Origin of the sequence: Bacillus sp. PDNC022, from assembly GCF_016919285.1 — a bacterium.
In the GTDB taxonomy this organism is placed as follows: Bacteria; Bacillota; Bacilli; order Bacillales; family Bacillaceae; genus Bacillus; species Bacillus safensis.
The window spans coordinates 1,382,904-1,440,574 of the sequence record NZ_CP070345.1 but is presented as its reverse complement, the minus strand read 5'-3'; the positions used below and the strand labels follow the sequence as shown (position 1 = coordinate 1,440,574).

Below are 57,671 nucleotides of genomic sequence, written 5' to 3'. Positions count from 1 at the left end.
GCAAAGAGAAAAAAAGCAGCCCTAGTGATTAAACATGCGAAGGTTATGGATGTGTTTAACCAGGAATGGATAGACGCTGATGTCGCTGTTGAAAATGGACAAATAGTAGGGATTGGAGAGTACGAGGGAGAACAGGAACTGGATGCAGCAGGTCAAATGCTTGTACCCGGTTTTATTGATGGCCACGTTCATATCGAGTCCTCTATGGTGACCCCTGCTGAATTCTCCAAAGCTGTCGTCCCGCGCGGTGTGACAACTGTCGTAACAGACCCGCATGAAATTGCCAATGTGTCAGGAATCACAGGCATTCGTTTTATGCTGGAAGAAGCGAGAAAAGCTGCCTTAAATATTTATTTCATGCTGCCTTCCTGTGTACCGGCAGTCAGTTTTGAACGATCAGGTGCTGTTTTAAAAGCGGAAGATTTAAAGCCCCTTTATCAAGAGAAGGAAGTTCTTGGCCTTGCCGAGGTGATGGATTATGTCGGTGTGGAGCAGGCAGAAGAAGATATGCTTCAAAAGCTGCTTGATGCTCAAAACGAGAATAAATTGATTGATGGCCATTTAGCAGGCTTAACGGACCGATTAATAAACGTTTACCGCACAGCGAGTGTCCAAACAGATCACGAAGTGACAACAGCTGAGGAAGCCCTTGAACGTGTAAAACGAGGCATGTATGTCATGCTGAGAGAAGGCTCTGTTGCCAAAAACGTGAAAAACGTTTTACCAGCTGTGAATGAAAAGAATGCGAGACGCTTTTTCTTTTGTACCGATGATAAACATTTAGATGATTTAATGGCGCAGGGAAGTATTGATGAACAAGTACGAATGTCTATAAAAGAAGGGTTAGACCCATTTTTAGCGTATCAAATGGGAAGTTTAAACGCAGCAGAGTGTTTTGGCCTCAAAACAAAGGGAGCCATTGCGCCAGGCTTTGATGCTGATTTTATGCTTGTCTCTGATCTTCATCAAGTAGACATCACCAGCGTATTTATTGCAGGAGAATTGGTGGCGCAGCATGGAAAGTACAAGCCAAGTGTCGAAAAGATTGTACCGAGTCCAGCATTATTACAATCTGTTCATGCTATAGACGTTCAAGAGCAAGATCTGGTACTGCCTATCACAGACCATCAAAAAATGAATGTCATCCGCATTATTCCGAATCAGCTGGAAACAAAATTAGAACAAGTCCCTCCTTCAGAAACGAACGGACAATTCACTAGTGATACAGAAAGAGATGTATTAAAAATGGTGCTTGTCGAACGTCATCAAGGCTTATCTGAAATGGGGATAGGGGTTGTCAGCGGCTTTGGATTAGAAAAGGGTGCGATTGCAACAACGGTTGCGCATGATTCTCATAATTTAATTGCGGTTGGCACAAATGATGCTGATATCGTGAAAGCCATTGACGCGTTAAAAGAAGCAGGAGGTGGTTTGACTGTTGTCAAAGATGGTCAGTCTCTTCATACGCTTCCATTACCGATCTCTGGTCTACTTTCAGATCAGCCGGCACATCTTGTAAATGAAAGCCTTCATGCGCTCCATGAAGCGTTAAAAGAAACAGGTTTTACTTTAGACTTTAATCCGTTTTTGACGCTGTCCTTCTTGGCACTCCCAGTCATTCCTGATGTGAAAATGACGACAAAGGGCTTGTTTGATGTCAGAAGCTTTCAGCATCTCCCAATTCAATCATAAAAAAGAGACACAGCCAATCGGCTTGTGTCTCTTTTTGTGATTACACTTCCATAATAATCGGTAAGATCATTGGGCGGCGTCTTGTTTTTTCATAAAGGAAAGGTGCAAGAGTGTCAGTAATTTCGTTCTTAATTTCAGACCACTGAGTTGTCTTACGTTCCATTACTTTTTCAAGATGCTTTGAAATTAAATCCTGTGCATCGTTGATCAGGTCTCCAGATTCTCTCATGTAGACAAAACCTCTTGAGATCAAATCAGGTCCAGCAGAGATTTTAAATTCTTTCATGTCCATGCTGACGACTACAATGACAAGACCCTCTTCAGAAAGAATGCGGCGGTCTCTTAAGACGATGTTTCCGATATCGCCAATACCACTTCCGTCGATATACACGTTGCCTGATGGAATTTTGCCAGCGACACTTGCTTCGTCGCCTTTCAGTGCAAGAACTTCACCGTTATCCATGATAAAGCAGTTTTCCTCAGGGATGCCGCAATCATTCGCAAGCTTGATATGCGTTTTTTGCATGCGGTATTCACCGTGAATCGGCATAAAGAATTTTGGTTTAATTAAACGGAGCATGAGTTTTTGTTCTTCTTGTCCGCCGTGACCAGATGTATGAATATTATTAAGCGAGCCATGAATGACCTCAGCGCCGGCACGATAAAGCTGGTTAATGGTGCGGCTTACGCTAATATTGTTACCTGGAATCGGTGAAGATGAGAAGACAACAGTGTCTCCAGGGTTAATGGAAATCTGGCGGTGAGTACCGTTCGCAATACGAGAAAGAGCTGCCATCGGTTCACCCTGGCTCCCAGTACAAAGAATGGTTACTTTGTTTGCTGGAAGGCGGTTGATTTCATTATGTTCAATAAACGTGTTTTTTGGACATTTAATATAGCCAAGATCTTGTCCAATATCAATAGCAGACTCCATACTGCGTCCAAATACAGCGACTTTTCTGCCGTTGGCAACAGCAGACTCAATCACTTGCTGAAGTCTGTGAATGTTTGAAGCAAACGTGGCAAAAATGATACGTCCATCGACTTTTCTAAAGATGTCATCAATGCTTTCACCTACGCGTCTTTCAGACATCGTAAATTCTGGGATCTCACTGTTTGTACTATCAGATAAAAGACAAAGAACGCCTTCTTTTCCGATTTCAGCCATTTTGGTTAAATTGGCAGGTTCGCCAACAGGAGTAAAGTCAAACTTGAAATCACCTGTATGTACGATGTTACCAGGAGGTGTCTTGACGACAATTCCATAAGAATCTGGAATACTGTGTGTCGTTCTAAAGAAAGACACAGCTGTTTTTCTAAATTTAATGGTATCTTCTTCTTCAAAAATGTGAAGTTTTGTTTGTCTCAAGAGACCATGCTCTTCCAATTTATTACGAAGTAGGCCGATTGCGAGTTTGCCGCCGTAAACTGGAATATTCACTTGCTTGAGAAGGTAAGGGATACCGCCAATGTGGTCTTCATGTCCGTGAGTGATGAAAAGACCTTTGATTTTATCTTCGTTTTTAACTAAGTACGTATAGTCAGGGATGACGTAGTCAATTCCAAGAAGCTCATCCTCAGGAAACTTAATACCTGCATCAATTAAAATGATTTCATCTTGAAATTGAACGCCATACGTGTTTTTACCGATCTCGCCTAAACCGCCGAGCGCAAAAACCGCCGCCTGATCGTTTTTAACAAATTTCATTCCTCTCATAGCTCCAATACTTTAAAATTTTCACTTTCTCGTTCATAGTCTAAAAAAGCACCGTCTACAGGCTGAATGAATTCAATGTTGTAGTTATGTTTTTTCAACTTATCGCGTACGTCTCTTTCAGAAACCGCTTCAACGTATAGTGAATCTGTGTGTTCTCTTACAGGTACCTCAGTAGTACTTGCCTGAAAAAATACCTTATATATCATCCAAATCTCTCCTTAAATACCGTATGTTACACTCGCTTATTCTATTATATTAAAAAAACGCGCATAAGAAAAGTCTCTGAGAAAAAAGGACCTTCGGCAAATGTGCGGAAGATCCCTTTAAGCAATCGATTTTTTACGAAGCATGTCCTTCCATTGTCTTCGGATTTTCTTGCGCAGACGACGAAGCATCATATGCCGCCTCCTTTCGGTTTGAAGTAAGCTAAAACAGCGTTTCCGGTCTCTCTATATACTTGTATTATATGATGTTTCTAATGAATGTTACATGGATATATGTGGGAAATAGGTGTTTTCATAAGGAATTGGTTTCGAAAGCGGAAATCTTTCTGTATGATGAAAAGGAGTGTGTATACATAACAAAGGGCAGGAGGGCGAGATATGAATAAAAAAGTCATCTTCTTTGATATCGACGGTACTTTATATGACCATGATAAAAAAATACCTGAGTCAACGAAGCAAGCAGTTCATTTATTAAAAGAAAAAGGCCATCACCTCTTTATTGCATCTGGGCGTTCTCCTTTTCTGATTCGGCCCATATTAGAAGAATTAGGGCTTGACTCATTCATTGCTTATAACGGTCAGTATGTCATGTATGAGGGAGACGTTATTTACGGCAATCCGCTGAAGCAGGAGCTGATGGAGCGGATTTATGAGACAGCGGATCGTCATGATCATCCGCTTGTTTTTATGGGAGAAGAAACGATGAAGGCGTCTGTGCCGAATCATCCGTTTATCCATGAAGGAATCGGTACTTTAAAAACAGAACATCCTGAGCATGATTTGTCTTTCTTTAAAGAAAACGACATTTTTCAAATGCTTTTATTTTGTAAGGCAGAAGAGGAAGTGCAGTATAAGGCATTCCGCGAAGAGATTGATCTTGTCAGATGGCATGAGCTGTCAACAGACGTTCTGCCAAAAGGCGGATCAAAAGCTGAAGGGATTAAACGTGTCATCGAAAGACTTCCTTACGATCAAAAGGACACCATTGCCTTTGGAGACGGACTGAACGACAGAGAAATGATTTCGTTTGCTGGAACAGGCGTTGCGATGGGAAATGCTGTGAGTGAACTGAAAGATTTGGCCGATTTTGTGACAAAGCCAGTAGATGAGGACGGAATATTCCATGCAGTGACCCATCTTGGCCTCATTGAAGAATAAAAAAAGAAGACCCTTAGATCGCCGGGTCTTCTTTTTATATTATGATCTGCCGATTGCAACAGAGTTTTCTGGTTCAGCGAATGGCTGATCCTTTTGAATATGATCATAAAACATAATGCCATTTAAATGGTCAATTTCGTGCTGAAAGACAATGGCGGGGAACCCTTTTAGGCGGATATCAATGTCCTCTCCTTCAAGAGTTGTCGCCTTGACCCTGATTTTTTGATATCGAGGAACAAATCCAGGGATAGCTTCATCAACAGATAAGCAGCCTTCACCAGTCGCTAAATAAGCTCTTTTGACTGAATGACTGACAATACGCGGGTTGAACAGAGCATAGCTGTATTCTTCTCCGTCTTCATCTTCGCAGTGAACAGCGATCATCCGTTTACTAATATTGATTTGCGGAGCTGCCAATCCAACGCCGGGTCTTAGTCCATATTTTTCAGCAATGTCAGCATCCTGACTGTTTTTAACGAATTCGATCATGTCAGCTAATTGCTGTTTTTCCTCTTCTGTCGGCGGGAGCTCGACCGCTTCAGCTGTTTGTCTTAAGACGGGGTGTCCGTCCCTTACGATATCATCCATGGTAATCACAAAACTTCACTCCTATTTCCTTTGTATGTAAAGTATATAAAATGATACACAACATATGCAATGAAATAAAGAAGACCGGTCCTATGAGACCGGTCAGAGGCTTAAGCCGCCTTAGCAGCAGCCACCGCCGCCTAAGAATGCTGCACCAACGATGATTAATAGGATGAAAAGCACAACGATTAAAGCGAATGTACGTCCGCCACCGTATCCGCATCCGTATCCACCGCCATAACTTGGGTAACAACAGCCGCCGCCGTATCCATACCCGTAACCGCCGTATCCACCGTATCCACCATACATACTTCCATGACTATAATTAGACATACTTTTGACCTCCTTTGGAAATACACTCGGCCTCTCATAAGTGAAGGCGAAGCGTGTAATATAAACTATGTATGAATGCACTATTTGTATAGTCATGCGCCTATGGCTTGAAAAAAATCTTCTCCGTCTCATCTGACTGACCTCTTTCCTTGTCACAAACGCCTATAAAAATTATAGTGGTATGTGGAGATGTAAAGGGGGACCTTGTGATGAAACAGATGAAAAGAAGCATGAAAGCAGGTGCTGCTTTAGCGGGGATATGTACCCTTTTGCTGGCAGGATGCGGAGGTCAAAGTCCGTTCAATGATATGCAGGATGCGATGACGAAAATGAGTGAAAAAGAAGCATCTTTCGAAAAAGAGCAAGGTACACTGCAAAGCTATGAGAAAAAAGAGCAGAAGCTGTATACAAAAATGATTCAAACAACAAAGGACCATACAAAAACAGTGTCAAGTCTTTCTGATCAGGCGTTAGCATCAGCAGCGAAACGAGAAGAACATTTAAAAACAGAAAAAGACAGCATGGATCAATCGAAAAAAGAATTGAAAACGGTAAAAGAATCTGCCGGGCGATTGAAGGATGCGGAGTTAAAAGAGAAAGCCGATCAAACGGTCAAATCGATTGAGAAACGATATGCGTCATATGATCAGCTTTACAAGGAGTATCAAAAGGCGCTGAAACAAGATCAGCATTTGTATCAATCTTTAAAGAAAAAGGATTTAGGATATAAAGAGCTGAAGTCTAAGCTGAAGGCCGTGAATCGTTCATATAGTAAAGTCAGAAAAGAAAGTAAGAAGTTCAATCAATATACAGACCAATTGAATGAGTATAAACAGGCTTTGTATAAAGCGGCAGATCAAGAGTCAAAAAAGAGCTGAAAAACAGCTCTTTTTTTATTTTTCGACAAAAACAAACATTTTCTATTGTAGTACAGCAGTACACTCTATACTAGTACAGTTCGGGTTGTTTGTTAAACAGATTGATACAGTTCGCCATAAAAAGTAAAGCGAATACATTTATTTAAATAAAGCCGTTAAATCAATTGACGGACTATTTTTCTTGTTGTAAACTATTCCTTGTTAACAGAAGTTGTATTAGTTTTTTGTGAACTATCGTTAATACAGTTAGAAGGACTCAAAAACGAGTGGTCAACCAATGTTTCGACAACGATCTTAGTGGCTATTATATACAGGAGTCATATGAGTATTTTGGGTTATCCTATATCTGTATGTATAAATGGATTCACGACAAATGGACTGTTAAAAGAAAGGAAGAGGTGACTTTAGAATGGCTGCAAAAACAAAAAAAGCAATTGTTGATAGCAAAAAGCAATTTGATGCCATCAAAAAGCAGTTTGAAACGTTTCAAATTTTAAACGAAAAAGGCGAAGTCGTAAACGAAGCGGCAATGCCGGATCTTTCAGATGACCAATTAAAAGAATTAATGCGCCGTATGGTGTTTACACGTGTATTAGATCAACGTTCAATTTCATTGAACCGTCAAGGACGTCTTGGCTTCTATGCGCCAACAGCTGGACAAGAGGCTTCTCAGCTTGCAACTCACTTTGCACTTGAGAAAGAAGATTTCATTCTTCCAGGATATCGTGATGTACCACAATTAATTTGGCATGGTCTTCCGCTAACAAAAGCATTCTTGTTCTCTCGCGGACACTTTGTTGGTAACCAAATGCCTGAAGATGTGAATGCACTTTCACCGCAAATCATTATTGGTGCACAAATCATTCAAGCTGCTGGTGTAGCTCTTGGTTTGAAAAAGCGCGGTAAAAAAGCTGTTGCAATCACTTACACTGGTGACGGTGGTGCTTCACAAGGTGATTTCTACGAAGGTATTAACTTTGCAGGGGCTTACAAAGCGCCAGCGATTTTTGTTGTCCAAAACAACAGATATGCGATCTCTACACCTGTTGAAAAGCAGTCTGCTGCACAAACAATTGCACAAAAAGCAGCTGCAGCTGGTATCGTAGGCGTACAAGTTGACGGTATGGATGCATTAGCTGTTTATGCAGCAACTGCTGAAGCTCGTGAGCGCGCTGTAAATGGTGAAGGTCCAACATTAATCGAAACTCTTACATTCCGTTACGGCCCACATACAATGGCTGGTGACGATCCAACAAGATATCGTACAAAAGAAGATGAAAACGAGTGGGAGCAAAAAGATCCATTGGTACGCTACCGCAAATTCTTGGAAAACAAAGGCCTATGGTCTGAAGAAGAAGAGAATAAAGTCATCGAAGATGCAAAAGAACAAATCAAACAAGCAATCAAAGAAGCTGACGAACAGCCTAAGCAAAAAGTCACTGACTTGATTGAAAACATGTACGATGTGAAACCATTCAACTTAGTTGAACAGCTTGAAATTTACAAACAGAAGGAGTCGAAGTAAGCCATGGCGCAAATGACAATGATTCAAGCGATCACTGATGCGTTACGCACAGAACTGAAAAATGACGAAAACGTTCTCGTTTTCGGAGAAGACGTTGGTAAAAACGGCGGCGTATTCCGTGCGACTGAAGGATTGCAAAAAGAGTTTGGTGAGGATCGTGTATTCGATACTCCACTTGCTGAATCTGGTATTGGCGGTCTTGCTATTGGCCTTGGACTACAAGAATTCCGCCCAGTAATGGAAATTCAATTCTTCGGATTCGTTTACGAAGTGTTAGATTCTGTTTCTGGACAAATGGCTCGTATGCGTTACCGTTCTGGCGGACGCTGGCATTCTCCAGTGACAATCCGTTCTCCATTCGGTGGGGGAGTTCATACACCTGAGCTTCACGCTGACAGCTTAGAAGGTCTTATCGCACAACAGCCTGGTATCAAGGTTGTCATTCCTTCAACACCTTACGATGCAAAAGGACTTTTAATTTCTGCAATTCGTGACAACGATCCTGTAGTATTCCTTGAGCATATGAAACTTTATCGTTCTTTCCGTCAGGAAGTTCCTGAAGAAGAGTACACAATTGAAATCGGTAAAGCTGACGTGAAACGTGAAGGTTCTGACCTTTCAATCATCACTTATGGTGCAATGGTTCACGAATCACTAAAAGCTGCTGAAGAGCTAGAAAAAGAAGGCGTTTCTGCTGAAGTTATCGACCTTCGCACAGTAAGCCCGCTTGATATTGAAACAATCATCGCTTCTGTTGAAAAAACAGGCCGTGCGATCGTTGTTCAAGAAGCACAAAAACAAGCTGGTATTGCTGCAAACGTAGTAGCTGAAATCAATGACAGAGCGATCCTTAGCTTGGAAGCACCAGTACTTCGTGTAGCTGCACCTGATACTGTATTTGCTTTCTCTCAAGCTGAGAGCGTATGGCTTCCAAACCATAAAGACGTACTTGAAACAGCGAAGAAAGTTCTTGAATTTTAATTAAATGACAGAGGGGAAAAGAATTTATTTCTCTTCCCCTTTATCAATTACATGACCGTGTAAATATACACAACAAGGGTTCAACAAAATCTAGGAGGCGAAAAACAGTGGCATTTGAATTTAAACTTCCGGACATCGGAGAAGGTATCCACGAAGGTGAGATCGTTAAGTGGTTTGTTAAACCAAACGACGAAATCAATGAAGATGACGTTTTAGCAGAGGTACAAAATGATAAAGCAGTTGTAGAAATTCCTTCACCTGTTAAAGGAAAAGTATTAGAATTAAAAGTTGAAGAGGGAACAGTTGCAACTGTAGGACAAACAATCATTACGTTTGATGCACCTGGTTACGAAAATCTTCAATTTAAAGGCAGCGAAGAAGAAGGCGAAGCAAAAACTGAAGCTCAAGTACAAGGTACTGCTGAAGCTGGTAACGAACCAGAGAAGAAAGAAGTAGCACAAGAAGAAGCGGCAGCAGCAACTGGTGCAGGCGCACAAGAGCAAGTAGATGCTGATCCAAACAAACGCGTTATCGCTATGCCATCTGTACGTAAATATGCTCGTGAAAAAGGCATTGAAATTTACAAAGTTGCAGGTTCTGGTAAAAACGGACGTGTGTTAAAAGAAGATATCGACAGCTTCGTTAATGGTGGTTCTGCAGCTCAAGAAGCAGCACCTCAAGCAGCTGAAAGTGTGAAAGAAGAAGCAGCTCCTAAAGCGGCAGCAGCTCCAGTTCTTGAAGGAGAATTCCCAGAAACTCGCGAGAAAATGAGCGGAATCCGCAAAGCAATCGCGAAAGCAATGGTGAACTCTAAGCATACAGCTCCTCACGTAACATTAATGGATGAAGTTGATGTAACAAACCTTGTTGCACATCGTAAACAATTCAAACAAGTTGCAGCTGATCAAGGAATCAAGTTAACTTACTTGCCTTACGTTGTAAAAGCTCTAACTTCTGCTTTGAAAAAGTACCCAGTACTTAACACTTCTATCGATGATAAAACAGATGAAGTTGTTCAAAAGCATTACTACAACATCGGAATTGCAGCTGACACTGAAAAAGGCTTGCTAGTTCCAGTTGTGAAAAATGCAGATCGCAAAGCGATTTTCGAAGTTTCTAACGAAATCAATGAGCTTGCAACAAAAGCACGTGATGGTAAATTGGCTCCAGCTGAAATGAAAGGTGCATCTTGCACAATCACAAACATCGGTTCTGCTGGTGGACAATGGTTTACTCCAGTCATCAACCACCCAGAAGTAGCGATCCTTGGTATTGGCCGTATCGCTGAAAAAGCGATTGTTCGTGATGGCGAAATCGTTGCAGCTCCAGTCTTAGCTCTTTCCCTAAGCTTTGACCACCGTATGATTGACGGAGCTACTGCGCAAAATGCCCTTAACCACATCAAGCGTTTATTGAATGATCCACAATTAATTTTAATGGAGGCGTAATGTCATGGTAGTAGGAGATTTCCCAATCGAAACAGATACTCTTGTCATCGGTGCAGGTCCTGGTGGATATGTAGCTGCTATTCGTGCTGCACAGCTTGGACAAAAAGTAACAATCGTTGAAAAAGGAACACTTGGCGGTGTATGTCTAAACGTTGGCTGTATTCCTTCAAAAGCATTAATCAATGCTGGCCATCGTTTCGAAAATGCTAAGCATTCTGAAGACATGGGTATCAAAGCTGAAAACGTAACAGTTGATTTCACAAAAGTTCAAGAGTGGAAAGCTTCTGTTGTAAACAAATTAACAGGTGGAGTTCAAGGTCTTCTTAAAGGGAATAAAGTGGACATCGTTAAAGGTGAAGCTTATTTCGTAGACAGCAACTCTGTACGTGTAATGGATGAAAATTCAGCACAGACTTACACTTTCAAAAATGCAATTCTTGCAACTGGATCTCGTCCAATTGAATTGCCTACTTTTAAATACACAGACCGCGTGATCAACTCAACTGGTGCTTTAGCGCTTAAAGAAGTACCTAAAAAATTAGTTGTCATCGGTGGTGGATACATCGGTACTGAGCTTGGTACTGCTTATGCAAACTTTGGAACAGAAGTTGTAATCCTTGAAGGTGGAGACGAAATCCTTCCAGGTTTCGAAAAGCAAATGAGCTCATTGGTTAAACGTAATCTGAAGAAAAAAGGAAACGTTGAAATCCATACAAACGCACTTGCAAAAGGCGTTGAAGAAAAATCTGATGGTGTCACTGTTACGTTCGAAGTAAAAGGCGAAGAAAAAACAGTTGATGCTGATTACGTACTTGTGACTGTTGGTCGTCGTCCAAACACGGATGAGCTTGGTCTTGAGCAAGTTGGTGTTGAATTGACTGACCGCGGAGTTGTCAAAACAGACAAACAATGCCGTACAAGCGTATCTAACATCTATGCAATTGGTGACATCGTTGATGGACCACCACTTGCTCACAAAGCTTCTTACGAAGGTAAAATTGCAGCTGAAGCAATCGCTGGAGAGCCAGCTGAAATTGATTACCTTGGTATTCCTGCTGTTGTATTCTCTGAGCCAGAACTTGCAACTGTTGGATACACTGAAGCAGAAGCAAAAGCAGAAGGAATCGAAATCGTTGCAGCGAAATTCCCATTCGCAGCGAACGGACGTGCACTTTCTCTTGATGCAACTGATGGCTTCATGAAAATGATCACTCGTAAAGAGGATGGTCTAGTTATCGGTGCACAAATCGCAGGTGTTGGCGCTTCTGATATGATTTCAGAGCTTAGCCTTGCAATTGAAGCTGGAGTGACTGCTGAAGATATCGCAATGACAATCCACGCTCACCCAACATTAGGTGAAATTACAATGGAAACGGCTGAAGTAGCAATTGGAAGCCCAATCCACATCGTAAAATAATGAACCTATGAAACCCTCTCCTTGATGGAGAGGGTTTTTTTGGCGCCCTGAACACCATATGAAAAACCCCTCATGAGGTGAGGGGTTTTTTCATATGGTTATATATAAGTGCAAGGTAAATATCATTAGTTTGTATTGACGCGGTCCAAAGCATGGCATAAGGGCGATAAGATCTCCTGTTTACTGCGGACATTTCCTTCAACCTTCACGATGACTTTTTCATCATTGACAAGTAAAATAGCCGGAAGTTCATCAACTTCATTTTTCCAGCCTTTACGATCTTCTTTCACAATCATTTTTGACATTTCCTTAGGGTATTCATTTTTTAAATCGAGGACTGCATCATAATAAGGGCTTTCTTTATCAAGATTTTCTGCATCAGTAAAAAAGAGAATTCTCGGTTTTTGAATATGACGGACTTGGTCGGTCTGATTCGGTATGATATACGCAAATGAGCATGAACTAAGTACAAAGAGCATGGGGAATATAATGAGAAGTGTCCTCATAAAATTCAATCTATTCACCTCAAAATCATTTGGGGTTGTCCCAACATTTTTAGGAGCTTGTTCCCTGTTAGTCACTCTAGTGTATCATGTCCCTTTTGACAATTTTCGATTGTTACTCAATTGTTACAGAATTGATATGAAGAAAAATACAATTGAAACGTTCCCTCAATATGATGAGAAAAAAGCACATATTTATAAAAAATGATTAAATGTGTCATACAATTAACCGTTGACAACTTAAATATGACATCATATTATAGAGATATGAAATAGATCAAACGCTTACAAACTATGAATGAGAAAAGGGGAATGTACGTGGGTACAATTATTTGTCAAGATTGCAATGAAACCATTGATCAATTTGAAAATGAAAAAGTGACAACGTTATACGGAACATGCGGTCACTGTCATTGCTGTGATGAAGCCTCTGAATAAATAAAAAAGCATGCAGCTCCATTTGGGGCTGCATGTTTCTTTTTTATAAAATTGGTTTTTGTTCCTTAATCACACGAATCATTTCGAGCGTTGAATCTTCAGGCCCTTGGACAGGGAGACCAATTTCAATGTTTTTAAAGATATACGAAACATTTTCTTCTGTGATAATTTCACCTGGTATAAAAATCGGAATACCTGGCGGGTACACCATGACAAACTCTGCGATGATGCGGCCGGCTGCTTCCTTAAACGGAACGACTTCTGTTGTGGCATAAAAGGCGTCACGCGGTGTCATAGCAAGCGATGGGATCTCAGGCAGCAGCACTTCCGTTACCGCTTGTTTGCCGCTCTCACATGTAGAGGCTGCGGCAATTTCCTGCATTGCTGTCACGAGCGTATCAATCGTTTCATCTGAATCGCCAGGGGTGACGATACATAAAATGTTGTACAGGTCAGAGAGTTCTACTTCAATTCGGTAACTTTCTCTCAGCCACTTTTCGACATCATGTCCATTTAACCCAAGGTCTTTAATGGAAATAATTAATTTCGTTGGGTCATAATCGTAAGTAGAAGCTGAACCGAGTACTTCCTTGCCAATGCAGCTAATCCCGTCAATTTGATTCAATCGGTCTCTCGCTGATTCAGCCAAACGAATGGCTTCTTCTGCAAGTGCCTTTCCTTCAGTGGCTAATCGCTTTCTAGCGACATCAAGTGACGCTAAAAGTAAATAAGAAGTGGACGTTGTCGTCAGCATACTCAAGATCGACTGCACGCGGTCTTTTGAAACAAGTCCTTCCTTCATATTTAAAATAGAGCTCTGCGTAAGAGAGCCGCCGAGTTTATGGACACTTGTTGCTGCCATGTCGGCACCTGCCTGCATCGCAGAGAGGGGAAGTTTATCGTGAAAATGTATATGCACACCGTGTGCTTCATCGACAAGGACAGGCACATCAAATGAATGGGCAATGTCTACGATTGATTTTAAGTCTGCTGAAATACCAAAATACGTTGGATTAATGACAAGCAAACCTTTCGCATCTGGATGCTCAGTGAGCGCCTTTTTGGCTGATTCAGGTGTAATACCGTGAGAGATGCCAAGCTCTTTGTCTATTTCTGGGTGAATAAAAACAGGAACTGCACCAGAAAATACAATCGCGGACATAATCGATTTATGGACATTACGCGGAACGATGATTTTATCCCCGGGCCCGCATACCGTCATCACCATGGTCATGATGGCGCCGCTTGTTCCTTGAATGGAGAAAAACGTATGATCAGCACCGAAGGCTTCAGCAGCAAGCTCCTGTGCTTCTTTTATCATCCCTTTAGGTGAATGTAAATCATCGAGAGGTTCTATATTAATGAGGTCAATGCTTAAAGCATTGTCGCCAATGAATGCTCTAAATTCAGGATCCATTCCGGCTCCTTTTTTATGGCCTGGAATGTGAAATTGGACTGGATTGGCTGCTGCGTGTTTTTTTAGTCCAGTGTATAAGGGTGTATCATGTTGTGACAATTGCTTTCCCACCTTCATCGAAATACCTGCTATTATTGTGCCAATAACAGCAGATTTCATTGCATAAAACAAAAGAATTATATTATGAACTGATCGGAATGTAAAGCATAAAATCAATCGGTTTCTGATCAAACAGATGCTATAATAAAAGTTCAAATCAGAAATGAGTATTAAAGTGAGGGACAAGTAAATGGAATATCAATATCCAATGGATGTCGACTGGACGACAGAGGAAAAGATTGCGGTCATTTCATTTTTTCAGGCTGTTGAAAAAGCCTATGAAAAAGGAATTGCGAAGCAGGAGTTACTAGATGCTTATAAACGATTTAAAGAGGTTGTGCCATCAAAAGCAGAGGAAAAAACGCATTGTGCGGCATTTGAAAAGGGAAGCGGGTATTCCCCTTATCGTGCAGTGAAAACCGCAAGAGAGGCAGAAGAGACAGCTATTATACGTATGTAAAAAACGAGCCTATAAGGGCTCGTTTCAGCATATAGACAAACCCTCGCATTCGGTGTCAGGTCTGCGTGCCGGTGCTCACGAATGTCAAATTCGCTCCGCGCCGGTACTCGTCCTTCCTAGACTTCAAAGGTTTTCTATCACGCTGAAAAAGAAGACAAAGGGCTAAAATCAAAATCATTTTAGCCCTTTGTCAACAATTGAAACGAGCCTATAAAGGCTCGTTTTTTATACTGATTCTTTCTGTGTGAAGCGGTATAGATACGTCAGCGTACGGAAGGCATTTTCAATTTTTGATAGAAATTCTTCATTATTCATTTGAACGACTTCCTCTCTAGGAAGCTGAATGCCGCAAAGAAGCTCGGCTTTCTTGACTGTTTGAACACGTTCAAACAGCGTTTTCAGCTGTTCGGAATCTAGTTCGCTGTGACGCATGACATCTGGTTTCATATGATCTTTAGACCAAACAAAATCTTGCGGTATTTTCTGCTGGATGGTGTCTAGCTCTTTTTCAAATAGCTGACCGTACTCACCTTTTACTGGAGATTCATAAATGAGCGCAAACCATACAAAGACATGTGTTTTCCAAAGTCCAATTTGAAAGTGAGGAAGTTTTTTATATCCTCGCTTACTGTTTGCAAAAGCAACCCACGTATCATTTGGCGGATTGACTGATCTTCTAGCATGCTTTGCGACGTGTACAAACATTTCGTCTCCTGTAATAGAAGAAAGAAGTGGTGCAAAATGTTCACCAAGTGCCTCAAGCTTTGGACGGACTCTTTCTTTTAATACAGTCATTCGTTCATCTAAACCATCAACTGTGAATGTCTCAAAATCTTCATCTCTAAAACGCATTTCACCCATGTTATGCCTCCTGTATCTTTTCGCTGATCATATTTTATCATAGCTTGGGTCAAGCTCAAAAAAAGATGCACCGTCAGATCAAAGATTGTAAAGGACGTGGTGCAGCGTTTAAAACCATTCATTTTGTGGTACATAATCAATAGGTAAAGACACAATTTTCAGAATGTCGTTGCGGTTATGCGATCGCTTCATACGATATAAGCAAGAACCATTTCTCTTATCGATTGAATTTTTTATCAATGAAAACTGACAAGGAATGAATCATTCTCTGGAAGGGGCGTTGACCAATGAAGCAAATCGTGAAGCAGGGGTATAGACAGGAGAAGAAGAATCGCATCGCTGTGTGGAGATTAGAGGTTGATTATGAGCTTTCTACGCTTCATGAAGCCATCGAACAAAAAGATGACATCCAAATTGAACGAAGCAAACGAAAGCTTGAGCGCCTAAGAAAAGAATGGGAGCAGCTTCAAGGGTAAAACAGGGTGAGGTAAAAACGAACCAATTCATCGGTTCGTTTTTGTATGAAGCTGCTTTTTTCTTGCTTTTACGTACATAATATCAGTATGCTATTACAAATAGGTTCTACATAGAAAAGAGGTTTACAATCTGATGACAAACTGGGTGGAAATTGACCGTCTTGCAAAGCTTTGGGTAAAAGAAGCGGGGAGCCGTATTAAAGCGTCCATGCAGGAAGGTCTATCAATTGAAACAAAATCAAATCCGAATGATCTTGTCACGAATATCGATAAGGAAACAGAACGTTTTTTTATTGAAAAAATACAATCGACATTTTCAGATCATCACATTTTAGGAGAAGAGGGACAAGGGGAAGAGGTAACCTCACTTGATGGGATTGTGTGGATCATTGATCCGATCGATGGCACAATGAACTTTGTCCATCAAAAACGCAATTTTGCCATTTCAATCGGGATATTTGAAAATGGTGTGGGGAAAATCGGTCTTATTTATGACGTCATTCATGACGAGCTCTACCATGCCATCAAAGGAGAAGGAGCTTATATGAACGATATCCTGCTCCCGCCATTAAAAGACGTGGAGATTGAAAAAGCCATTGTGGGTATTAATCCAACATGGGCGATTGAAAGTCCTTATTTTGATGCTAAACCGTTTGCTCGTCTTGTACGTGACGTGAGAGGGACACGAACGATTGGATCAGCTGCACTTGAGCTTGCTTATATTGCAAGCGGAAGAAGTGACGCATATGTCACGTTAAGGCTGGCGCCGTGGGATTATGCAGCGGGCTGCGTACTGCTTGATGAAGTAGGGGCTGTTTACTCAAACATCCACGGAGAACGTCTTACGTTCCTAGACAAAAACAGTATAGTGGCCGGAAATCGATCGATTTGCGAAAAAATCTTGCATGATTACATAAAAGGAAGCGGAAATAAAAAATAAACGAAATCACTTCATGAGAATGAAGTGATTTTTTGTTTTTCCTGAAACTTTTTGGTAAGGCGAATGTCTATACGAATGAGGCCTTAATTTCATGTAAAGGATTGTGTATCAATGTTTGATTTGTTTAGTGATTTATCGCTCCATTTTGAAAGGTATTTTATTTTAAACGAGTACAGTATCCACATCATTCAATGGTGTGTACTTGGACTATTTGTCCTTTTTATGACACTTCCCATATGGAAAGAAAAGAAGAGTGGTTATGTATTCTATGCTGGAATCGTATTAAGAGTTGTTCTGCTTGGAGGTATGACAGTTGAAATGATCCACCAAGTCTTAGCTAGACAGTATACGATCGAAACATTTGAAGTGCTGACAGATTTCATGCAATTTCTCATCTATGGGTATGTCTTGCTTGCATCACTGTACTATGTGATTACTCTTCCTTATTTAAAAAATAGAGGTATGTTTTTTGCTTTTGATTTATCTGTATTACTTCTGCCTTTATGTCAAACAGTGTTTATTGTGTTTGCTGAAAGCAAAAAGTTCTTTCTTAGCGGTGATACGGGGCTAGTATGGAGAGATATGATCACCATTTTGGTTATAGCTTGCTTTGCCGCTTTGCTGCTGCACCTTTTCTTTCGCTTGTTTTGGCACTGGAAGTGGAAGGAATTGCTTTTATTCTATAGTTTGATTTTTGCAGCCTTGCTTTATATATTTTATCCTTCTATTTCGAAGTATGAGCTTCAATCGACATTTAAATCGATTGTCATTTTAGTAGCAGCAGCAGGAAGCTTTATGACGATTTATTTGTTATCTGCTTTACTACGGAACAAGGTGAGATTAAGGCAGTGGGGCGCTGGTTGTATAGCTGTCTTTTTTCTGCTATTACTCAACCCGATTGTCAATATTCCTCATACCATGTTCCAATTCACCAAAACGGAACTGGTAGATACTTTTTCAGATGAATATCGCCCTTTATCAGCAATAAGTGCAAAAGCATTCGCTTCAAAATTTGTACCAGAGGATCAATCGCTTTATTTAAATGCTAGTCATCAGCCTATCCCTTATCATTACGTGTTTGCAGATGATCAGTATGAAGTGAATATTTCTGCGTTTACAGGTGAATTAAGCGAATATTCTTATCGAGGTCGTGTAGAGGGAAAGGAACTGACCGATAAAGAATATAGGAAAAAAACCATCGAATTTTTCGAAAGAAGCGGGCGGTCAATTGATCTACAGCGCATTCAATTAGCTGTAAAAAAAGAGGGCGGAGAGACGGACGTTCTTCTTCTGCCAAAAATGTCTCAGAATGAAGAGGACAGTTTAGCGTTTGCCACCTGGAAAAAAGGGACGCTTCGACAAGCGCGATACGTAAACGCCATCTTTCAATTAAAGGATATAGACGGAATCCATCTAACAGAAACGGAGATAAAAAACAGGATCAACAGTATTTATAAACATTTAAATATAGAGCCGCCAGCTTATCAAATCACAGGCATTGATGAATTTTATTTTGATTGGCAGCATGAAGTGAGGGTCACAACTAAAGATCACTCGGAGTTTCTGTTTAATGGCTCAACAAAAGAAGTTATCAGCTTTAAGCTGTCAAAAGCGATTCTTCAACAGAAAAAAGGGAACGTCAGCGATGAAGATTTGTTAAAGATCATAGGGAAAACGCCAAAAGACGTAAGGAAAGAAACAGGCACTAGTGAAAGTAAACAATATACATTTAAACACTCCTCTCAAGTCGTCAATCTGTTTAAAGGGGATGATGGAATTGAGTTGAGAGTGCAAGTTGCTTCTTCTATCCCGCACGCAGTATCTAATCAAGATCGTGAGGAAGTCTATCAGCAAGTACTTAAAAGGTATAAACCATATACGATCTATAAAAAACAAATAAAACCTGTGAGAATGATCGACAAAGAAGGAAACATCGACAATTCATGGCTTGTCATCATACAAACCTTCGGATCAAATGAGCATAAAATCTATGAAGTGAATGGGCGAACAAAAGAGGTGCATCGTTTTGACAGATAAAGAAAAACAAGCCATCTTTCAAGACTTATATGAACTGTATCAAGAAGGGGATCTAGGAGCCGAGGCAGCCAGCTGGATGAAGGCACACGAACAGCAATTTCAGCATGTGGCCTCGGGAAGAAAGCAGTCTTCAGCGCCGATGGAAAGCCATAATGACTATGACGAGTTAAAACGCATGAAAGGGTTTATTTATTCGTTATACTTCTTTTTTATCGTTTTATCGATTTGGATGACTGTGTGGTTTTATTTTTGATGTCCAGACCAGCTGATCAAATTGAAAAAATCTATGAAGATTATTTTCAGGAAATCACCAAATATTTATATCGCCGGACGGGAAATATGGAAACGGCCAAGGACCTTGCGCAGGACGTATTTATCAAGGCGCTGCATGGGTTGTCCTCCTTTAAGGGACATTCAAGTATAAAAACATGGCTTTATACCATTGCGTATCACACATTTGTAAATGATTATCGCCGAAAAATAAAATGGACTTTTACGAACGTAGAAGAAATGGATTTCTTAGAGCAGCAGTCGTTCACAACACCAGAAGATCACATCGAAACACAAGCTGACATCGAAAGGCTGTGGCATCATATTCATCAGCTGAAGGATTCATATCGGGAGGTCCTCATTTTAAGAGATATTCAAGAATTGTCATATGAAGAAGTAGCTGAAATTTTGAATTGGACTTTATCTAAAGTCAAAACAACCCTTCATCGAGCGAGATTAGAGCTGAAACGAATGCTACATTGTGAGGAGTTCAATAAATGAGCTGTTATTTGATTGAAGAATTGTTACCACTTTATATAGAGGGGGACACAAGTGCAGAAACAAATAAAATTGTTGCAGATCACATACAATCCTGCGAGAGCTGCCGTCACCTTTATCACGAAATGAAAGAGCCAATAATCCTTATCCAGACTCCTGATCTCGTACCGTATATAGATGAAAAGGAAGAAAAAAGAAAATTTGAAAAGCGCTACTATGGCAAGCTGCTATATCGAGCAAGTATCGCGTTTGGTATAGGATACGTCATGATGATCATTCTTTATTGGCTGAAATAAAAAACCCCCATCTGGATGAACCAGGTGGGGGTTTTTCTGAGCTTAGCTTAATTTTTCTTTCGCAATTTGAACTGCGTCATAGAACACTTTTAATTGTTCTTGAGGAATTTTCTTAAGCATTTGGTTGAAAACAAGTAATTCAGTAGAGCTGAATCCAAGACCTTTTGCGATTTTTGAATCAATCACAACGTTTCCTTTTTTGTCTAGAACAAGAGCATCACCAGCAAGATCAGCAATTCTGATCACTGATTTGAAAAGCTTTTCGAATTTAGCCGCTTCTTCTTTTGTAAGACCAAGTTCAACAGCTTTTTCTGCATCAAAAACCAATTTCCCTTTTTCGTTTTTAGTGAGGCTTTCACTGAAAACGATTGTAAGAACAGCTGCGCGATCTAAGAATTTCTCAGCAGTCGCCGCTTCTTCTTCAGTTAGTCCGAGCTCAACAGCTTTTTTCACATCAAATGTGTAGTTGTTGTCTTCCTCAACAAATGAATTGATGAGAATGTTGATGACACGCTCGTTTTTCTCCAATAATTCTTTAATGATTTGCTGCTGTTCAAAAGGAATTCCTTTGAAAGTTGCAGCGCTTGCTTGCCCAGGAGCTACTGTTGTGAAAGTAAGAATGATAGCTAAAGCGAAAAATACAACAGAGCTGAGCGATTTGCTCAAAAACTTCTTCATGCTTCTTTTCTCTCCCTTTTCTGTTAAATTTTGTTGCAAGAAAAGCATACCATGAGAAACTTTGTGGAAGAATAGGAAAATTGTAACTTTCTGTTTGATTTTGGAGAACTATAAAAGTTCTTGTCGAAAAATGGAGGGGTTCAGATTGCTTACTTTTGTCAACTCTTCAAGATATGTTCTGTCTGATGAAGGAGCTTTCATAGGTGATTTGTCTTGTTTTTAATCAAAATAAAAAGCCTTCTACATGTAGAATGTAAAAGGCTTTTAACTAATTTTATGATTGCACGTTTAATTTTCTTTTTAATGTAAATCCTGTACCCATGAAAATCATGGCGAACACGATACTTAAACATGTGCCCAGTATGTTTTTTTCTGCAAGAGATACCCCAATAAACGCCATACTGACAACTGCAAGTAATGCACATAATAATAGAAGCCATTTGATTTGTTTCATTTGTCTCCATCCCTTTTTTTAGAGTTAATATAAGTTTACAGAAAAACGATCGGCATTTAAAGGGGATTGTGATATAATATGAAAGTTATCTAATTATTTTAGGAGATGAAAATGTGAAACTTCGAAAAGACCTTCGCAACATCGCAATTATTGCCCACGTTGACCATGGTAAAACGACGCTTGTTGACCAATTGCTCCATCAAGCTGGTACTTTCCGTGCGAATGAAAATATCGCTGAGAGAGCCATGGATTCAAATGATTTAGAGCGAGAGCGCGGTATTACGATTTTAGCTAAAAATACTGCGATCCATTATAAAGATACACGCATTAATATTTTAGATACACCAGGACACGCCGACTTCGGTGGTGAAGTTGAGCGTATCATGAAAATGGTAGATGGTGTACTTCTCGTTGTGGATGCTTATGAAGGCTGTATGCCTCAAACACGCTTTGTGCTGAAAAAAGCACTTGAGCAAAACTTAACACCAATTGTTGTCGTCAATAAAATTGACCGCGACTTTGCTCGTCCGGCTGAAGTAGTCGATGAAGTGATTGACTTGTTCATTGAATTGGATGCAACAGAAGAACAGCTTGAATTCCCAGTTGTCTATGCATCTGCAATCAATGGTACAGCAAGTAACGATGCGAGCAAGCAAGATGAAAACATGGAATCATTGTTTGAAGCCATTGTGAACCATATTCCTTGCCCAGTTGATAACCATGAAGAGCCGCTTCAATTCCAAGTGGCACTACTTGATTACAATGATTATGTTGGCAGAATTGGAATTGGCCGTGTATTCAGAGGAACAATGGAAGTAGGACAGCAAGTGGCCTTGATGAAAATCGACGGCACAGTGAAACAATTCCGTGTAACAAAGATCTTTGGTTTCCAAGGATTAAAACGAGTGGAAATCAACGAAGCGAAAGCGGGAGATCTTGTCGCTGTATCTGGAATGGAAGACATCAACGTAGGTGAAACGGTTTGTCCGGTAGAACACCAAGAAGCACTTCCAATCCTTCGTATTGATGAGCCGACACTTCAAATGACGTTTGTTGTAAACAACAGCCCATTTGCTGGCCGTGAAGGAAAATACGTGACATCACGTAAAATCGAAGAGCGTTTAGAGCAGCAGCTTCAAACAGACGTCAGTCTTCGTGTGGATCCAACTGATTCACCTGATGCTTGGGTTGTTTCTGGGCGCGGAGAACTTCATTTATCCATTCTCATTGAGAATATGAGACGTGAAGGATTTGAATTACAAGTATCGAAGCCAGAAGTTATTGTTAAAGAAGTTGATGGTGTTCGATGTGAGCCTGTTGAGCGCGTTCAAATTGATGTACCAGAAGAGCATACTGGCTCTGTAATGGAATCAATGGGTGCAAGAAAAGGTGAAATGATTGACATGATCAATAATGGTAACGGTCAAGTTCGCCTGATCTTTACAGTGCCATCACGTGGTTTAATTGGTTATACAACTGAATTTCTTTCATTAACTCGTGGTTTTGGTATTTTAAACCATACGTTTGACAGCTACCAGCCAATGCAGTCTGGTCAAGTTGGCGGACGCCGTCAAGGTGTACTTGTTTCAATGGAAACAGGTAAAGCGACTGCTTACGGAATCCAAGGTGTTGAAGAGCGCGGTGTGATCTTCGTTGAGCCGGGTACTGAAGTATACCAAGGCATGATCGTTGGGGAGCATAACCGTGAGAATGACCTTGTTGTGAACGTAAGCCGTATGAAACAACAAACAAACGTACGTTCAGCGACGAAAGATCAAACGGTTAGCATGAAAAAACCTCGTATTATGTCACTTGAGGAATCTCTTGAGTACTTGAATGAAGACGAATACTGTGAGGTTACACCTGAATCAATTCGTCTTAGAAAGAAAATTTTAGACAAAAACGAACGTGAGAGAGCAGCGAAGAAGAAAAAGCTAGCAGGATTATCTTAATTCCATGAAGAATTAAAAAAGATAGAACCCTGAAAGATAAGGGGAGGGAATCTTTTTGAATGATCAGGAAGTAAGTGAAAATCTATCCTTTTTCGCGATGCTGTTTCGTGTCGATGAAAATCCGCAAACAGGGATGTGGCTCCTATATGGCACCATCCTTGTTTTAGCGATTATTGTTTTTAAGCTCGGTTTTGCAAGACGCTTACCGATTTTAAAAGCGCTCGTGATTTATTTGTTTTTGATTTTTGGCTGCACGTTTCTTACATTTCTAGGAATCTTCCTGCCAGTAGCGGAAGGACTGGTTGTGGCAGCTGCCATTTTGATTATTTATAAAATACGGCTGCATCGTGCGAAAAAAGAAGGAACAGTCAATACGTAAAAAAAGACCTGAACATGTGTCAGGTCTTTTTTATGTCTTTTGTTCTTTCTTTCCTTTTTTCTTCTTTTTCTCTTTCGTCGCAGGATCTTGATAAAGAGAGAATCTGCCGGTTTTGATGCGGGCTTCTGTTTTTATTTTAATACGTTCTTGGCAGTCATCGCACATATATGTATGAATGGGCCGGTTTCTTAACCGTTTAGCAACGAGTGTATCATCATCAATGGTTTCAAGCTTTTCACATAATGAGCACTTCACTCTCATCATTTTCACCTCACTTTATTGCATTTATTATAGCATGTTTTACAGACACTTAAAATCAGCGTAGAAAAAGGCTTATATCATAGGAGATATAAGCCGTTCTCATTATTTCTTCTGATTCATATGATGGTTCGATTGGTCGTTTTGATTTTTTTCTAACTGCTTTTGATCATGTTCTTTGAGCTGATTATTCGGATCATTTGTCGGATCTTTTTCGTTACGTTCAATCTCATTTCTCGGCATCTCTGGCATCACGCGGCCGACAATGGCAGCTAGTTCATCCATAATTCCGCTTACAGGGCGGCCTGCTTGAATTTCTTTGCCCATTTCTTTTAAACGGCTGACTGTATCCGGGTCAGCAACCACAACTGCATTTGCACCTTCAGGGTCATTTCTCAGCGCTTTTGCAACTGAATATTTAATGGTTTCTACTTTGCTTCTATCTAAATCATCTTTTACATCAATACCAACAACAGCATAGCGTCCGATGACGATTGCCGTTGCATCATTGACATCTGCTACGTGCTCTGTCACATTGACAAGATGCTGCGCAACATCTGTGGATGGGCGGGCTTGATTGGTCTCTTTCTTGGATGAGTCAGACACTCTTACTAAGTGCTGGCGTCCATCTTGCTTGTCCAGCGCTTCTGGCTTTTCCTGCTGCTGGCAAGCGCCTAACAGAATGATCGTTTGAATCATGAATAATGTTAAAAATAGTCGCATCTAAATTCCCTCCTTCACAAACTGCATGATTTATTTTATTGTTGAATTAACCTTCTAACTTTATTCATGAAAACATATATTTTAACAATCGTTTTGGGAAAGACAAGGATGAATGAAACCCCGATCAGGAGGCGAAGGACCTGAGTAAAATTTATGTATTAGACACAAATGTGTTATTACAGGATCCGAATTCAATCTTTTCATTTGAAGACAACGAGGTCGTCATTCCGGCCGTTGTGTTAGAAGAAGTAGACTCGAAAAAGAGATACATGGACGAGGTTGGGCAAAACGCCCGGCGCGTTTCACGTTTAATCGACGGTTTGAGATCGAAAGGGAAACTGCATGAAAAAATTACGCTAGAGTCAAAAGGGACGCTGCGAATTGAGCTGAATCACCGCTCTTTCCATGAGCTTCAAGAAATTTTTATTGAAAAAACGAATGATAATCGGATTTTGGCTGTCGCGAAAAATTTGAGCTTAGAGGAAGAAACAAAGCCTCACGGACGGCCTGTCATTTTGGTCAGCAAGGATGTCTTAGTCCGGGTAAAGGCAGATGCCATAGGTCTCCAGGCAGAGGACTTCTTAAGTGACCGTGTGCTGCAAAATGAAGACATTGATAACGGCTATCATGAGCTCTATATTCCGACGGAGCAATTGAATACATTTTATAAGCAAAGTCAATTGCCATTGAAAGAAGTCACAAGTGCACCATTAAACCCTCATCAATTTGTCATTATGAAGGGGAATGAAGGCGGCTCTGCTTTAGGAATGCTTGATCAAAAAGCAGAGCACGTGAAACGGCTTATTTATGATCAAGAGCATGTTTGGGGAATCCGCCCGAAAAATGTTCAGCAGACGATGGCCCTAGAGCTGCTATTGCGCCGTGATATCCCGCTCGTGACATTGATCGGAAAAGCGGGAACTGGTAAAACACTGCTTGCACTGGCTGCCGGATTAATGCAGACAGAGGATCTCGGCATGTTTAAAAAACTGATCGTAGCCCGTTCCATTGTTCCTGTTGGCAAGGACTTAGGCTACTTGCCAGGTGAAAAAGAAGAGAAACTCAGACCATGGATGCAGCCGATCTATGACAACCTAGAATTTTTATTTAATACAAAAAAACCTGGTGAACTTGACGCGATTTTGGCGGGAATTGGTTCTATTCAAGTGGAAGCTTTAACGTATATCCGCGGAAGAAGTATCCCTGATCAATTTATTATCATTGACGAGGCGCAGAATTTAACGAAACACGAGGTAAAAACATTATTAACGCGAGTCGGAGAGGGAAGTAAAATTGTGCTGATGGGGGACCCGGAGCAGATCGATCATCCTTATTTAGACAGCTTAAATAATGGACTTACGTATGTCATTGAGCGGTTCAAAGGACAGCAAATATCTGGACATGTCAAGCTTGTCAAAGGAGAAAGGTCTGGACTTGCACAGCTTGCAGCTGATTTGCTGTAGTCCAGACCCTCTGTCTTATGTAATGATAAGCTCTTTGACACCTTTTATCGGCTGAGTGAGGTTGGACTGATCCGCGAAATAAACGTGGATTGGTCCTTCTTCTGTCATAGGCTTCCCATTTTGGCTGAAGTGTGCAATGCTTTCCATTGCCTGAGAAAGCGGCACAGCAATTGTCCCTGTTTCTGTGACAAATTCGCATGTATCTGCATGTTCAAGCGGTTCTGCATTTTTCAGCATATCACCTAGCTTCATTCCGAAGCTGCCTGTGACGAGTCTTTCCTTTTCGTACTTTTTCTCTGTTTTTAAAGTGGGTGGAAGTGTTTGCCCTTCTCTAATCACCCGCTCTTGGTCAAGCTCCTGATCCAGCTGATTTTCTTCATTTGCCGTGCTTTTTTCAAAAAATGAATCCATTAAAAATTTGCGGTCATCAAAAATCCATACGCTTGGATCAATGGTGATCTTGTACTTTACGTTCCCCTTAATTTGAATGATGCTCATGTTCAAGACAACCCCTTTCCACCATAAATTATAGAAGTTTTCGCCTGCTTTGTCACTTTCATAAACATGCTTCTCCTTGTACACACTAATCGTACATGAAAGATAGGGAGGATGTTGGGCATGGCATGTCGTGACAATGAAGAGCTTAAGCGATTTGTGGAGGAAGCAAAAAAAGTGGCCAAAGATGGCAAAGTAGCATCCTATATTCCCGCTCTTGCCAAAGCGGAACAGACAGATTTATCTGTGGCTGTGTACCATGTGAGTAATACTTGCCACTCGGCAGGAGATGTAGATAAACGCTTTACCCTTCAAAGTATTTCTAAAGTATTAGCCCTTGCGCTCGTGCTTTCAGAAGAAGGGCCCAAAAAAGTCTTCCAATTTGTTGGACAAGAGCCAACAGGTGACCCATTTAATTCAATGATTAAGCTGGAAACAGCAAGTCCGAATAAGCCGCTGAATCCAATGATTAATGCAGGAGCGCTTGCAGTCACAAGCTTAATAAGAGGAGCGACTCCGCAAGATCAGCTTAACCGCCTTCTTAGCTTTATTAGAGAGCTCGCAAATGATAAAAGCATTACATACTGCAAAGAAACAGCTGCATCCGAATTTGAGACTTCGATGATTAACCGGGCTATGTGCTATTATATGAAGCAATATCATATTATTAGAGGGAACGTAGAAGAGGTCATGGATGTGTATACGAAACAATGCGCCATTATGATGAACAGCTTAGATTTGGCGAAAATTGCTTGTGTTTTTTCATTAGATGGCAGACATCCAGAGACGGGGCAGCAAATTCTTTCAAAAGATGTCGCTAGAATTTGTAAAACCTTTATGGTGACGTGCGGAATGTATAATGCAAGCGGGGAATTTGCCATTAATATCGGCATACCCGCTAAAAGCGGTGTTTCAGGCGGGATTATGGGAGCGGCTCCATATGATTTTGGGATCGGAATTTTCGGTCCTGCTCTGGATGAAAAAGGGAATAGTATTGCTGGAATTAAGCTGCTTGAGCTCATGAGTGAAAAATATGAGATGAGTATCTTTTAATGATGTATGTCTTCTTTTTATTTTTACAATGCGAACTGTACAAATCTGCTTGCAATTTTGGCCGTTTCGCTTTATGATAAATAGAAGAATTAGGTACTCGCCTGGGGAACGGAGGGATACTTTTGGCGTCAGAAATTTTAGTCGATCATCGGCAAAAAGCACTGGCTTTATTAAAATTGGATGCAGATAAAATTTTAAAATTGATCCAAGTGCAAATGGACAACTTAACGATGCCGCAATGTCCTCTTTATGAAGAGGTTTTAGATACTCAAATGTTCGGATTATCGCGAGAAATTGATTTTGCTGTCCGGCTTGGATTAGTTGATCAACATGAAGGCAAGAAACTACTCGATAAACTTGAGAGAGAGCTTTCCGCACTTCATGATGCGTTCACAAAAAAATAATGATTGAAAACTCAAACTTCCACAACATAAGTTTGAGTTTTTTTGTCCCCTATTTTCTTTTGATGGATTGACGGCAAACGGACTTGATTCTTTCATGAATGACGAACAATATAAAAGAGGTAAAACGGGATCAAACGGAGAAAATGTAGTAGAATAAGAACAGCTAAGAAGATATCAAGCAGTAGAAACAGACGTTAGGAAGAGGATTATATGTTAAAGAGAATGCTAAAATCGTATGACTACTCATTATTGTTCGCCATTATCTTAATCAGCGCATTCGGTTTGGTTATGGTGTATAGCTCAAGTATGATTACATCTGTTATCAGATACGATGCCGCGCCAGATAATTTTTTTAAAAAACAGCTCTTATTTATGATTGTTGGGGCAGCCATCTTAATCTTTACGGCATTATTTCCATATCAGCTGTTTTCAAATAAGAAATTCCAGATTGGTATGCTGCTGCTTTCAGTTTTTTCCCTCATCTATGTGTACTTTGGTGGTCATATTGCAGGGAACGCAAGAAGCTGGATCAAATTAGGCCCTTTTAGTCTTCAGCCAGCTGAATTCGTGAAGATTGTTGTCATTATCTATCTTGCTGCGGTGTATGCAAAAAAGCAGCATTATATTGATCATATTTTAAGAGGTGTTACGCCTCCGATCGTGATTGTCTCTATCCTGTGCGGATTTATCATTTTGCAGCCGGACTATGGGACAGCCTTTATTATTGGCATGATTGCCCTTGCGATGATTTTATGCTCAGGTTTTAGCGGCAAAACGCTGGCGAAGCTGCTCGCGCTATTTAGTGCAGTAATGGTCGTCGTAACTCCATTTATTATTCTTTTTTGGGATAAAATTTTCACGCAAAATCGTCTCGGACGTTTTGAGAGTTTCCAAGATCCATTTAAAGATGCAGGGGCTACAGGGCATCAATTGATTAATTCATATTATGCGATTGGATCAGGCGGCTTTTTTGGACTCGGTCTAGGGGAAAGCGTTCAAAAGTACGGGTATCTTCCAGAGCCGCACACAGACTTTATCATGGCAATTATCTCGGAAGAACTTGGCTTTTTCGGCGTGTTTTTTGTTCTCGCTCTTCTTGGTTTCATCGTCGTGAAAGGTTTTTATATTGCGAGAAAGTGTGAAGATCCGTTTGGAAGTTTGCTTGCAATAGGAATTTCCTCCATGATTGCTATCCAAACTTGTATCAATTTAGGCGGTGTTTCCGGTCTTATTCCGATCACTGGGGTGACACTTCCGTTTATCAGCTACGGGGGATCGTCCATCATTTTACTTAGCATCTGTATGGGAATGTTGCTGAATATCAGCATGTTCACTGAATATAAAGAGCGTTACAAAAAGAAAAAATCAATGAGCAAAGCATCAGTTGAAAAAAATGGATTGCAGAAAACTTTGAATCTTTAGAAAACAAAAGTGTACAGTTTTCATTTCTTCCTTTATTATAGAGTACATATAAAATTTTAAGGGATATGGAGGAGTGAGAATGTCACAGAGAACAATTCAAAAGGTTCTAGTTGCAAACAGAGGGGAAATCGCTATCAGAGTCTTCAGGGCCTGTACGGAGCTCAATTTACGTACAGTGGCCATTTATTCCAAAGAAGACTCGGGCTCTTATCATCGCTATAAAGCTGATGAAGCATATCTAGTTGGAGAAGGGAAAAAACCGATTGATGCCTACCTCGATATCGAGGGGATCATCGAAATTGCAAAACGAAATGACGTGGATGCGATTCATCCAGGCTACGGATTTTTATCCGAAAACATTCATTTTGCAAGACGATGCGAAGAGGAAGGCATTCAATTTATTGGTCCAACTTCTCAGCATTTAGATATGTTTGGAGATAAAGTAAAGGCGAGAGATGAAGCGAAAAAAGCTGGTATTCCAGTCATTCCAGGAAGTGACGGACCAGTTGATTCGGTCAAAGAAGTCGAAAAATTCGGTGAAGAATACGGTTACCCGTTTATTATTAAAGCTTCACTAGGCGGCGGCGGCCGGGGTATGCGGATTGTCAGAACAAAAGAAGAGCTGAAGGAAGCCTATGACCGTGCAAAGTCAGAGGCAAAAGCTGCTTTTGGAAATGACGAAGTATACGTTGAAAAGCTGATTGAGAATCCGAAACATATTGAAGTGCAGGTGATTGGTGACAATCACGGCAATATCATTCATTTATATGAGCGTGACTGCTCTGTTCAAAGGCGGCATCAAAAGGTCATTGAAGTGGCACCAAGCGTGTCTCTAACAGATCAATTGCGTGAAGATATTTGCGAAGCGGCTGTTCAGCTTGCCCAAAATGTATCGTACATTAATGCTGGGACTGTAGAATTCCTTGTGGCAAATGGAGAGTTTTACTTTATTGAAGTCAATCCAAGGGTGCAGGTAGAACATACGATCACAGAAATGATCACAGGTGTCGATATCGTTCAGACCCAAATTCTTGTTGCAAAGGGGCATAACCTTCACAGCAAGGAAGTGGGTATTCCAAAGCAAGAAGATATCTTTACACATGGCTTTGCTATTCAATCAAGGGTCACAACAGAAGATCCTCTAAATGACTTCATGCCAGATACAGGAAAAATCATGGCCTACCGCTCAGGTGGGGGATTTGGTGTACGTCTTGATACAGGGAACAGCTTCCAAGGAGCAGTTATTACACCTTATTACGATTCACTATTGGTCAAGCTGTCCACATGGGCGCTCACGTTTGATCAAGCGGCTGCTAAAATGGTTCGAAATTTACAAGAATTCAGGATTCGCGGGATTAAAACAAATATCCCATTTCTTGAAAACGTCGCTAAGCATGAAAAGTTCCTAAAAGGGGAATACGATACATCGTTTATCGATTCAACGCCAGAACTATTTAATTTCCCTAAGCAAAAAGACCGCGGAACGAAGATGCTTACTTATATTGGTAACGTTACCATTAATGGGTTCCCTGGTATTGCGGAGAAAAAGAAGCCTCATTTTGACAAGCCAAACGTACCGAAGCTTCCTCTCCATCAAGAGATTCCATCTGGGACAAAACAATTGTTAGATACGCATGGACCTGAGGGACTTGCGAATTGGGTAAAAGAACAAAGTAGCGTCCTTTTAACCGATACAACCTTTAGGGATGCACATCAATCTCTACTTGCGACACGCTTTAGAACACATGATTTAAAGAAAGTTGCCCAGCCAACAGCAGGTTTATGGCCAGAGCTGTTTAGTATGGAAATGTGGGGCGGTGCTACATTTGATGTTGCGTACCGTTTCTTAAAAGAAGATCCTTGGGAACGATTGAAAGAGCTTCGTCAAGAAGTGCCAAACACGCTGTTCCAAATGCTTTTAAGATCATCAAACGCTGTCGGGTATACAAACTATCCGGATAATGTGATCAAAGCATTTGTAAAAGAATCAGCTGAGGCGGGGATTGATGTATTCCGTATTTTCGACAGCTTAAACTGGGTCAAAGGCATGACGCTTGCTATTGATTCTGTTCGGGAATCAGGCAAAGTGGCAGAGGCGGCCATTTGTTATACGGGGGATATTCTTGATCCATCTCGTCCGAAATATGATCTTGAGTACTATGTATCTCTTGCGAAGGAGCTTGAATCTGCCGGCGCGCATATTTTAGGTATTAAAGATATGGCGGGGTTATTAAAACCGCAGGCAGCCTACGAGCTAGTCTCTGCTTTAAAAGATGAGCTTACGATCCCTATCCATCTTCATACGCATGACACGAGTGGAAATGGACTGTTCACCTATGCAAGAGCGATTGATGCAGGTGTTGATATTGTGGATGTTGCGGTCAGCTCTATGGCAGGACTCACATCACAGCCAAGTGCAAGCTCACTTTACTATGCTTTAGATGGGCATGAAAGAAAGCCAGACATGAACGTCCAATCTGTCGAACGCCTTTCTCAATACTGGGATTCCGTCAGAAAATACTATCATGAGTTCGAAAGCGGCATGAATTCGCCTCATACAGAAATTTATGAGCATGAAATGCCTGGCGGTCAATATAGTAACTTGCAGCAGCAGGCGAAAGGTGTCGGTCTTGGTGAGCGCTGGAATGAAGTAAAGGAAATGTACAGACGTGTGAATGACATGTTTGGTGATATTGTAAAGGTAACACCATCCTCTAAAGTAGTTGGAGATATGGCACTTTATATGGTGCAAAATGATCTAACAGAAGAAGATGTTTATGAAAAAGGAGCAACACTAGACTTCCCGGATTCTGTTGTGGAATTATTTAAAGGCTATTTAGGCCAGCCGCATGGCGGGTTCCCAGAAAAACTGCAAAAGCTGATTTTAAAAGGGGAAGAGCCTCTTACTGTCAGACCTGGTGAGAAGCTGAAGCCAGTGGACTTTGAAGACATTAAGAAGCAGTTCAAAGAATCTCATGACCTGACGTTAACAGAGCAAGACGCGATTGCGTATGCCTTATATCCGAAAGTCTTTTCTGAATTTGTCCAAACAGCAGAAAGCTATGGTGACATCTCTGTTCTTGATACACCAACATTCTTCTATGGGATGAGGCTTGGAGAAGAGATTGAGGTAGAAATCGAAAAAGGGAAAACCCTTATTGTCAAACTCGTATCAATTGGCGAACCAAATCCAGATGCCACAAGAGTTCTTTACTTTGAGTTAAATGGCCAGCCGCGTGAAGTGGTGATTAAGGATGAAAGCATCAAATCCTCCGTTCAAGAAAAAATGAAGGCGGACCGTTCAAATCCAAATCACATCGCCGCATCGATGCCAGGTACTGTCATCAAAGTACTCGTAGAAAAAGGGCAGAAAATTTCACAAGGTGAGCATTTGATGATCAATGAAGCCATGAAAATGGAAACGACTGTACAAGCACCATTTTCTGCGGTCGTAGATGAAATACATGTGACAAGTGGAGAACCGATTCAAACCGGTGATCTGCTAATCGTATTAAAGCCTGAATAATAAGTGAGACACATCCACTGTGATGTGTCTTTTTTTGAGCGCATTAAAATGTGCAGCAGCCTGTGAGAGTGATTACACTATAGAGTGAGGTGAAGAAGGTTGGACAAAATTGTTGTGATTTGGTTTCGCCGGGATATGCGATTAGATGATCATATCGCCTTATCAAAAGCGATCACATATGCAAAAAAGCACGAGTACAAATTATTTGCTCTTTATCATCTAGATCCATTTTTTACAGAAATGGACCTCGATTTAAACAACGAACATTTTTTTCAAAACTTGGCACATTTCATCAAGGAAGCAAGAGAATCTCAAATGTATGTTCACCTTCTCCATGACGATGTCTTGCGTGCTTTTCAGCAAGTTATTGATGTGTATGACATCAAGGCTGTCTTTTTTAATGAAGATCAAGTGGGAATCGGTCAAAGGCGTGACCAACATGTAACCGATTTTTTAGAAAAGAAGGGCATTTATGTGTCAAAATGGCAAGATACACACCTTCACGGGGCGCAAGATATTTTAAAAGCGGACGGCAATCATTATCAAGTGTTTACTCCATACTATCAATCATGGCGAAAGCAAGAGAAGCAGCCTGTGATAAAAGTTGACAAATCATTTCTCAGCAGCGCTCATACGATCTGTGATGAACCACTTTCGCTCAAAGGAAATGACAAACTGCGCAGCATAATCATGAGATGCTCAAGAAAATTTGATCATATCGGCTCACACAAAGCGATGAACACGCTTCATGACTTTATCCAAAAAAGACTAACACGTTACCATGAAAAACGAGATATGCCATCTGTTTTTGGAACGAGCAAGCTGTCACGTTTCTTAAAAACAGGGACCATCTCAATCCGAACGATCTTTCATGCGGTTCATGAGGAGGAGCTGTTTGAAGACGAGGGCCGAGAAACCTTTATCAAAGAGCTGGCGTGGCGAGATTTTTACCATATGATTTATGCTCATTATCCAGAAATGAAAGAAAAAGAAATCAATTCGGCGTTTCAAGGGATGAAATGGAATGAAGATGAGACGCTGTTTGAAGCATGGTGTAAAGGTGAAACAGGCTTTCCCCTCGTTGATGCAGGGATGAGACAGTTAAATGAGGAAGGCTGGATGCATAATCGTTTAAGAATGGTCACCGCCTCATTTTTAACAAAGGATTATTTGATTGATTGGAGAAAGGGAGAAGCGTATTTTGCAAAAAAGCTTGTGGATTATGATGAGGCTTCGAATATCGGAGGATTTCAGTGGGCAGCTTCTGTTGGGACAGATGCCGTGCCGTACTTCCGTATTTTTAACCCAACGACCCAGTCGAAACGGTTTGATCCAAGCGGGGAATATATTAGAAGATATGTACCAGAGCTAGAGCGTGTTGATGAAAAATGGATTCATGAACCAAGTAAAATGCCGATAGATGAACAACGGAAATCGAGCTGTGTGCTAGGTGATACATATCCGCTGCCGACAGTTGATCACAAGGAAAGACGCAAAAAAGCCATCTCGCTATTCGAAGAAGCAAAACAACAATAAAAAATCCCCCTCTCCACATGAAAGGGGGATACAAATTTTTATCTAAATGGTTCTTTGCTTTCATATTTAAACCGGGCAATGAGTAGGCAGAAGTAGCATAGTACCCCAAACAAACAAGAAATAAAGAATGAATGAGCCAGCGCGTAACCAAGTGCAAGATGAGAATAAACAGACATCACACCTGAAATGGCTTGAAGTGTGATGAGGATGGCTGAAATGATCCATCCATAATACAGCTGCTTCTGTTCTTTATAATGTTTCATGGCATGGAACATTGCGACAAATATCCAGACGAATAAAAGAAGTGCTGCTGCTCGGTGAGACATTTGAACCCACTGATTAAAATACGTTGGAAGTGCGCCGTCTTTTGAACAAAACGGGAAGACAGAGCAAGCAAGGCTTGACTTTGTATGTCTCACATAAGCGCCCGTATATACCACGATATACGTATACGTGATCACCCCATAAATATGGAACTGCATTTTTTTGCCGATATGAAGCGGCTTCACAAGCTTTGTTTCAGATCTGGTTGCTTCAAAGACAAGAAGTGCAAGCAGTAATACTGAAGCAAATGAAATGAGTGAAATACCGAAGTGCAGTGCCATTATAAGTGCGTTAGAACCAAATACGACGGCAAGAGCTCCTAACAGCGCTTGAAGCATTAAGAATATAATGGACATGATGACCAAGAATTTGGTTTCACGGAATACTGGACTAATTTTTTTCCAGCATAAGACCGCCAGTGCCAGAACAAGAATGGTGGAAACTCCTGTTGACATGCGGTGACTCCATTCGATGATGGAAGCGGGGTTCATTTCAGGAAAGAAACGACCATGGCAAAGGGGCCACTGTCTACCGCAGCCAAGACCCGAACCGGTTTTCGTAACAAGCGCGCCGCCAATCAGTACGATCAGCATCACAAACGTTGTGATCACGCTCAATAGCCTTAAAGCAAATTTCATCAAATTATTTCACCTTCTCTAAAAAACTTCTGATATAAATGAAAACCTCACATGCTCTCAAGTTTAAGCCAAATGCGTGTTCTGTTGCAATTCATAATGACCAAAGTTCACAAAAAAATGATATGTTAGTTCACAAAGTTTACAGATTTAGAGTGCTTGATCTTTCTTTGACAGTCTGATAGAAATAGAGGAGAGAATATTTCATTTTGCACCGCCTTCTGAAACACACATATATCCTAATAAATTCACGAAAAGTTCACAAATAACTTCAAGTTTGTCGTTTATTATTTAATAGGATGTTTTTTTACAGCTGTTTATCTTGTATGATAGAGTTGTAATGATTTTACGTGTCATTCGTTCGTTTGAAGGTTTGGGCAAGGGAGGTTATACACATTGGCAAATTCCAAAACAGCCGCGGAAGCAGCTATTCATGGACAAATAGAAGAAACAACAGCTTGGAAAGATTTTCTTGCTCTGATTAAAATGGGCATCGTCAATTCCAATTTCATTACGACATTTACTGGAATGTGGCTTGCTTTTTATTTTACAGATATGAGTTTTCTTGGAAATCTTGATATTGTGCTGTTAACAATGATTGGTTCTTCTCTTATTATTGCCGGTTCATGCGCGATTAATAATGCGTTTGACCGTGATATTGATATATTAATGGAAAGAACAAAAACAAGACCGACGGTTACAGGTAAAATTCAACCGGGGCAAGCGTATGCATTTGGCATTCTGCTTGTTGTATTAGGACTCATTATGCTTCTGATGACAACCATTACATCAGCAGTGATTGGATTTATTGGAGTCTTTACTTATGCGGTTCTTTACACCATGTGGTCTAAACGTCATTATACCATCAATACAGTCATCGGAAGTGTATCTGGCGCGGTTCCGCCATTAATCGGCTGGACAGCTGTCACAGGTACAATCGACACAACGGCTTGGGTTTTGTTTATGATTATGTTCATTTGGCAAATCCCTCATTTCCTGTCACTTGCGATTAAGAAAACGGAAGATTACCGTAAGGCGGGCATTCCAATGCTGCCAGTTGTTTACGGCTTTGAAGTCACAAAACGCCAAATCATCATTTGGACAGCATGTCTTCTTCCACTTCCATTTTTCTTAGGTGGATTAGGATGGCCGATTGTCGCACTTGGTACATTGCTTAATATTGGATGGCTCGTTATTGGCCTTATGGGCTTTAAAATGAAAGACATCATGAAGTGGTCAACGCTCATGTTCGTTTATTCATTAAACTACTTAACCATCTTTTTCGTAGCGATGATTATTATTACACTATTCTAGAGTAAAATACACTTTGATTACATCAAAACAATGGCTATATCTTATAACACAACATTTTCTAACAACTATGAAAGCCGCCTGATATTCAGTTCTATTTAGGCGGCTTTCTGTTTATACATAGATGGTATTTTGAGTAAAAACATCATTTTTTTATGAAAAGAGGAAATGTAAGTGCTTTTATAAGAGGCGGGGGTTATTGATGGGTGAGAAGTGATTTTATAAATAAGAGGTAAAAAGCGAAAGGCAAAGGAGATCAAGCAAAAGGGGTTGGGACAAATTATGATAAGAAAATGGCGTGTTTATTCACTGTTTCTCTTACTGACGCTCGTTTTAGCGGGCTGTGGTGAACCATACTTATCAACACTCAAGCCAGTTGGGGAAGTAGCAGATAAACAGTTTTTCCTAACGGTACTGAGTACACTCATTATGGTTCTTGTCGTCATTGTTGTATCGATCATTTTCTTTTACGTCATCATTAAATTCAAACGTTCTAAAGTGGGAGAAGATACGATTCCAAAGCAGGTGGAGGGGAACCGCAACCTGGAAATCACATGGACAGCGATTCCGATTCTTCTACTCATTATTCTCGTTGTACCTGTTGTGGCATACACGCTTGAACTAGGGGATACAAGCGCTATGGATAAGAAAAAACGAGATCCTGAAAAGACACTTGTTGTTAACGTGAGAGCCAGCTTATATTGGTGGGAATTTGAATACCCTGATTATGGGATTGTCACAAGTCAGGAATTGATCGTACCAACAGATCAAAAAGTGTACTTTAAGCTGAAAGCATCCGATGTCAAACACTCATTCTGGGTTCCATCGGCTGGCGGTAAAATTGATACAAACACAGATAATGAGAACAAATTTTATTTAATCTTTGACTCGAAAAGAACGAAAGATGCAGGGGAATATTTCTACGGGAAATGTGCGGAGCTTTGCGGGCCGTCACATGCTTTAATGGACTTTAAAGTTAAAACGCTTTCTCAAGATGAGTTCTTAGGATGGACGAAAAAAATGGCTGATTACAAGAAGCCTGAATCCACAAAAGATCTCGCTTTAGAGGGTGAAAAGCTATTTAAAGAGAAAAACTGCTTAAGCTGTCACGCAGTAGAGCCTGGTGACGAACGGCCTGAAGCAGCAAGGACAGCACCAAACCTTGCGACCTTCGGAGAGCGAACGAAAGTAGCTGGAATTAAAGACATGAACAAAGAAAATGTGAAAGCATGGCTGAAAGATCCAGAAAGCTTTAAACCAGGTAATAAGATGACAGGAACGTACCCTAAATTAAATGACTCAGAAGCAGATGCACTTTACGAGTATTTAAAAGGTCTTAAAATCGAGTAACGCCTAGAGCAGATATTCAAGAGGGTATGTGATCGATGTGAAGTTTTTGTTAAGAGCTCCCGAATATGTCTCTACAACCGAGAAGCCGTCATCTGTCAGACACAGTCTGTTAAAAGGATCGTTAAGATAGACATCTATATGAAAAGGGGCAAATGGGAGATAAGAGGGGGATTTCATGGTGAGTACAATAGCTAAAAAGCGGGGGTTTGGCGCTGTCTTATGGGATTACTTGACAACGGTTGACCACAAAAAAATTGCCATATTATATTTAGTGGCAGGGGGATTTTTCTTTTTGGTTGGCGGGATAGAAGCGATGTTTATCCGTATTCAGCTAGCCATCCCTGAAAGTGATTTTGTCAGTGCAGGGGTTTACAATGAAATCATGACGATGCATGGAACGACAATGATCTTCCTTGCAGCTATGCCGCTTTTATTTGCATTAATGAATGCGGTTGTACCAATTCAAATTGGTGCACGTGACGTAGCATTTCCGTTTGTGAATTCACTTGGTTTTTGGTTATTCTTTTTCGGAGGAATCTTCTTAAACCTTGGATGGTTTATGGGCGGAGCACCTGATGCAGGCTGGACTGCATACGCTTCGCTCACGCTGAATTCAGAAGGGCATGGAATGGATTTCTATATTTTAGGTTTGCAGATTGCGGGTATTGGTACGCTGATTGCCGGGATTAACTTTCTTGCAACGATTATTAATATGAGAGCGCCTGGCATGACGTATATGAGAATGCCGCTCTTTACTTGGACGACATTTGTCGCCTCCGCACTTATTTTATTCGCATTCCCGCCGCTGACAGCAGGGCTTGCGATGCTGATGCTTGATAGAATGTTTGACACGAGCTTTTTCAATCCAGAGCTTGGAGGAAACACAATCATCTGGGAGCATTTGTTCTGGATTTTCGGACACCCGGAAGTATATATCTTGATCCTGCCGGCATTCGGAATCTTCTCAGAGATCATTCCAGTGTTTGCAAGAAAAAGATTGTTTGGTTACTCGTCCATGGTGTTCGCTACTGTATTGATTGGTTTCCTTGGTTTCATGGTGTGGGCGCATCACATGTTCACAACGGGGCTTGGACCTATCGCCAATGCGATCTTTGCCGTAGCGACCATGGCAATTGCGGTGCCAACAGGAATTAAAGTATTCAACTGGCTGCTCACGATATGGGGCGGTAATGTGAAGTTTACAACGCCGATGCTTTATTCTGTTGCCTTTATTCCGTCGTTCTTACTTGGCGGGGTAACTGGGGTCATGCTTGCGGCAGCTGCAGCGGATTATCAGTTCCATGATACGTATTTTGTTGTGGCGCATTTCCATTACGTCATTATCGGCGGGGTTGTATTCGGTATTCTAGCAGGTGTGCATTACTGGTGGCCGAAGATGTTTGGAAAAATTCTGAATGAGAAACTTGGGAAAATTGGATTTGTGCTGTTTTTCATCGGTTTCCATTTAACTTTCTTTATCCAGCACTTCCTCGGTCTATGGGGCATGCCGCGCCGGGTCTTTACATTCCTTCCAGGTCAGGGTCTTGAGCTTGGGAACTTGATTAGTACGATTGGGGCACTGTTTATGTTTGTAGCTGTTGTGATCATGCTGATTAACATCATCTGGACAACAGCAAAAGGGGAGCGTGTATCGAGCGATCCTTGGGGAGATGGAAGAACACTTGAATGGGCAGTGTCTTCGCCTCCGCCAGAATACAACTTTAAACAGCTTCCGCTTGTCAGAGGACTAGATCCATTATGGATTGAAAAAATGGATGGTAAAAAAGGAATGACAGCATCTGAACCGCTCGATGATATACACATGCCGAATAACTCCATCTTGCCTGTCATTATCTCATTCGGTCTATTTGTGTCAGCGTTTGGTTTCATGTATCGTCAAGAGCACAGCTGGGGGCTTCCGGTGATCTTCATTGGTCTTGGTATTACGTTTGCGACCATGCTGGTTAGGTCTCTGAAAGATGATCATGGATACCATATTCACAAAGAAGATTTGACCGACGACGATGATAAAGGGGTGAAAGCATAATGGAACCACAAAAAATGACGGCGGAAACCTTTCCGGCTTCTCCTGAGAAGGCCACGTTAGAAGGGAAGAATAAGTTTGTCGGGTTCTGGCTGTTTCTTGGAGGAGAAACCGTTCTGTTTGCATCGCTTTTTGCCACTTATTTGGCGCTGAAAAACTCAAATGCAGGCGGAGCAAAAACAACTGATATGTTTGACCTCACACTTGTCTTTATTGCCACAATGCTTCTATTAACGAGCAGTTTAACGAGTGTGTATGCCATGTATCATATGAAAAACTTTGCCTTTAAAAAGATGCAGCTTTGGCTTGGTATCACGGTCCTTTTAGGTGCTGGATTTTTAGGGGTTGAGATTTATGAGTTTTATCACTATGTGCATGCGTATGAATTTACGATTACCAGCTCTGCTCTTGGTTCTTCCTTCTATACACTTGTAGGGACTCACGGAGCTCACGTCGCCTTCGGACTTTGCTGGATTACCGCTCTTATGATTCGAAATATGAGACGCGGACTCGATTTATACAATGCGCCGAAATATTACGTGGCAAGTCTCTATTGGCATTTCATTGATGTTGTGTGGGTCTTCATCTTTACCGTTGTATATTTAATGGGAATGGTGGGATAAGAATGGGAAATAAAAACACAAATCAGTCCAAAGTCGACCTTGTATATCGTAAAAAGAAAAATGCCGAAGAAATGAAGCATCAGCTCATTTCTTTCGGCTTGATGATTGGATTAACATTTGTTGCGTTTTTAACGATTGCCTCAGAAGACGTTGGGAATTGGTTCGCAGTACCATTTATTTTACTGCTTGCAGGCATTCAGGTTGCTTTTCAGCTTTATTATTTTATGCACATGAACCAAAAAGGGCATGAAACACCCGCCTTGTTTCTATACTCAGGTGTGTTTGTTGCGTTTATTACCGTATTAGCCTTTTTGACCATTATATGGTGGTAAACCCGCTTTGCCCTTGAAGGAGGCGCAGCAATGGAGAACTTAGAAATATTCGGATTTCGGGCATTATGGAGCCCTTATTATTTGACTTGTATTGTGATAGCAGCTGCTCTTTATCTGCTTCTTGTGACAAAGGGAAAGCATCGTGCGACGGTGAAAGAGAAAACGTTATTTCTGACGGGGCTTGTTCTGTTATATGCTGTGAAAGGGAGCCCAATTGATTTAATGGGGCATATTATGTTTAGTGCACATATGGCGCAAATGGCGGTTCTATACTTAGTCATCCCGCCTCTCCTTATTACAGGATTGCCTCCAGCCATTTGGGAGCGGATCATTCAAACACCAGGTATTCAAGCTGTTTTCCGTTTGTTTTCCAAACCTTTAATTGCGCTGCTTGGGTTTAACGGATTGTTTTCGCTGTATCACATTCCGCTTGTGTTTGATTTTGTGAAAACAGATCCGTTTTACCATGCATTGATGACGGTTGTTATTTTTATCGCTGCCTTTTTCATGTGGTGGCCGCTTGTTCATAAAGTTCAAAGTCAGCCGCAGATCACAGGCATTTTGAAGCTTGGATATATCATGGCAGACGGGATATTGATGACTCCGGCCTGTGCACTCATCATGTTTAGTGAAGCTCCGATCTATGCCACTTATTCGGATGCCGGCGCATGGATACAAGCACTGCATTTATGTGTGCCAAGTGATATGCTGGCAGGTCTTGCCCTCACTGGCCCTGATATGTTCCACACCTTGCCGCTGCTAGAGGACCAGCAGCTAGGTGCCATTTTGATGAAAATTATTCAGGAGATTGTGTACGGCTCTATTCTTGCTGTTGTCTTCTTTGACTGGGCAAGAAAAGAAAGAGCAAAAGATGCCGTACCAGATGCGCTTATTCCGAAATATGAATAAAAAAGCACAGCCAAATGGCTGTGCTTTCATCTTAGAAAAAGGGCTAAAATAAAGATCATTTTAGCCCTTTGTTTTATGCTTCAGCCGTCATGGCTTCTAGTTTTTCCTTCAGCTGTGTAAGTGTTTTTTTGCTTGATTGGATGAGAGACTTAGGGAATTCTTCGCCTTCGCCATATTCAACGCCATGTGGATAATAGTGTTTTCCAAGTAACGGTGTTAGAAGCTGAATGTGTGCCTTTTTGGAACCGACATCTCCTTCAGTGGCGTAGCCGGAAATTCGCAAATAAAAAGTTCCCTCTACCATGCTGTACTTTCTATCGTACGTCACACGCTCATAATCCCATTGATCGGCTCGTACAAATCCTTCACTTTCCATAATGAAATCTAATTTATTTAAGTCAGCTGATACTTCTTCAATCCCCGTACCTTCAAACTTCACCCAAAACCCCTCCTTATAAAATTTCCCTTTACTGACAATCATAGTATGAAAGCGTTAAACTTTCAACTGTGAAGGGTATGTTCTTTTATAAGCTGGTTACAGTAATAAAGAAAATAACGGATGGAGGAATCAACGTGAAAACGAAAAAAATCAAAGATATTATGACAAAAAAAGTAGTGACATGTCAGCAAGACGACAATACGTATGAAGCAGCAGTCAAAATGAGAGATGCTGACATCGGTGCTATTCCAGTGGTTGATGGAGATCAGCTCGTTGGAATAGTGACAGACCGTGACCTTGTGCTTAGAGGCATTGCAGAAAAAAAGCCAAACTCACAGGAAGTGGGCTCGCTGATGACAAAGGAAGTACTAACAGCTGAAGAAGATGCAACGCTTGAAGAAATTGTCCGGCTCATGTCAGAGCATCAGCTCCGCCGCATTCCCGTTGTGAAAAACGGCGCATTAACAGGGATTGTCGCTCTTGGAGATTTATCAGTCGAAGATTTATCAAATGATCGCGCGGGAGATGCACTGACAGAAATCTCTCAACAGGATCAAGATCATGGACAAGGATTTCTTCATTAAGAGGGGCATATTTTAAATTCGTGTTAAATAGGCTGTATTGTCGTTGATAAATGGAGCAAGTTTTGTTTAAATGACAGTAGAAGGTACTTTTTGTACCTTGCCAATTTAACGGAGGTGTTTATTTGAAAACTGTGCTCAAAACACTCCTCATCCTCCTGATTATATCTGGAACGTACGTTCTGTTTATTCAATATGGATCTTCACCAGAAAAAGAAAACAGCAATGAACCGAAGGTGTCTAATGAAGAAACATCTAGCGATAAGCCGATCAACATCCCAAAAAAGGGGCTCATGTCCTTTATGGGGAAATCTTCAAACGAAGTGCTTAAACAGCTGGGAGAACCAGATCGCATTGATCCTTCCGCATATGATTATGACTGGTGGATTTACAACCAATCGAAGAAGCACTATATTCAAGTAGGGGTAAAGGATAGTAAAGTGGTGACCTTGTTTGCAACAGGAGACGGACTGAATGTAGAACCGTTTAAAATCGGTCAAGCCACAAGCGAAGTATTTAAGAAAACACAAATTGCACCTTACATTCATGTAGAGGATGAACAAAATTCATACCGCTTTGAATTCTCAGAAGATGATATGAATACAAGACCCACTGTGAAAGTGGGAGATGATGTGTATGTTCAGCTTTACATGGATAAGTTTGAAAGCACCCTTTCAAGTATCAGGGCCTTCAACGCAGATACATTTGTGAAACAAAAGCCGTATGAAGTGGTCTATCGAGGTCAATTGATAGAACCTGAGGCGATATCGGGTGAAAAATGGAAAGATATCGAAGCTTCCAGTCAAAAACAAATTTTTGATATGACCAATATTATCCGCCATAAGTACAACCTGCCGATCTTAAAGTGGGATGATGAAACGTCTGAAGTGGCCTTCATGCATAGTGAGGACATGAAAGAAAATCATTATTTCTCCCATGAATCTAAAAAATACGGTACGCTGAAAGACCGGTTAGAAAGAGGCGAGGTGGACTTTCAGCTCGCAGGTGAAAATATTGCCTATAACTATGTCGATGGACCTGCAGCGGTAGAGGGCTGGCTCAATAGTGAAGGTCACAGGAAGGCGTTATTAAATAAAGATTACACGCATCTTGGCGTAGGGGTGAAAGAAAAATATTACACCCAAAATTTCATCAAGAAAACATCTTAAACGAAAGCAGCTGCATAGTCGCAGCTGTTTTTTTGATGTTTAAAAAGAGGCTCACCAAAACAGATGCTGGTGTATATAGTATAGTAGGCATTTGTATGGGGGGTGAGGATATGACAAACAAGCAAAAACAAACATCCATTGATGAATTTAAACAATTCGTCAGACGCCATCCGAAGTTAATTCAAGAAGTGCAAACGCAAGAAAAAAGCTGGCAAAGTGTATACGAGAATTGGGTCATGTTTGGTGAGGAAGATGAGATGTGGTCACCTTACCGGCAATCGAAATCTGAAGACGATAAAGAAGAAAAAGCCTCTAAGCCAAGTGAAGCAGGAAAAGCAGATTTTATGTCTAAAATGGTTTCTGCTGTGAAAAAAATGGACGCTGATCAAATGAATGAACAGATTAACAAAATGAGCCAGTCTATTTCCTCTTTACAAAGCTTACTCGGCCAATTTTCATCCAATGGTTCAAAGAAAGGTTCATCTGGAGGCAGTCAGCACCCGTTCTCCTTCAGGAAAGACTAAGTGAAAGGGGATGCTTCTGGTGCGAAAAGAAGTACAGGAATTTGTCATGGCCGAAGAGGATCGAATCAAATTCATAAGACAGCGCCCTCTCTGGTACAGACAGCTGACGCGGCATCCTGAAAATCTATCGTCCTTTGAATTAGATAAAATGAACTTTTACGAAAAAACCATTCCTCATCGTGTGAGTCAGTTGAGCAATAGCGTCCAAATGGCTGAAATGATGATTCAAATGTTCCAAGCAATGCGCAACCAAAATGGAGCCGGTTGAGGCTTTTTTTGAGTTGATTAAGATGTCTATTTCCTGAGCATCCTATAAACGTAGATGAAAGGAGAATCAGATGATGAAATGGATGCTGTCAATAGGCGCATTGCTTTTTCTTGTCACCGGGTGTCATAGTCAACATGGAGAAGAGCAAGTGATCAAGCAAGACCCAGCAGTACCAGTCATGCAGCAAGCCCAAAGCGAAATGAAGCAGCAAGGCTTTTTGAAATACAAAGTGCAAGGATCATCTGTCTATATAGAAAGTACACTTCAAGATTTTCATCTTCAGCCAGAACGTCTGAAAAAGAACGAGAAGGCGGGATATTTTACAGTGTATGTAGACGGGAAACGGGCAGGGAATGAGTATACCGCGGCATTTGTGGTCAAGCATCTTTCAAAAGGAAAGCATAAAATGACCGTTGTGCTGAATTCCCGTCATCCTGAATATAAACAGAAAAGAGAAACATGGGATGTATTTGTCACGTAAAAGCATTTTCTGATCCATAGGTTTCGTGGTAAACTATGAATTGGAGGTGCAACATTTATGTATGCGACAATCGAATCTGTGGAGCTCCAAGAGGAAGCAAATCAATTGGCTGCCATGATTCTTCAGTCGGAGGAGGCTGAACATTACCGCAACTGCTTTAAGCGTCTCCAGCAAGACGAAGAAGCCCAACAAATTATTGCCCATTTTACAAAAGTAAAAGAGCAATATGAGGATGTGCAGCGGTTCGGCAAATACCATCCGGACTATAGAACGATCTCAAAGGAAATGCGTGAGGTCAAAAGAAAGCTAGATCTTCACGATACAGTGGTTGATTTCAAAAAAGCAGAAACAGCGATTCAATCCATCTTAGATGAGATTAGTATTGAAATCGGTCAAGCTGTATCAGCATATATTAAAGTTCCAACAGGGAACCCATATTTTGATGGTCTATCATCATGCGGCGGTGGCTGTGGATCAGGTGGCAGCTGCGGTTGTAAAGTATCTTGACGAGACTTGAATGTCTCGTCTTTTACATAATGAATGAAAAGAATTGAAAAGCGGCAGGTGAAAAGATGGAAACCAAACGTCAAGGGATGGTTGTCTGGCTGCACTCGTTAAAGCAGTCTAAAGCGCTAAGAAAATTTGGAAATGTTCACTATATTTCAAGGAAAATGAAATATGCGGTGATCTATTGTGATATGAATGATCTTGAGCGCCATATGACGAAGCTCAGCTCGTTACCATTTGTGAAACGTGTTGAGCCTTCATATAAACCTTTTATTAAATTAGAGTACGAATCCAAATTGGACAAAGCAAAAGAGTATGATTATAAGGTGGGCTTTTAAAGACACAAAAAAATCCCCGCGGCATCACCCGCGGGGTCCTTCTATTCTTAATGATTCATTAAGGAGAAGGCAAAGGGAGAGGAGAAACCGGAGGAAGAACTTATGGGGAAACGTAAGTCTTCTCCGCGGTTGGCAACAGCACCACATCAGATGCTGTTATAAATAGTATGACCCCGGACTTCTTGATCTATACATAGAAAATGAATGAATATCAGTGCATTGTTCCTTGAAGAGTGATGTGGTAAGATAATGTTGAATTTTTTGTCATAACCAATGACCAATAGAAGCAAGCAGAAAAAGTGGTGGAAAAATGAGAGTCATCTCTGGAACGAGAAAAGGCCGCACACTTAAAGCGGTACCAGGTCAATCAACAAGACCGACGACAGATAAAGTAAAAGAATCGATATTTAATATGATCGGCCCGTATTTTGATGGCGGATGGGCCCTTGATCTATTTGCAGGAAGCGGTGGTTTAGGAATTGAAGCGCTCTCCAGAGGATTCGATCATTGCATATTCGTTGATCGAGATATGAAGGCGATTCAGACGATTAAAGGCAACCTGAATCAATTGTCGCTAATGGATCAAAGTGAAGTGTTTCGAAATGAAGCAAAGCGTGCACTCGCAGCTGTTGTGAAACGAGAGGAATCCTTTCAAGCCATTTTCCTTGATCCGCCCTATAAAGATCAACAGCTAAAAGCACTTCTTGAAATGATTGACGAGCACGCCTTGTTAACAGATGACGGTGTGATCGTGTGTGAGCATGATAAAGACGTGAAGCTGCCAGAAGAAGCCGGACAGCTTCACATCACAAGGCAGGAACTGTACGGATTGACTGGTATTACGATCTATAGAAAGCGGGGAAATTAGCATGGGGAACATAGCCGTTTGTCCGGGCAGCTTCGATCCAGTCACATTGGGGCATTTGGATATCATCAAAAGAGGTGCTAAGATTTTTGATGAAGTGTATGTATGTGTACTAAATAATTCATCTAAAAAACCGTTATTTACTGTTGAAGAACGGTGTGAGCTTATTCGCCAAGCGACGAAGGAACTGCCAAATATCAAAGTTGAATCCTTTCACGGCCTGCTTGTTGATTATGCGAAGCAAAAAGAAGCCAAAGTCATTTTACGCGGACTAAGAGCTGTGACGGACTTTGAATATGAGATGCAAGGCACCTCAATGAACAAAGTGTTAGACGATGAAATTGAAACGTTTTTTATGATGACCAACAATCAATATTCCTTCTTAAGCTCCAGCATTGTCAAAGAAGTAGCGAAATATCATGGGGCAGTCAAAGATCTTGTACCAAAAGAGGTAGAAGCAGCACTGAAGGAAAAATTTAATGGATGAGTGCACCCGGCACTCATCCATTTTTTAGTTTCCGATAGTATAGTGTGATGTACACAATCAAGCTGCAAAGTGTGATCAAAGGACCAGCTGTCACAAGGTGATTCCAAACCACGCTGCTAAACATGACGACCTGCTGGCTTGCATCAAATGCACCCGCTGGGAGAGCCATGTCTGATCGAGAGACATATAGAGGCTTGAATAATAAAAAGGCAAAAATAGCTGCATAAATCCCGTGAAGCAAACGGGCGAAGAAAAACGGTTTAAAGCGGATATCGGTTGCCGCTAAAATGCCAGCGACTTGGGCTTGAACAGAGAACCCGCTGAATCCTAAAATAAAGCTGACGACAATGGTTTTAGCGAGAAGGGTGACTTCCTGTGACCCCGTCAGCTGGCTGCCTAATGTGATTTCAAATAAACCGGCAATCATGGCAAGGTCTAATTCTGGCGGAAGATGCAGCGTTTGCAGCATATATCCGAGCCCTATAGATAAAAGGTCTGTCACATGGACAACTGACAGCATTTTGCTAAACACAGAAAATAAAATAATAAAGCCGCCAATCATAAAGAGTGTTTGGACTGATGACATGACGGCATCACTTAAAATTTGGCCGAGCGGTCTTTTCTCTGCGAGTCTTGCTGTATGAAGAGCATTGAAAGCCTCTTTAAACGGCGGGAGTAAAAATTTCTTACGGCTTCTTAGGTGTGCATCATGCCGCGCTTTATATCCACGCATCGTCACACCAACAGCGAGATTCCCTAAATAATGTGCGCTGGCCAATACAATGCCTAAAGCCGGGTGATGAAAAAAACCAACAGCCACCGCACCGAAAATAAACAATGGATTCGATGAATTTGTAAAGGAAACGAGACGCTCTGCTTCGATTCTCGTCAGCTGTCTTTCCTGTCTGAGTCTTGTTGTTAATTTTGCACCAGAAGGAAAACCTGAAGCCATTCCCATAGCTAGTACAAATCCGCCTACACCCGGCACCCGGAAGATGGGGCGCATAAATGGCTCTAATAATACACCGACAAATCTGACAATCCCGAAACTAATTAATAGCTCGGACAAAATAAAAAAAGGAAGCAATGATGGAAATACCACCTCCCACCACATTGCAAGTCCATTTTTCGATGCTTGCAAAGAGGCTTGTGGATGTGTAATCACAGTGGCTGTTAAAAAAATAAAAAAAGCAGCGATGAACAGAGTGTTCCATTTTTTCATGGAGATTTCGCCCCTTGCCGTTATGATCTATTGGCGAGCTCGTGATTATAGAAAAAGAAACTAGCCGAGCCTGTCTTCTATTACTATACGAGCAGTAGGGGCATGTTTAGACCTATAGATTCGTATATATGCATAGAAAGAGGAGGGTGGATTTTCATGAAACGACCGATTATCGGGCTTGCACTAGGCTCCGGGGGTGCGAGGGGAATGGCGCATATCGGGGTGTTGTCTAGTCTTGAGAAGCAGGGGATACAAGTAGATATGATTGCTGGAAGCAGTATTGGCGCACTTGTTGGGAGCTTTTATGCGGCAGGACAAGACGTAGAAAAAATGAAAAAACTTGCACTTGTCTTCAGAAGAAAGTATTATGCTGACTATACACTGCCAAAAATCGGTCTTTTAAAAGGAAATCGAATTTTGCAGCTGATTCACACGTTTACATATGGGAAAAAATTCGAAGAATTAAGAATGCCCCTTGCGGTGGTTGCCTGTGACCTCGAAACAGGGGAGAAGGTTGTGTTTAAAGAAGGGTCTGTCTCACAAGCAGTCAGAGCAAGCATCAGCATTCCAGGTGTGTTTGTTCCTCACGAAATGAGCGGCAGACAGCTGGTAGATGGAGCGGTTGTTGACCGTATTCCTGTGTCTGTTTTAAAAGAAATGGGCGCAGACCTTATCATCGCCTCAGATGTATCAAGGGTGAAAAAAACAGAAAAGGCGACGAGATTATCGGATGTGATTATGCAAAGTTTGGACATCCTTCAAAATGAATTGGTCCGTCATCAAACCATTCATGCAGATCTCATGATCCGGCCGAGGCTTGAAACATTTAGCTCTAGTGCGTTCACACGGGTTCAGGAGATGATTGAAGCTGGTGAGCTCGCCGCAGATCAACTAACAGGCAAACTGAAAGATGTCATTGATAAATGGGAGTGTTAATCGAATGAAAAAATTGAATATTCGCTGGCTCAGCTTTTTTGTCGTTGTTCTTGTCTTATTTGGCTTAACTTTTGTCAAACTGCCGTATTACGTAACAAAGCCGGGAGATGCAACAGAGATTGCCCCTCACATTCAAGTGGACGGTGGATACGGTGAGAAGGGCAGCTTCTCTCTTATGACGATAAAAGTAGGTCCAGCCAATCCGTATACGTATTTGCTTGCGAAAATGAATAAATATGACGAGATCGTCCCAGAAGAAAATATTAAAGCGGATGGAGAGTCGGATGAAGATTATATGAAAAGACAGCTTCAGCTGATGAAGAGCTCTCAAGAGAATGCCATGATTGCAGCGTATACAAAAGCAGGCAAAAAAGTAGATTATACGTTTAATGGGGTATATGCGAGCTACGTCATGAAAGGCATGCCTGCTTACGGTAAAATTGAAGTGGGCGACCGGATTAAAAGCGTTGATGGCAAGACGTATGATTCTGCTGATAAAATGGTTTCGTATATCAGCAGTCAAAAAGCTGGTACATCTGTCCGTTTTGTCCTTGAACGAAACGGCAAGGATATCACGCAGAAAGTGAAGTTAAAACCTTTTAAAGAAGAGCCGAATCGAGTTGGAATTGGCGTATCATTATTTACAGACCGAAATGTGAAAGTTTCGCCTTCCATTAAGGTCGATATTGAAAATATCGGCGGCCCGTCGGCAGGTTTAATGATGTCACTTGAAATTTATAACCAACTGACAAAAGAAGACGAAACACATGGCTATGCGATTGCAGGAACTGGAACGATTGACGCTGATGGTACGGTCGGGCCAATTGGCGGAATAGATCAAAAGGTCGTTGCAGCAGATAAAGCAGGAAAAGATATCTTCTTTGCACCAAACGATAAAGGTGATCCAAATTCAGACTACAAAAATGCAGTGAAAACAGCGAAAGATATTAAAAGTGATATGAAAATCGTTCCTGTGGACACAATGCAGGACGCACTGAACTATTTAAACAAGTTAAAAGAGAAAGCATCTTAAGTGAAAAAAGAGCAGCCTTCATCAAAAAGGCTGCTCTTTTTATTCAGATTGGAAGAGACCAGTCTCTTCATCATAGCGGATCGGTGAGGTTTTAAATTCTGCTTCTGTTAACTTTGTTTGCATTGGTTCACTGATGGGAAGGCTGAAGACGCGGGAAGCGCGAATGTCAAGATCAAGGGCAGGATGTGAAAAGGAAGACAGCTTGCTGACAAGCGGTACGTCCAATTCCTTTTTTACAAGAGATAAGTATTGCTGACCTTTCTTTGACATACCAAGTAAACGAATGTATGGTGCTTGTTTCTCCTTTAGCAGCTCATGCATAACAGTTTTCTTCACCCTCATTAAAAGGTGCGTATTCATCCGCTGCAGCCTTGTCCACGTATATCGTTTTGTTTTCACAAGTGATAGATATTCCTCGTAGGTGGACGCATGTGTGATCGCCTTTTGCATGCGGTGTTCGATGCCTTCTTCAATTTCATAGATGCCTTCTAGTTCTGCTGTATCCATTGTGTGAAACACATGTTTTAAGAAGCTGAAATAGTCTTCTTGTGTATGTAAAAGATCATAAGAAGAATAATAGTCATGTAATTGCTTAAGCGAAGCTTCCGGGAGATAAGGGGTGACAGTTTCAAATGACCCGTTCTCTTTTAAGGCTTTTCGGATGCTTGTCGCGCTTGCAATTTTCTGATGTTCAGGAAGCTCTTGATCATGATAACCGGATGCAATTCTTTGAGAGGTAAAGGGCTCTATGTGAGGAGATCTCTCTAAGATGGCTTTGACATAATGGAAGCCTAAAATGTTATTGGGCTTAGACAAATCCAGTAAGTGTTTAGGATCAATGACCTCTTGAAACGCAGCGGCAGAGGCTGCCGGATAACTAAGCCCTTCTTTGATTTTTGCTTTTGTGAAAAGGTCAATTTCTTCTTTTTTTTCATGCCAAGCGTGAGCTGTTCGCTCAAATGCTTTAATGTCCCCATCCTCGCTTCCGAAAAAAAGGGAGCGGCATTTTAAAGCGTCTAAAATAGATACAGCGCCATTTGCAAAGGTTTCTGCCTTTTGCACTGCATAGATGTATGGAAGCTCACATACGATGTCTACACCGTTTTGCAATGCCATTTTTGTACGTGCCCATTTGGAGACGATAGCAGGTTCTCCGCGCTGGAGGAAGGATCCGCTCATGACGGCAATGGCTACATCTGAGGAGGTATGTGTTTTCGCCTGGCGAACATGATAGGCATGTCCATAATGAAATGGATTGTACTCGACAACGACTCCTGTTGCTTTCAATAGATGTTCCGCCTTTCTTGCTATGGTTAAATGGTCTATGCTACAGTAGCATAAGGGAAAAATGAAGCCCATTTTTTTCAGTGTAGGCATTCCGTGAACTGATGTCAAACAACGCTCTGACATCACAAAAGACTGTAAAGAAAAAATATTGACAAATAGCATGATGAAAGCTATAATCATGTTTGTTGCTCTTAGAGGTGATACAATTGAAATGGACAGTTTATCAGTTACATCAAAAAGCTAAAAACAGCTTCGATTTTCATGAGACGGTTGACTTAAATGAACTTACTAGCCTTCATTCAGATATACGTCGCATTTCACCAGTAGAGGTGAAAGGGACTGGAGTGATCGAATCAAAGCAAGTCGCATTTGATTTAACCATCACAGGTGAAATGACATTGCCTTGTTCAAGAACGCTTGTTGATGTAAATTATCCATTTGCGATTTCAACGAAAGAACTATTTGTACTTCATAAGACAGACGATATAGAAGATGAAGACGTATCTGTTGTAGAAGACGATATCATCGACTTAACGCCTATAGTCAAGGAAGAAATTCTTCTTGAAGTGCCGATGCAAATCTTTTGCGACCAAACGGATGTAAAAGGTGCTGCACCACAGGAAGGGAATGACTGGGCGGTCATTTCGGAAGATGCACATCAAAACCGAATTGATCCGCGTCTGGAAGGCTTGAAGAAGCTCTTAGAAGAAAATAATGAATCTTAACTCTTTAAGGAGGTGGGAATAATGGCTGTACCTTTTAGAAGAACTTCTAAAATGAAAAAAAGATTGCGTCGTACGCATTTCAAACTACAAGTACCTGGTATGGTAGCTTGCCCAGAATGCGGTGAAATGAAAATTTCTCATCGTGTCTGCAAATCTTGCGGAACATACAAAGGCAAAGACGTAAAAAGCAACTAATGCTTGATAAAAAAGCGTAAGGGAATCTTCCCTTGCGTTTTTTTATTTGTCTATTTTTTAGGTTTCTCTCCTGCAAATAGTCTATCTACTCTAGTAAGCGCATATGATGTGGTATTCAGATTCAGGGGGGATGATCAATTGACGATTACAAGGCAGGACGCATGGACACAAGATGAAGATTTACTTTTAGCAGAAGTCGTCTTAAGGCACATTCGAGATGGAGGAACGCAGCTTTCCGCATTTGAGGAAGTCGGGAAAGCATTGTCAAGAACAGCTGCAGCATGTGGATTCAGATGGAACTCATACGTCAGAAAACAATATCAGGCAGGCATTGAGCTGGCGAAAAAACAGCGAAAAGAACTGCGTAAAAAGATTGGGATTCATTCCTCGGGTTTACCGCAAAATACGTTAACGATAGAAGAAAAGGCAACTTCAGATCAGGCTGAATTGACCTTGCGAGAAGTGATTCAGTTCTTAGAGCAGCTTGAAAAAGAACCTGCTGGCTCTGCTTATTTACGCGAAGAACTGGCGGATGCACAGCATCAACTGAAGTCGCTCACGGAAGAAAATGAACACTTGAAGCGGCAATTAAAAATGACAGAAGAAGATTACCGGGCACTCATTGGGATTGTTGAAAGAGTCAAACAGAATATCAACTTAAAAGAATATGCTAAATAAGAAAACGCCCCTCACAGAGAAAGGAGGGGCGTTTTGCCATCATTGATTATGCGGATTCACCTGTATTCTTTTGGATATGGGCAGGTTCCCAGATGAGTGGATTTTCACCTTTATCGCGTTCCATATCATATTTTACTGCTTCAAAGCCCATTTTATCCCAAAAACCAGCAGATTTGACGCGTGGATTGGTCCGGATTGGCAGTCCGAAAGATTTGGCGAAATCAACAAGTGCCTCGCCGTACCCTTTACGCTGATACCCAGGAAGCACTTCCAGCTTCCACAGCTCTAAATAATCATGATTGTGGTCAAAGTACGTTGTCGTCGAGCCGTCCACTTGATAAAGGCTCATACGTGCGACCAGCTTATCTCCAAAATAAATCCCGTAAAATGGAGAGTTGCTGTCATTTTCAATCATATTACTTTCAAGGTCTTCAAGCATGGATAGTTCTTGTATACCATATTCCTTAAATTGTTTAAATTCCTCTAAAGTTTTGTAATTGATTAGAAGTCGTTTTACTTGTGTCATATGATCTTCCCCCTTACACACATAATGTCGACAGTGATGTCATTGAAGGCGTTTTCATCCCATCCGCCTTAAAAAGTTTTTACACTTATTATTATAGTTTTTAAATTAAAAAAATTCAATCGCGGCGCGCTATCTGCTTTTTGCTTCGCGGCTTGAAACTGTTAAAATGGTTGATATGATGAAGTAAACAGAAAAAGGGAAGTGCGGCAGTTGAATATTGGAATCATTGGCGGCGGTGCGATTGGTCTGCTTTGTGCCAGTTATTTATCACAACATCATGACATCACTGTTTTGACAAGAAGAAAAGAACAGGCAGAGGAGATTCGAACATCAGGAATTAAGCGAACGGTAAAAGGAGAGACATTCCAGTCGGCTGCCGAGGCAAGGGCAGGGATTACAGGAGTATTTGATCTGCTTATTGTGACGGTGAAATATCACCATTTGCAAGAGGTGCTTGATGAACTATCGACATTACCTCGTCAGCGAATCTTATTTTTACAGAATGGAATGGCACACTTATTAGATTTAGAAAAATGGGACACGCCGCATTCGATATATATAGGTGTCGTAGAGCACGGGGCCATGAAGGTATCAGACCACGCAGTGAACCATACAGGGATCGGTGTCATCAAGTGGGGAGCTTTTCATCCTGAGGATGCAGCTGATGTGAGAAATGCTTTGAATGAAACGCCGGCTCATTTTCAGATGATTTATATGGATGAATGGAAAAAAGTGCTGGAGGAAAAACTGCTAGTTAATGTCTGCATTAACCCGCTCACGGCTTTATTGCACGTGAAAAATGGGGAATTGATCGGAAATCCTTCATATGAATACATGATGAAATGTGCATTTGAAGAAGCATTGTCGATTCTAGGTCTGCCTGAAAAAGAGCGGCTCTGGTCACACGTCGTTTCAATTTGTAAGAAAACGGCCGCCAATCAATCGTCAATGCTTCAAGATATCGTCAAAGGCCGTGAAACCGAAAGAAAAGCGATCGTTGGCTATCTTTTAGAAAAGGCTCAAGCTCAAGAGATTATGGCGCCACATCTTACTTTCTTCAATCGAAGCTTGGAAGTATTGGAAAAAAAGCAAACAAAATCTTTTGAGTGAGCTCATTTACATGCTATACTTTTTTCGGGAAACTAACTATTTATTTTATTGAAGAAAGGAAGTTCTAAACATGCAATTGACTGAACTTTCCATCCGAAGTCAGAATTTATTCATACGTGATTATATAGAAGAAAAAAAAGAGATGACTGCTTTTTTTGATTATGATATACATTCTGAGCACACATGGAAAAAGAGATACGACGATCTCATGGAAATGAGCTTCCCGCGCGAGGCTTTAGCAGATTATATGAGCGCATACCACGCAAAGTTTGAATCGGCAGCGATGCGTCAGAACATTGAAAAGATCCGTGACGAACGGAGTGTCATGGTGGTTGGAGGGCAGCAGGCTGGCCTACTGACAGGGCCGCTTTATACCATACATAAAATCATATCCATTATTCAGTTCGCAAAGGAAAAAGAATCAGCGCTTGGCGTTCCTGTGATTCCAGTCTTTTGGGTAGCAGGTGAGGATCATGACGTAGATGAAATTAATTTTGTCTACACATCTGGTGAAAAAGGTCCAGTCAAGCAAAAGCTGCCATTACATAGCGTCAAAAAAACTGCTGCAAAAAGAACACCGCTGCATCAAGAAAAAACAGAGAAGTGGCTCCGTGATGTGTTTTCAACGTATGAGGAATCTGCATATACAAATGACTTGCTTGATCAGCTTCTTCGATGTTTACGCAAATCACAAACATTTACTGATTTCTTTGAATGGATTGTATGCGACCTTTTTGAAGAAGATGGACTGCTTCTATTTAATTCAGGAGACTTAGGCGTCAAACCACTTGAGCGTACGTTATTCAAGCACATTGTCGAGACAAATGATGCGGTCACATCTCGCTTGAATGAAACGCAGGCTGCCATGAAACGAGCGGGATATCAGCCAATCATTGAAGCTGGTGATAATCAGGCGAACCTGTTTTACGAATATGATGAGGAGCGTTTCCTTATTGAAAAAGAGAACGGCCAGTTTTCTATATCAGAAGTGGGGCTTACATGGACTAAAGAAGAGCTTTTGCAGGAAATTGAGGAGCACCCAGAACGGTTCAGTAACAATGTGGTGACGCGTCCCTTAATGCAGGAAACCCTTCTCCCGACACTTGCTTTTATGGCAGGACACGGTGAAGTCAACTATTGGGGAGAGCTGAAAGGAATTTTTGAGCACTTTAAATTAAAGATGGCACCTGTTCTTCCAAGACTGCACGTGACCATTCTTGAAAGGCACATCGACAAGAAGCTGCCAGTCAGAGAGCTCACGGTAGAAGAAGTGCTCACAAGCGGAGTAAAAGAAAAGAAAGAGGCTCACTTTGAGCAAAGCCTTCCAGACAGCTTTGTTCAAGCTGTTGATCATGCAAAACGTGAATTAGCAAATGTTCATGGCGTATTGAGGCAAGAAGCACTGGAAGTTGAACCAAACTTCGAGCAGCTGCTAGATAAAAATGCCAAATTTATCGAAGACCAGCTTCAATTTGTTTATCAAAAGGTAGCGCAGCGTGTGGAAGAGAAGGAAGGATATATCCTTCGAGATTTTGAACGGATTGAAAACAGTTTAAAACCACTAGATGCCCCGCAAGAAAGAATTTGGAATATCATGTACTTTTTAAACAAATATGGTCCAGAATTCTTCAAAACGTTCAAAAATCTGCCATTTTCATTTCAAAACAAGCAGCAAATTGTCAAACTTTGAAATAAAGTTTTAATGAACCCTGACTAGTTCAGGGTTTTTTTTTATGTAGAAACAGTGTAAAATAAGTTTTGTGGAGAGAAGTGGTGGATAGTGGAGAGTAAGGGTGAGAAAGTGGGGCTCTGATTATCATGTTCATGGGTGAATACCAACATACGATTGATACAAAAGGGCGCATGATCATCCCTGCTAAATTTAGAGACGGTCTCGGAGAACAGTTTGTGCTGACGAGAGGGCTTGATCAATGTTTATTTGGCTACCCTATGAGTGAGTGGAAACTAATCGAAGAGAAACTCAAAGCACTGCCGCTAACGAAAAAAGATGCACGTGCGTTTACCCGGTTCTTCTTCTCCGGCGCAGTTGAATGCGATCTGGACAAGCAGGGGCGCATTAACATCGCATCAAACCTACTCCAATATGCAAAACTCGAAAAAGAATGTGTGGTCATCGGCGTTTCAAATCGAATTGAGTTGTGGAGTAAGTCGA

General features: G+C 41.2%; 63 protein-coding genes (2 of these 63 cut by a window edge). 46 read left to right on the top strand and 17 right to left on the bottom strand.

What is annotated here, in order from left to right; translation table 11 throughout:
* Positions 1–1,692: the 3' portion of an adenine deaminase gene (gene ade / locus JVX94_RS07485; protein ID WP_205185090.1), read on the top strand. It extends 39 nt beyond the left edge of the window; only the last 1,692 of its 1,731 coding nucleotides appear in the window; its start codon lies off the left edge, out of view; it ends in the stop codon at positions 1,690–1,692.
* Between the two features lie 40 nt (positions 1,693–1,732).
* Here the strand turns inward: ade and rnjA are convergent, their stop codons facing one another.
* Positions 1,733–3,400 carry a ribonuclease J1 gene (gene rnjA, locus JVX94_RS07480; RefSeq protein WP_012009818.1) on the bottom strand — a complete coding sequence of 556 codons (1,668 nt, stop codon included), beginning with the start codon at positions 3,398–3,400 and terminating at the stop codon, positions 1,733–1,735.
* A gap of 5 nt (positions 3,401–3,405) precedes the next feature.
* Positions 3,406–3,615: a DNA-dependent RNA polymerase subunit epsilon gene (locus JVX94_RS07475; RefSeq protein ID WP_008345114.1), complete on the bottom strand. Its 210-nt coding sequence runs from the start codon at positions 3,613–3,615 to the stop codon at positions 3,406–3,408.
* A gap of 396 nt (positions 3,616–4,011) precedes the next feature.
* Between JVX94_RS07475 and JVX94_RS07470 the strand changes: the two genes are divergently transcribed.
* Positions 4,012–4,791 (top strand): Cof-type HAD-IIB family hydrolase, encoded by a 780-nt coding sequence (locus JVX94_RS07470; protein WP_076839490.1) that lies wholly within the window; start codon positions 4,012–4,014, stop codon positions 4,789–4,791.
* 39 nt (positions 4,792–4,830) lie between these two features.
* Here the strand turns inward: JVX94_RS07470 and def are convergent, their stop codons facing one another.
* Both def and JVX94_RS07460 read right to left on the bottom strand, forming a co-directional pair.
* On the bottom strand, positions 4,831–5,388 hold the full coding sequence (gene def, locus JVX94_RS07465) for a peptide deformylase (protein WP_024424751.1): 558 nt from the start codon (positions 5,386–5,388) through the stop codon (positions 4,831–4,833).
* Positions 5,389–5,499: 111 nt separating this feature from the next.
* Complete coding sequence (locus tag JVX94_RS07460) at positions 5,500–5,688, bottom strand: YjcZ family sporulation protein (RefSeq protein WP_181286150.1); 189 nt, start codon at positions 5,686–5,688, stop codon at positions 5,500–5,502.
* Between the two features lie 233 nt (positions 5,689–5,921).
* On the opposite strand from JVX94_RS07460, the gene JVX94_RS07455 reads away from it, so the two are divergent.
* The 5 genes from JVX94_RS07455 to lpdA all read left to right on the top strand — a co-directional run bounded on the left by JVX94_RS07455 (position 5,922) and on the right by lpdA (position 11,961).
* Positions 5,922–6,590 (top strand): YkyA family protein, encoded by a 669-nt coding sequence (locus JVX94_RS07455; RefSeq protein ID WP_076839492.1) that lies wholly within the window; start codon positions 5,922–5,924, stop codon positions 6,588–6,590.
* A gap of 409 nt (positions 6,591–6,999) precedes the next feature.
* Positions 7,000–8,115 (top strand): pyruvate dehydrogenase (acetyl-transferring) E1 component subunit alpha, encoded by a 1,116-nt coding sequence (pdhA, locus tag JVX94_RS07450; RefSeq protein ID WP_024424754.1) that lies wholly within the window; start codon positions 7,000–7,002, stop codon positions 8,113–8,115.
* A gap of 3 nt (positions 8,116–8,118) precedes the next feature.
* A complete protein-coding gene (pdhB, locus tag JVX94_RS07445; protein ID WP_012009824.1) occupies positions 8,119–9,096 on the top strand; it encodes a pyruvate dehydrogenase complex E1 component subunit beta in 978 nt (325 codons plus the stop codon).
* A gap of 107 nt (positions 9,097–9,203) precedes the next feature.
* On the top strand, positions 9,204–10,544 hold the full coding sequence (locus JVX94_RS07440; protein WP_076839494.1) for a dihydrolipoamide acetyltransferase family protein: 1,341 nt from the start codon (positions 9,204–9,206) through the stop codon (positions 10,542–10,544).
* A 4-nt stretch (positions 10,545–10,548) separates the two neighbouring features.
* Positions 10,549–11,961, top strand: a complete 1,413-nt coding sequence (gene lpdA, locus JVX94_RS07435) for a dihydrolipoyl dehydrogenase (RefSeq protein ID WP_039178233.1) — start codon at positions 10,549–10,551, stop codon at positions 11,959–11,961.
* A gap of 125 nt (positions 11,962–12,086) precedes the next feature.
* Here lpdA and JVX94_RS07430 read toward each other — a convergent pair whose 3' ends face one another.
* A complete protein-coding gene (locus tag JVX94_RS07430) occupies positions 12,087–12,467 on the bottom strand; it encodes a hypothetical protein (RefSeq protein ID WP_223250976.1) in 381 nt (126 codons plus the stop codon).
* A 315-nt stretch (positions 12,468–12,782) separates the two neighbouring features.
* Between JVX94_RS07430 and JVX94_RS07425 the strand changes: the two genes are divergently transcribed.
* The gene (locus JVX94_RS07425) at positions 12,783–12,902 is read left to right on the top strand and encodes a GapA-binding peptide SR1P (RefSeq protein ID WP_003212464.1); all 120 of its coding nucleotides are present in this window, start codon (positions 12,783–12,785) and stop codon (positions 12,900–12,902) included.
* A gap of 43 nt (positions 12,903–12,945) precedes the next feature.
* Here the strand turns inward: JVX94_RS07425 and JVX94_RS07420 are convergent, their stop codons facing one another.
* Positions 12,946–14,418: an aminotransferase class I/II-fold pyridoxal phosphate-dependent enzyme gene (locus JVX94_RS07420; RefSeq protein WP_205185089.1), complete on the bottom strand. Its 1,473-nt coding sequence runs from the start codon at positions 14,416–14,418 to the stop codon at positions 12,946–12,948.
* A 190-nt stretch (positions 14,419–14,608) separates the two neighbouring features.
* Between JVX94_RS07420 and JVX94_RS07415 the strand changes: the two genes are divergently transcribed.
* On the top strand, positions 14,609–14,878 hold the full coding sequence (locus JVX94_RS07415) for a UPF0223 family protein (protein WP_024424759.1): 270 nt from the start codon (positions 14,609–14,611) through the stop codon (positions 14,876–14,878).
* A 225-nt stretch (positions 14,879–15,103) separates the two neighbouring features.
* Here the strand turns inward: JVX94_RS07415 and JVX94_RS07410 are convergent, their stop codons facing one another.
* Positions 15,104–15,739, bottom strand: a complete 636-nt coding sequence (locus tag JVX94_RS07410; RefSeq protein ID WP_095408390.1) for a DUF1054 domain-containing protein — start codon at positions 15,737–15,739, stop codon at positions 15,104–15,106.
* A gap of 287 nt (positions 15,740–16,026) precedes the next feature.
* Here JVX94_RS07410 and JVX94_RS07405 point away from each other — a divergent pair, with 287 nt between their 5' ends.
* The 6 genes from JVX94_RS07405 to JVX94_RS07380 all read left to right on the top strand — a co-directional run bounded on the left by JVX94_RS07405 (position 16,027) and on the right by JVX94_RS07380 (position 20,256).
* The gene (locus JVX94_RS07405) at positions 16,027–16,215 is read left to right on the top strand and encodes a hypothetical protein (RefSeq protein ID WP_024424761.1); all 189 of its coding nucleotides are present in this window, start codon (positions 16,027–16,029) and stop codon (positions 16,213–16,215) included.
* Positions 16,216–16,348: 133 nt separating this feature from the next.
* Positions 16,349–17,155, top strand: a complete 807-nt coding sequence (locus tag JVX94_RS07400; RefSeq protein WP_024426895.1) for an inositol monophosphatase family protein — start codon at positions 16,349–16,351, stop codon at positions 17,153–17,155.
* A gap of 111 nt (positions 17,156–17,266) precedes the next feature.
* Positions 17,267–19,192: a hypothetical protein gene (locus JVX94_RS07395; protein WP_205185087.1), complete on the top strand. Its 1,926-nt coding sequence runs from the start codon at positions 17,267–17,269 to the stop codon at positions 19,190–19,192.
* Positions 19,182–19,445: a hypothetical protein gene (locus JVX94_RS07390; RefSeq protein WP_095408392.1), complete on the top strand. Its 264-nt coding sequence runs from the start codon at positions 19,182–19,184 to the stop codon at positions 19,443–19,445. The genes JVX94_RS07395 and JVX94_RS07390 overlap by 11 nt, the downstream gene beginning before the upstream one ends.
* Positions 19,445–19,963, top strand: coding sequence for a sigma-70 family RNA polymerase sigma factor (locus JVX94_RS07385; RefSeq protein ID WP_203129771.1), 519 nt, complete (start codon positions 19,445–19,447; stop codon positions 19,961–19,963). Before JVX94_RS07390 ends, JVX94_RS07385 begins: the two co-directional genes overlap by 1 nt.
* Positions 19,960–20,256: an anti-sigma factor family protein gene (locus JVX94_RS07380; protein WP_087975489.1), complete on the top strand. Its 297-nt coding sequence runs from the start codon at positions 19,960–19,962 to the stop codon at positions 20,254–20,256. The genes JVX94_RS07385 and JVX94_RS07380 overlap by 4 nt, the downstream gene beginning before the upstream one ends.
* 42 nt (positions 20,257–20,298) lie before the next feature.
* Here JVX94_RS07380 and JVX94_RS07375 read toward each other — a convergent pair whose 3' ends face one another.
* Both JVX94_RS07375 and JVX94_RS07370 read right to left on the bottom strand, forming a co-directional pair.
* The gene (locus JVX94_RS07375) at positions 20,299–20,934 is read right to left on the bottom strand and encodes a hypothetical protein (protein WP_095408395.1); all 636 of its coding nucleotides are present in this window, start codon (positions 20,932–20,934) and stop codon (positions 20,299–20,301) included.
* Between the two features lie 274 nt (positions 20,935–21,208).
* On the bottom strand, positions 21,209–21,388 hold the full coding sequence (locus JVX94_RS07370) for a DUF5325 family protein (protein WP_142944707.1): 180 nt from the start codon (positions 21,386–21,388) through the stop codon (positions 21,209–21,211).
* A 113-nt stretch (positions 21,389–21,501) separates the two neighbouring features.
* Between JVX94_RS07370 and typA the strand changes: the two genes are divergently transcribed.
* Entirely contained in the window at positions 21,502–23,340 is a 1,839-nt protein-coding gene (gene typA, locus JVX94_RS07365; protein WP_095408397.1) for a translational GTPase TypA, read from the top strand.
* A gap of 97 nt (positions 23,341–23,437) precedes the next feature.
* Positions 23,438–23,719 (top strand): YlaH-like family protein, encoded by a 282-nt coding sequence (locus JVX94_RS07360; protein WP_044334035.1) that lies wholly within the window; start codon positions 23,438–23,440, stop codon positions 23,717–23,719.
* A 30-nt stretch (positions 23,720–23,749) separates the two neighbouring features.
* On the opposite strand, the gene JVX94_RS07355 is transcribed toward JVX94_RS07360, so the two are convergent.
* Together JVX94_RS07355 and JVX94_RS07350 are read right to left on the bottom strand one after the other, a co-directional pair.
* The gene (locus JVX94_RS07355) at positions 23,750–23,980 is read right to left on the bottom strand and encodes a YlaI family protein (protein WP_024424769.1); all 231 of its coding nucleotides are present in this window, start codon (positions 23,978–23,980) and stop codon (positions 23,750–23,752) included.
* 102 nt (positions 23,981–24,082) lie between these two features.
* On the bottom strand, positions 24,083–24,700 hold the full coding sequence (locus JVX94_RS07350) for a YhcN/YlaJ family sporulation lipoprotein (protein WP_048238848.1): 618 nt from the start codon (positions 24,698–24,700) through the stop codon (positions 24,083–24,085).
* Positions 24,701–24,840: 140 nt separating this feature from the next.
* On the opposite strand from JVX94_RS07350, the gene JVX94_RS07345 reads away from it, so the two are divergent.
* The gene (locus tag JVX94_RS07345; RefSeq protein ID WP_111292332.1) at positions 24,841–26,163 is read left to right on the top strand and encodes a PhoH family protein; all 1,323 of its coding nucleotides are present in this window, start codon (positions 24,841–24,843) and stop codon (positions 26,161–26,163) included.
* Between the two features lie 15 nt (positions 26,164–26,178).
* On the opposite strand, the gene JVX94_RS07340 is transcribed toward JVX94_RS07345, so the two are convergent.
* Entirely contained in the window at positions 26,179–26,661 is a 483-nt protein-coding gene (locus JVX94_RS07340; protein WP_095408400.1) for a hypothetical protein, read from the bottom strand.
* 120 nt (positions 26,662–26,781) lie between these two features.
* On the opposite strand from JVX94_RS07340, the gene glsA reads away from it, so the two are divergent.
* The 5 genes from glsA to JVX94_RS07315 all read left to right on the top strand — a co-directional run bounded on the left by glsA (position 26,782) and on the right by JVX94_RS07315 (position 34,599).
* Complete coding sequence (gene glsA / locus JVX94_RS07335) at positions 26,782–27,711, top strand: glutaminase A (RefSeq protein ID WP_095408401.1); 930 nt, start codon at positions 26,782–26,784, stop codon at positions 27,709–27,711.
* 122 nt (positions 27,712–27,833) lie between these two features.
* Complete coding sequence (locus JVX94_RS07330) at positions 27,834–28,115, top strand: Fpa/YlaN family protein (protein WP_003212509.1); 282 nt, start codon at positions 27,834–27,836, stop codon at positions 28,113–28,115.
* A 210-nt stretch (positions 28,116–28,325) separates the two neighbouring features.
* Entirely contained in the window at positions 28,326–29,537 is a 1,212-nt protein-coding gene (gene ftsW / locus JVX94_RS07325; RefSeq protein WP_144485121.1) for a putative lipid II flippase FtsW, read from the top strand.
* Between the two features lie 79 nt (positions 29,538–29,616).
* On the top strand, positions 29,617–33,063 hold the full coding sequence (gene pyc / locus JVX94_RS07320) for a pyruvate carboxylase (RefSeq protein ID WP_205185085.1): 3,447 nt from the start codon (positions 29,617–29,619) through the stop codon (positions 33,061–33,063).
* 99 nt (positions 33,064–33,162) lie between these two features.
* Positions 33,163–34,599, top strand: coding sequence for a cryptochrome/photolyase family protein (locus JVX94_RS07315; protein ID WP_275891463.1), 1,437 nt, complete (start codon positions 33,163–33,165; stop codon positions 34,597–34,599).
* A gap of 38 nt (positions 34,600–34,637) precedes the next feature.
* Here the strand turns inward: JVX94_RS07315 and JVX94_RS07310 are convergent, their stop codons facing one another.
* Positions 34,638–35,561 carry a COX15/CtaA family protein gene (locus JVX94_RS07310; RefSeq protein WP_024424776.1) on the bottom strand — a complete coding sequence of 308 codons (924 nt, stop codon included), beginning with the start codon at positions 35,559–35,561 and terminating at the stop codon, positions 34,638–34,640.
* A gap of 393 nt (positions 35,562–35,954) precedes the next feature.
* Here JVX94_RS07310 and cyoE point away from each other — a divergent pair, with 393 nt between their 5' ends.
* The 6 genes from cyoE to ctaG all read left to right on the top strand — a co-directional run bounded on the left by cyoE (position 35,955) and on the right by ctaG (position 42,127).
* Positions 35,955–36,872, top strand: coding sequence for a heme o synthase (cyoE, locus tag JVX94_RS07305; protein ID WP_024424777.1), 918 nt, complete (start codon positions 35,955–35,957; stop codon positions 36,870–36,872).
* A 279-nt stretch (positions 36,873–37,151) separates the two neighbouring features.
* Positions 37,152–38,219 carry a cytochrome c oxidase subunit II gene (gene coxB / locus JVX94_RS07300; protein ID WP_107163606.1) on the top strand — a complete coding sequence of 356 codons (1,068 nt, stop codon included), beginning with the start codon at positions 37,152–37,154 and terminating at the stop codon, positions 38,217–38,219.
* 175 nt (positions 38,220–38,394) lie between these two features.
* Entirely contained in the window at positions 38,395–40,266 is a 1,872-nt protein-coding gene (ctaD, locus tag JVX94_RS07295; RefSeq protein WP_034281664.1) for a cytochrome c oxidase subunit I, read from the top strand.
* On the top strand, positions 40,266–40,886 hold the full coding sequence (gene ctaE, locus JVX94_RS07290) for a cytochrome c oxidase subunit III (protein ID WP_024424780.1): 621 nt from the start codon (positions 40,266–40,268) through the stop codon (positions 40,884–40,886). Before ctaD ends, ctaE begins: the two co-directional genes overlap by 1 nt.
* 2 nt (positions 40,887–40,888) lie before the next feature.
* A complete protein-coding gene (gene ctaF / locus JVX94_RS07285; RefSeq protein WP_024426910.1) occupies positions 40,889–41,218 on the top strand; it encodes a cytochrome c oxidase subunit IVB in 330 nt (109 codons plus the stop codon).
* 30 nt (positions 41,219–41,248) lie between these two features.
* A complete protein-coding gene (gene ctaG / locus JVX94_RS07280; protein WP_034281665.1) occupies positions 41,249–42,127 on the top strand; it encodes a cytochrome c oxidase assembly factor CtaG in 879 nt (292 codons plus the stop codon).
* Between the two features lie 73 nt (positions 42,128–42,200).
* Here ctaG and JVX94_RS07275 read toward each other — a convergent pair whose 3' ends face one another.
* A complete protein-coding gene (locus JVX94_RS07275) occupies positions 42,201–42,566 on the bottom strand; it encodes a YugN family protein (RefSeq protein WP_205185083.1) in 366 nt (121 codons plus the stop codon).
* 161 nt (positions 42,567–42,727) lie between these two features.
* Between JVX94_RS07275 and JVX94_RS07270 the strand changes: the two genes are divergently transcribed.
* From JVX94_RS07270 to coaD, 9 genes are all read left to right on the top strand, one after another.
* Positions 42,728–43,150, top strand: a complete 423-nt coding sequence (locus JVX94_RS07270; RefSeq protein ID WP_034663862.1) for a CBS domain-containing protein — start codon at positions 42,728–42,730, stop codon at positions 43,148–43,150.
* Positions 43,151–43,272: 122 nt separating this feature from the next.
* Positions 43,273–44,316, top strand: a complete 1,044-nt coding sequence (locus JVX94_RS07265) for a CAP domain-containing protein (protein ID WP_095408406.1) — start codon at positions 43,273–43,275, stop codon at positions 44,314–44,316.
* Positions 44,317–44,426: 110 nt separating this feature from the next.
* Positions 44,427–44,840 carry a YlbD family protein gene (locus JVX94_RS07260; RefSeq protein ID WP_095408407.1) on the top strand — a complete coding sequence of 138 codons (414 nt, stop codon included), beginning with the start codon at positions 44,427–44,429 and terminating at the stop codon, positions 44,838–44,840.
* A gap of 19 nt (positions 44,841–44,859) precedes the next feature.
* Positions 44,860–45,108: a YlbE-like family protein gene (locus JVX94_RS07255; protein WP_039178297.1), complete on the top strand. Its 249-nt coding sequence runs from the start codon at positions 44,860–44,862 to the stop codon at positions 45,106–45,108.
* A 73-nt stretch (positions 45,109–45,181) separates the two neighbouring features.
* Positions 45,182–45,589: a hypothetical protein gene (locus tag JVX94_RS07250; protein ID WP_205185081.1), complete on the top strand. Its 408-nt coding sequence runs from the start codon at positions 45,182–45,184 to the stop codon at positions 45,587–45,589.
* Positions 45,590–45,646: 57 nt separating this feature from the next.
* Complete coding sequence (gene ricF, locus JVX94_RS07245; RefSeq protein ID WP_007499807.1) at positions 45,647–46,096, top strand: regulatory iron-sulfur-containing complex subunit RicF; 450 nt, start codon at positions 45,647–45,649, stop codon at positions 46,094–46,096.
* A gap of 65 nt (positions 46,097–46,161) precedes the next feature.
* Positions 46,162–46,434: a YlbG family protein gene (locus JVX94_RS07240; protein WP_048238857.1), complete on the top strand. Its 273-nt coding sequence runs from the start codon at positions 46,162–46,164 to the stop codon at positions 46,432–46,434.
* A 310-nt stretch (positions 46,435–46,744) separates the two neighbouring features.
* On the top strand, positions 46,745–47,302 hold the full coding sequence (gene rsmD / locus JVX94_RS07235; RefSeq protein WP_039178303.1) for a 16S rRNA (guanine(966)-N(2))-methyltransferase RsmD: 558 nt from the start codon (positions 46,745–46,747) through the stop codon (positions 47,300–47,302).
* A gap of 1 nt (position 47,303) precedes the next feature.
* Entirely contained in the window at positions 47,304–47,786 is a 483-nt protein-coding gene (coaD, locus tag JVX94_RS07230) for a pantetheine-phosphate adenylyltransferase (protein ID WP_024426917.1), read from the top strand.
* Between the two features lie 13 nt (positions 47,787–47,799).
* On the opposite strand, the gene ylbJ is transcribed toward coaD, so the two are convergent.
* Positions 47,800–49,008, bottom strand: a complete 1,209-nt coding sequence (gene ylbJ, locus JVX94_RS07225; RefSeq protein WP_095408408.1) for a sporulation integral membrane protein YlbJ — start codon at positions 49,006–49,008, stop codon at positions 47,800–47,802.
* A gap of 156 nt (positions 49,009–49,164) precedes the next feature.
* On the opposite strand from ylbJ, the gene JVX94_RS07220 reads away from it, so the two are divergent.
* Positions 49,165–49,944, top strand: coding sequence for a patatin-like phospholipase family protein (locus JVX94_RS07220; RefSeq protein WP_205185079.1), 780 nt, complete (start codon positions 49,165–49,167; stop codon positions 49,942–49,944).
* Between the two features lie 4 nt (positions 49,945–49,948).
* Positions 49,949–50,977 (top strand): SepM family pheromone-processing serine protease, encoded by a 1,029-nt coding sequence (locus tag JVX94_RS07215; RefSeq protein ID WP_048238860.1) that lies wholly within the window; start codon positions 49,949–49,951, stop codon positions 50,975–50,977.
* Between the two features lie 39 nt (positions 50,978–51,016).
* Here the strand turns inward: JVX94_RS07215 and JVX94_RS07210 are convergent, their stop codons facing one another.
* Positions 51,017–52,264, bottom strand: a complete 1,248-nt coding sequence (locus tag JVX94_RS07210) for a nucleotidyltransferase (RefSeq protein ID WP_205185076.1) — start codon at positions 52,262–52,264, stop codon at positions 51,017–51,019.
* Between the two features lie 206 nt (positions 52,265–52,470).
* On the opposite strand from JVX94_RS07210, the gene JVX94_RS07205 reads away from it, so the two are divergent.
* The 3 genes from JVX94_RS07205 to gerR all read left to right on the top strand — a co-directional run bounded on the left by JVX94_RS07205 (position 52,471) and on the right by gerR (position 53,862).
* On the top strand, positions 52,471–52,989 hold the full coding sequence (locus tag JVX94_RS07205; protein WP_019743276.1) for a YceD family protein: 519 nt from the start codon (positions 52,471–52,473) through the stop codon (positions 52,987–52,989).
* 21 nt (positions 52,990–53,010) lie between these two features.
* The gene (gene rpmF, locus JVX94_RS07200) at positions 53,011–53,184 is read left to right on the top strand and encodes a 50S ribosomal protein L32 (RefSeq protein WP_008354700.1); all 174 of its coding nucleotides are present in this window, start codon (positions 53,011–53,013) and stop codon (positions 53,182–53,184) included.
* Between the two features lie 138 nt (positions 53,185–53,322).
* Positions 53,323–53,862 carry a sporulation-specific transcriptional regulator GerR gene (gene gerR, locus JVX94_RS07195; RefSeq protein WP_205185074.1) on the top strand — a complete coding sequence of 180 codons (540 nt, stop codon included), beginning with the start codon at positions 53,323–53,325 and terminating at the stop codon, positions 53,860–53,862.
* 46 nt (positions 53,863–53,908) lie between these two features.
* Here the strand turns inward: gerR and JVX94_RS07190 are convergent, their stop codons facing one another.
* Entirely contained in the window at positions 53,909–54,388 is a 480-nt protein-coding gene (locus JVX94_RS07190; protein ID WP_007499784.1) for an N-acetyltransferase, read from the bottom strand.
* Between the two features lie 210 nt (positions 54,389–54,598).
* Here JVX94_RS07190 and JVX94_RS07185 point away from each other — a divergent pair, with 210 nt between their 5' ends.
* The 3 genes from JVX94_RS07185 to mraZ form a co-directional block, all read left to right on the top strand.
* On the top strand, positions 54,599–55,498 hold the full coding sequence (locus tag JVX94_RS07185; protein WP_205185071.1) for a 2-dehydropantoate 2-reductase: 900 nt from the start codon (positions 54,599–54,601) through the stop codon (positions 55,496–55,498).
* 70 nt (positions 55,499–55,568) lie between these two features.
* A complete protein-coding gene (gene bshC, locus JVX94_RS07180; RefSeq protein WP_205185070.1) occupies positions 55,569–57,188 on the top strand; it encodes a bacillithiol biosynthesis cysteine-adding enzyme BshC in 1,620 nt (539 codons plus the stop codon).
* 128 nt (positions 57,189–57,316) lie between these two features.
* Positions 57,317–57,671: the 5' portion of a division/cell wall cluster transcriptional repressor MraZ gene (gene mraZ / locus JVX94_RS07175; RefSeq protein WP_003211163.1), read on the top strand. 77 nt of this gene lie beyond the right edge of the window; the window shows 355 of its 432 coding nt (coding positions 1–355); its start codon is at positions 57,317–57,319; its stop codon lies beyond the right edge, outside the window.

Coding starts and splice junctions, on each gene's coding strand:
- rnjA (WP_012009818.1), bottom strand. CDS start 3,400: ATGAAATTTGTTAAAAACGATCAGGCGGCGGTTTTTGCGCTCGGCGGT.
- JVX94_RS07475 (WP_008345114.1), bottom strand. CDS start 3,615: ATGATATATAAGGTATTTTTTCAGGCAAGTACTACTGAGGTACCTGTA.
- JVX94_RS07470 (WP_076839490.1), top strand. CDS start 4,012: ATGAATAAAAAAGTCATCTTCTTTGATATCGACGGTACTTTATATGAC.
- JVX94_RS07460 (WP_181286150.1), bottom strand. CDS start 5,688: ATGTATGGTGGATACGGTGGATACGGCGGTTACGGGTATGGATACGGC.
- JVX94_RS07455 (WP_076839492.1), top strand. CDS start 5,922: ATGAAACAGATGAAAAGAAGCATGAAAGCAGGTGCTGCTTTAGCGGGG.
- pdhA (WP_024424754.1), top strand. CDS start 7,000: ATGGCTGCAAAAACAAAAAAAGCAATTGTTGATAGCAAAAAGCAATTT.
- pdhB (WP_012009824.1), top strand. CDS start 8,119: ATGGCGCAAATGACAATGATTCAAGCGATCACTGATGCGTTACGCACA.
- lpdA (WP_039178233.1), top strand. CDS start 10,549: ATGGTAGTAGGAGATTTCCCAATCGAAACAGATACTCTTGTCATCGGT.
- JVX94_RS07430 (WP_223250976.1), bottom strand. CDS start 12,467: ATGAGGACACTTCTCATTATATTCCCCATGCTCTTTGTACTTAGTTCA.
- JVX94_RS07415 (WP_024424759.1), top strand. CDS start 14,609: ATGGAATATCAATATCCAATGGATGTCGACTGGACGACAGAGGAAAAG.
- JVX94_RS07410 (WP_095408390.1), bottom strand. CDS start 15,739: ATGGGTGAAATGCGTTTTAGAGATGAAGATTTTGAGACATTCACAGTT.
- JVX94_RS07405 (WP_024424761.1), top strand. CDS start 16,027: ATGAAGCAAATCGTGAAGCAGGGGTATAGACAGGAGAAGAAGAATCGC.
- JVX94_RS07400 (WP_024426895.1), top strand. CDS start 16,349: ATGACAAACTGGGTGGAAATTGACCGTCTTGCAAAGCTTTGGGTAAAA.
- JVX94_RS07395 (WP_205185087.1), top strand. CDS start 17,267: ATGTTTGATTTGTTTAGTGATTTATCGCTCCATTTTGAAAGGTATTTT.
- JVX94_RS07385 (WP_203129771.1), top strand. CDS start 19,445: ATGTCCAGACCAGCTGATCAAATTGAAAAAATCTATGAAGATTATTTT.
- JVX94_RS07380 (WP_087975489.1), top strand. CDS start 19,960: ATGAGCTGTTATTTGATTGAAGAATTGTTACCACTTTATATAGAGGGG.
- JVX94_RS07375 (WP_095408395.1), bottom strand. CDS start 20,934: ATGAAGAAGTTTTTGAGCAAATCGCTCAGCTCTGTTGTATTTTTCGCT.
- JVX94_RS07370 (WP_142944707.1), bottom strand. CDS start 21,388: ATGAAACAAATCAAATGGCTTCTATTATTATGTGCATTACTTGCAGTT.
- JVX94_RS07360 (WP_044334035.1), top strand. CDS start 23,438: ATGCTGTTTCGTGTCGATGAAAATCCGCAAACAGGGATGTGGCTCCTA.
- JVX94_RS07355 (WP_024424769.1), bottom strand. CDS start 23,980: ATGAGAGTGAAGTGCTCATTATGTGAAAAGCTTGAAACCATTGATGAT.
- JVX94_RS07350 (WP_048238848.1), bottom strand. CDS start 24,700: ATGCGACTATTTTTAACATTATTCATGATTCAAACGATCATTCTGTTA.
- JVX94_RS07340 (WP_095408400.1), bottom strand. CDS start 26,661: ATGAGCATCATTCAAATTAAGGGGAACGTAAAGTACAAGATCACCATT.
- glsA (WP_095408401.1), top strand. CDS start 26,782: ATGGCATGTCGTGACAATGAAGAGCTTAAGCGATTTGTGGAGGAAGCA.
- ftsW (WP_144485121.1), top strand. CDS start 28,326: ATGTTAAAGAGAATGCTAAAATCGTATGACTACTCATTATTGTTCGCC.
- pyc (WP_205185085.1), top strand. CDS start 29,617: ATGTCACAGAGAACAATTCAAAAGGTTCTAGTTGCAAACAGAGGGGAA.
- JVX94_RS07310 (WP_024424776.1), bottom strand. CDS start 35,561: ATGAAATTTGCTTTAAGGCTATTGAGCGTGATCACAACGTTTGTGATG.
- coxB (WP_107163606.1), top strand. CDS start 37,152: ATGATAAGAAAATGGCGTGTTTATTCACTGTTTCTCTTACTGACGCTC.
- ctaD (WP_034281664.1), top strand. CDS start 38,395: ATGGTGAGTACAATAGCTAAAAAGCGGGGGTTTGGCGCTGTCTTATGG.
- ctaE (WP_024424780.1), top strand. CDS start 40,266: ATGGAACCACAAAAAATGACGGCGGAAACCTTTCCGGCTTCTCCTGAG.
- ctaF (WP_024426910.1), top strand. CDS start 40,889: ATGGGAAATAAAAACACAAATCAGTCCAAAGTCGACCTTGTATATCGT.
- ctaG (WP_034281665.1), top strand. CDS start 41,249: ATGGAGAACTTAGAAATATTCGGATTTCGGGCATTATGGAGCCCTTAT.
- JVX94_RS07270 (WP_034663862.1), top strand. CDS start 42,728: ATGACAAAAAAAGTAGTGACATGTCAGCAAGACGACAATACGTATGAA.
- JVX94_RS07260 (WP_095408407.1), top strand. CDS start 44,427: ATGACAAACAAGCAAAAACAAACATCCATTGATGAATTTAAACAATTC.
- JVX94_RS07250 (WP_205185081.1), top strand. CDS start 45,182: ATGAAATGGATGCTGTCAATAGGCGCATTGCTTTTTCTTGTCACCGGG.
- ricF (WP_007499807.1), top strand. CDS start 45,647: ATGTATGCGACAATCGAATCTGTGGAGCTCCAAGAGGAAGCAAATCAA.
- JVX94_RS07240 (WP_048238857.1), top strand. CDS start 46,162: ATGGAAACCAAACGTCAAGGGATGGTTGTCTGGCTGCACTCGTTAAAG.
- rsmD (WP_039178303.1), top strand. CDS start 46,745: ATGAGAGTCATCTCTGGAACGAGAAAAGGCCGCACACTTAAAGCGGTA.
- coaD (WP_024426917.1), top strand. CDS start 47,304: ATGGGGAACATAGCCGTTTGTCCGGGCAGCTTCGATCCAGTCACATTG.
- ylbJ (WP_095408408.1), bottom strand. CDS start 49,008: ATGAAAAAATGGAACACTCTGTTCATCGCTGCTTTTTTTATTTTTTTA.
- JVX94_RS07220 (WP_205185079.1), top strand. CDS start 49,165: ATGAAACGACCGATTATCGGGCTTGCACTAGGCTCCGGGGGTGCGAGG.
- JVX94_RS07215 (WP_048238860.1), top strand. CDS start 49,949: ATGAAAAAATTGAATATTCGCTGGCTCAGCTTTTTTGTCGTTGTTCTT.
- rpmF (WP_008354700.1), top strand. CDS start 53,011: ATGGCTGTACCTTTTAGAAGAACTTCTAAAATGAAAAAAAGATTGCGT.
- JVX94_RS07190 (WP_007499784.1), bottom strand. CDS start 54,388: ATGACACAAGTAAAACGACTTCTAATCAATTACAAAACTTTAGAGGAA.
- bshC (WP_205185070.1), top strand. CDS start 55,569: ATGCAATTGACTGAACTTTCCATCCGAAGTCAGAATTTATTCATACGT.